Below are 57,671 nucleotides of genomic sequence, written 5' to 3'. Positions count from 1 at the left end.
ACAAATACGATCGCATTTTTTCATCTTCAGTCCAGCTGTCCCATTCATTTGTTGAAATATCATCGTACTGCTTATTGAACCGATTCCATTCAACGGAGATCAGCTGTCCTTTTGCTGTTAATGGTGAATAGGCAATGGCATAAGTGATTAAACTTCCCGCTAATAAGACTGAAAAGAATAAATGTGGAAGCAAATCAAATAGTGGAAACAGGACAAACAACGGAATCAGTAACAGAAATGATAACCCAACTGTTACACGATGTTTCGTTTTATCCTGATATAATTCATTTTCTTTCACTTCTTGTTTAATTGCTGTTTGCCACTGAGATTCATATTTGCGGTAGGTTTCATGGTTCTTTTCGTTTTCAGTGTACGCTTGCAGCACTTCCAGTTGAAGTTCACTGCCCTCACCGATTTCATCAAATAACCACTCAACCAACTCTTCTTCATGTCTTTTTAGACCTTGCCGTTGAACCACTTTGTAAATTTGATCATCAACTTGTATGACATTCCCCTTTCGAACCAAGTCCAGTAAAGAAGCAGCAATGGCTTCTTTTGGCATGAAGGTTTTTAGAAAGGATATCGTTCCGGGCAACGTCATTCTTTCAGGAGGGATTCGCCGATCATCAGTAATTTCCCGTAGAGCACTTTCCCGTAATTGTTTTGCCTTCATCAAGCCCCGCATGATCAACCCTGCTATTACTAGCGAAAATAAAACTAAGATCGCTGTTCCAATGGTGGAAATCAAATCACGGCGTTCGTTAAATAAAATTCCTTCATCAATTCCATTTTGCTGTTCTGCAAGTAAATCTTCTCGTAATTCACTCGATTCAGTTGGTGCCATCGAGAAAAGCTCACCATCCCACGCTGCCCGGATGTCACCATTCTTTCCATCCGGCACCCTCCCAAATTCAAACACCACCGAGCCGTCCTGACGAATTTCCTCCTTGCCAAATGCCTCATCATATCCAAACGCAATCACGTCGTCTGTTTCTTTGGGAGGAAATAAAGAAATCGTTAGGTTTTCATACGTTGATTCATTTGAACGATCAAAAAACGGCCAATAAAATTGAACCAGGTCCTCATAGACTTCCAGCCCATCCTTAATTGTATAGGTGAGTTCTACCTCAATCGTTTCGTCTTCACCAGAACGATAAATACGATACAAATCATTTTCTTGTTTCACTTTTAAAGATTGATTGCCTTCAGTTGCTTCTACATTCTGAATAGCTGCATTTGATTTTGGTCTTAATTCTCTTGTTATTCCATTAAACTCATCTTCGAATGTGTAAACATGTGTTTCAACGACATTCACATCTCCATTTTCAGTTACATAAGCATCAATCACTGTTTTATCGATTTCATACTCCACCGCAAAGGCTTGATCAGGAAAAAACAAAAATAGACCTACTGCCACGATAAAAAATATCTTCATTTTATGCATCCGTCTCACCCGCTTTCTTATGTACTTTAATACGGCTAAACGCTTAAAAGGTTTCAATCCATATTTTAAGCTTATGTAATTTTACTTTTTTCTGAGAAAATTGGAACTCCCCTATATCGTCTAAAACAAACAGCTTTTCACACTTCAAATAATAATCATTATAAGTTATGCATTTTTCTTTCAATTCACGTTACAGTTTAGTATAATTATAATCTAATAACGATTATTAACCTGATTAATAGGTTTAACAGCTATACACATTATCATTTACAATTCGAAGGGAGAATAAAAAATGGATCAAAATGAAAAAAACAATGCAGGACAGTGCCCGTTTTCGCAGGGACAATCTCACGATAAAACACAAGAGGAAAGTGCGATCACAACCTCTAAGGTTGGGACTACCAATAAGGACTGGTGGCCAAATCAATTAAACTTGCATATTCTTCATCAGCATGACAAAAAGACTAATCCAATGGGAGAAGACTTTGATTATGCAGAAGAATTTAAAAAACTGGATTATGACGCCCTCAAACAGGATCTTCATACTCTGATGACGGACAGCCAGGATTGGTGGCCGGCAGATTATGGTCACTATGGCCCCTTCTTTATCCGTATGTCCTGGCACGCTGCCGGTACTTACCGCACAGGCGACGGCCGCGGAGGCGGCGCAACCGGGCAGCAGCGGTTTGCTCCCCTGAATAGCTGGCCGGATAATGCCAACCTGGATAAAGCACGCCGTCTTTTATGGCCAATCAAACAAAAATACGGAAATAAAATTTCATGGGCCGACTTGCTTGTATTAACAGGCAATGTTGCACTTGAATCGATGGGATTAAAGACATTCGGTTTTGCCGGAGGACGTCCTGACGTTTGGCATCCTGAGGAAGACATTTACTGGGGCAACGAAAAAGAGTGGCTCGGCGACAACCGCTACTCCGGCGATCGCGAGCTTGAAAATCCCCTTGCGGCCGTTCAAATGGGACTCATTTATGTTAACCCTGAAGGTCCAAACGGAAAGCCTGACCCGCTGGCAAGTGCGCGCGACATCCGTGAAACCTTCGCCCGCATGGGAATGAATGATGAAGAAACGGTGGCATTAATTGCCGGCGGCCACACATTTGGTAAAGGACACGGTGCTGGAGATCCAGAAAAGGTCGGAGCATCACCAGAAGCAGCTGAACTTGAAACACAAGGATTAGGCTGGCTGAGCTCCCATGGCAGCGGTAAAGGCCGCGACACCATCACAAGCGGCATAGATGGCGCATGGACAGCTAATCCTACACAGTGGGACAACGGCTACTATGACTTATTATTTGGATACGAGTGGGAGCTAACGAAAAGTGCTGCCGGTGCAAACCAGTGGACACCCGTTAACCCTAAAGAAGAGGATCTTGCACCGGATGCAGAAGATGCCTCTGTAAAAGTTAAGACGATGATGACTACGGCCGATATGGCCATGCGTATGGATCCTGAGTACGAAAAAATTTCCCGCCGCTTCCATCAGAATCCGGATCAATTTGCAGATGCCTTCTCCCGTGCGTGGTTCAAATTGCTTCACCGTGATATGGGACCTAAAGACAGATATCTTGGGCCGGAAGTACCTAATGAAGATTTAATTTGGCAAGATCCAATACCAAAGGTTGATTATGATCTGACAGAATCTGAAATTGCAGATCTTAAAACGAAAATTTTGAACTCAGGACTTACTGTCAGCGAGCTGGTAACAACTGCATGGGCATCAGCCAGCACATTCCGCGGATCTGATATGCGCGGCGGTGCGAATGGCGGCAGAATCCGTCTTGCGCCGCAAAACTATTGGGAAGCGAACCAGCCTGAACAGCTTTCAAAAGTACTTTCCGTTTATGAAGACCTTCAAAGCGATCTGGACAAAGAAGTCAGCTTCGCTGATATAATGGTACTGGGCGGAAATGCTGCAATCGAAAAAGCCGCTAAAGAGGCAGGAATTGATTTAACAGTTCCATTTGCTCCTGGACGAGGCGACGCCACACCAGAACAAACAGATGTTGACAGCTTTGATGTGTTAGAGCCGGTCTCAGACGGATTCCGTAACTACCAGAAGAAAGAATACAGCACAAGCCCGGAAGAAATGCTTATAGACAAAGCACAGCTTTTAGGTCTGTCTGCACCGGAAATGACGGCATTGATAGGCGGCATGCGTGTTCTTGGCACTAATCATGCCGGTACAAAACACGGTGTATTCACAGACCGTATCGGCACACTCACAAACGACTTCTTTGTAAACCTGCTTGATATGGGAATTGAGTGGAAACCAGCAGGCTTCAACTTATATGAAGGGCGAGACCGCAAAACAGGTGAAGTCGTTCGTACAGCAACACGATTTGACCTTGTATTCGGATCAAACTCGATTCTCCGCTCCCTTGCAGAAGTTTATGCACAGGATGACAATAAAGAAAAATTTGCCCGCGACTTTGCAGCGGCTTGGGTTAAGGTCATGAATGCGGATCGTTTTGACCTTAAATAAACCTTGAATTATTCGCTTTTTCAATACCTTAAAGCATTGAAAATGATTCTTTAATTGAAAAGAACGCACTGAGGAATAAAACTCTTATTCCTCAGAGTGTTCTTTTTTGTTTTATCAAAGCTTCTAGCATACAAAAAATTGAATGAATTGCACCTGACACTTACGATTTAAGATGACAGGAGGGAACGTCATATGGCTAAAAAGAACATAATTGTGGTTGGAGGCGGCATTGGCGGTCTCACTGCAGGTGCACTGCTCGCTCAGGCCGGGTGCAGCGTGACCATTTTAGAAGCTTCAAGGGAATGGGGCGGCTGTGCCGGGAAGTTTCAACGCAGCCAATACTTATTTGCTTCCGGTGCGACACTCGGTATGGGGCTTGAAAAAGGCGGCATTCATGAACGTATTTTTCGTCATTTAGGGATTAAAGTCGATGCCTTCAAGCTTGCGACTGTCATGCAGATCAAGCAGGGCGAACGGACGTTAACCTTTTATGCAGACCGCAGCCGGCATGTTCAGACACTTCAGCAGACGTTCCCCGATTATAAGGACGAAATCGCTTCATTTTATGAGGAACTCTATAAAAAAGCATCACTCATCCGTCTCCTGATGAAAAAGCTTCCGATTTTACCAATTAAAACAGGAAAAGAAGCTTTCGAGCTCCTGACTTCCTTACAAACTTCACATCTATCCCTGACACCAGACTTTTTTAAAACAATCGGATCACTTTTAAGAAAGCATCGTTTACATCCCTGCGTAGATTTTGTTCATTTTATTGACGGGCAGCTGATCGACAGCATGCAGACAACGAGTAAAGATTGCGCACTGCTTATGGGGGCACTCGCACTGGATATCTACCATGAAGGCGCCTATTACGTGCAGGGAGGGCTGTATCAATTTGCGTATGAACTGGTGGAGGCGGCAAAACGTAATGGCGCCCAGGCGATCCTCGGACGCCGGGTAACATCCATCAAAAAGCTTGAAGATCAGTATGTAGTGGAAGATCATCGCGGCAATATCAGATACGCTGATCATGTGATATGCAATGCACCTATCCAGTCACTCCCGGCACTGATGGATGAAAAAGTGTATAAACAGCTTTCTTCAGGATTAAAAAAACGTTCCAAGCAGGATACATGGGGAACCATGACATTATATTTATCACTAAAAGAAGCCCAGCTCCCTGAAGACTTCCCGCTGTTCCAGCAGCTGATGGACCCGGATGGCAAAGGGCACGATGAAGGCAGCCATTTATTTTTATCAATTTCGGATAAAGATGACCGAAAGCGTGCGCCGGAAGGATACCGCACATTAACGGTGAGTACTCATATCAACCTTGACCAGTGGAAAACAAAGGCGCAGTACGATCTCAACAAAACTCTTTATACTGAAAAAATACTGCGGACGATTCGCGCTCATTATCCAACGATTGATGATGCCATTATTGACCAGTATCCAGGTGCTCCCAAAGCATGGGAACGTTTCACCTTCCGCCCTTTTGGCATCGTCGGCGGATTCCCGCAAACAAGAACGCATTCTCTATTTTTCAGCTTGTCTCACCGCACATCGCTCAAAAACTTTTGGCTTTGCGGTGACTCGGTCTTTCCCGGAGGCGGTACGATTGGCGTGTCTGTCAGCGGATATCATTGTTTTCACTCCATTACGGGGCGCAGGCTGATTCAATAGTCATAAGGATTGCCGCCTCTTTCATCTTCCTGCACAAAAAAGGATCGTTCTCACCTTTTTTTGAGAACGATCCTATTACATTTAATTTATTTCGTAAGCTGCTCTCAATGCTGCTAAATTAAACTTTTTCATCGGCAAAAATGCTTCTGTCAAACGCTTAATCTGTTCAGGTGTTCCTTCTTCCATCATTCGCTCCATTTCAAAAGGGACAATCTGCCATGAGACACCAAAACGATCTTTCAGCCAGCCGCACTGCTCTGCTCCCGGTACGGCTGACAAGTGAGCCCATGCCCGGTCAATTTCCTCCTGATCCTCACAATAGAGAATAAGGGACTGCATCTCATTAAATTCAAATTGATGCGGACCTGCACTATCTGACAAAACAAGTTCCCGACCGGCAAATTTACAGCGTGCATAGCTGATCGTTCCTTCCACCTCTGGTTCCTGCCCGGCTTCGTAATAAGAGATATGGCCCTCCATAGCGGCTCCACCAAGCAATGTCTGATAGTGGTCAATCGCTTCTTTTGCCTGTCCGCTAACATCTCCTGTAAACATCAGGGCAGGCGAAATGGTCTGGATATTCATCCCTCCATCATGCATCAGCTGCCAGGACATCCCATAACGATCCTTAAGAAAACCAAAACGTTTACTAAAAGGATATTCATCCAGCGGCATCATCACCTCTCCCCCTTCAGAAAGCCTGTTCCACAATGCATCCACCTCGTCTGGAGCCGACAGCGCCACCATGTATGAAAAAGAAGGATTGCGATCTGTTAGCGGCCCAGCGCTAATAAACTGGAACTGCTGATCAATTAGCGTCAATGTCACAACATCCGCATCTCCAGAAGGTGTATCATGCAAGGTCACATGTCCATCCACCCGCGCGCTGCCAAATACCTTAACATACCAGTCCGCAATTCCCCGCGCATCCTCTTCAAACCAAACAAACGGAATTAACTTCTGTCTCATCCTCAAGTTCCTCCTTTGGTCTAAATTTTCTTTGCTCCCTCTATCATACACTGTGAAATGCTTTTCATATTGAGAAATAAGATAGCTTTATTTTTACTTAAAATATACTTTTTCAAGCTGGTCACATACTTGTCAGGTAGTAATCTTATAAATTCTTGAACTGCTTCCCCAAGGATGATAACCATCACCTATGTATGCGAAACCATATTTTTCATAGTATCCAACATGGTCAGTACAAAGAAAAACCTGTTTGAAGCCTTTATTTTGAGCATCCGCTTTAGCACGTGATAGCAGCTCTTTACCTAAAGACCTGCCACGATAGCTTTTTTCAATGTAAATAGCACAAATCCAAGGGTATAAATCCATCCGACTAATGAAATCATTGGTTATAAGACCTGCACAACCGATAATTTCACCCGAATTCTCCATTAAATACCACACAGGAAGGGCACTGTTCGTTGTTATGCTATGTGTAATTGAATCCTCATAAACTTTCATACTGCTTTCGTTTGCCCATTTGCTTTGAAAATACTCTATTGCTTTTTCTTTATACTCAGGATGTTCTTTAACATTAATAATCCGCATAATACCTTCCCCTTCATTGTGTTGATTTTCGTCATTCAACGATTACTTCGGCGCAGATTGGATGGGCTCCTTTTTAAAAGCAAAATAAAAAAGAGCTGAACATCTGAGGGACTATGTGTCTCTTAAGCCAGCCTCTATTGATTTTATGAAGGAGTTTGTATTGTCGATTGATACCCAGTAAACTAGTATAAATTAGATTAAAACTTTATTTAATTTGATAGAGGTGAAAGGATGAATATCGGAAAAGAATATCTAAAAATCGCAATTGAACGATTTAGAAGTGTAAAAAGCCTTGGAGATAAAACAATAAACCAAGTGTCCGAGAAGGACATTTACTGGACGTATAACGACGGATCGAATAGCCTTTCTGTAATAGTGAAACACATGAGTGGCAACATGGTATCAAGATGGACAGACTTTCTAACGTCGGATGGAGAAAAGGGTTACCGTAATCGTGATATTGAATTTTCAGGGGACATACCTTCAAAATCAGAGCTCATAAACGTTTGGGAAAACGGATGGAAAACCCTTTTTGATGCATTAACCGATTTGAGTGAAGATGATTTATTAAAAACAATATTTATTCGCGGGGAAAGTCACCTGGTATTAGAAGCGATTGAAAGACAAATGGCGCATTATGCATATCATGTGGGTCAAATTGTTTTTATTGGTAAACAATTAAAAAATGATCAATGGGAGAGTCTCAGTATTCCTAAGGGGAAATCGAAAGAGTACTTAAAACAGATGTTAGAGAACCACCAAGAGTAGACGATCATTATGAAGTCAGGCTGCATGATTTTGTTATTAATTCACTCTCCCCTGAAACACATAAGGCACAGATTGATCTAACAAATTTTCAATTCCTGCCTTATGATAAGGCATCATCTCATCAGCGGTTTTTAAACTCACCCATTTTACATCTTCTATCGTTTCCGTATCAATAATTGAAATTTCACCACTTACAATCCTCGCTTTAAATGTAATAAAAATCACATGATGATCGTCGTTTACCATAAAAGCTTCATTTACAGTAATAATGTGATCTATTTCAACCGTTAAACCCGTCTCTTCTTTTGCTTCCCGCACAGCAGCTTGCGCTAACGTCTCACCAGGTTCTACAGATCCTCCCGGCATGGACCAGTTATCATATTTTCTGTTTTTAACCATTAATACTTTTTCTTCTTCTGCATCATAAATAAGTGAATATACTACATCTACTCTTTTCATTCGCACTCTCCTCATTCCATTTTTATATGTCTTTTATCCTATTTCATAGTATAGTTTTTCATTAAGGAATCTATTATACATACACCACTCCCCATATTACACCATTTTCCGAAAAGACATTTGTCTTGTAAGGTTTTTACAAGTAAACTAATAGATACTTCATAAATGGAATGATAAAAAGTAGGTGATAAATTGGAAATAAAACATTTACAGTATTTTATTAAAGTAACGGATACGGGCAGTTTTACTCGTGCAGCGGATGAGTTATATATGACACAGCCCGCTATTAGCAGAATGATGAAATCACTGGAAGATGAAGCAGGAATGCCTCTTTTTATTCGCTCACGAAAAAAGCTGCGTCTAACCGATGCCGGCAGGGTTTTTTATGAACATGCACAAAAAATGGACCAGCAGTTTCAGGAACTTCAGGATTCACTAGCGAGTCTTTCCAATCACACGAAGGGACTAATCCGCATTGGACTGCCATCCATCATCGATTCTGTTTTTTTCACCAGTCTGATTGCTTCTTTCCATAAGGAATATCCGGATATTACTTTCCAATTGGTCGAGGACGGCTCCAAGGGGATTGAAGAAAAAGTGAGGAATGAAAAGCTTGATTTTGGTGTGGTCTTCCTCCCTGCCCCCCACCATACCTTTGACTCCTACTCATTGGGCCAGGAAGCATTAAAGCTTATTGTTCCTTCTAAGCACAGACTTGCTCATCGTAAGGAAGCAGCGCTTGAGGATTTAAAGAATGAAGATTTTATTATGTTTAATAAGGATTTTGCTTTGAGAGACTGCATCTATACTGCTTGCAGACAATCTCATTTCGAGCCCAGGATTATTTCAGAAACCTCTCAGCTGGATTTTATTGAAGAAATGGTTGCGTCCAATATGGGAATTACCTTACTTCCTGAAAGCGCCGTAAAGGGCCTGACTAGCGATGTGAAACAAATAACGATATCTCATCCCCCGATTAACTGGCATCTCTCGCTGATATGGAAAAAAGACCATCTTGCCGCTCATGTGAAGCAGGAATTTATCCGTTTTGCCGAAAAATGCCTCTCTCAAAATAAGTAATCGGCTGGGACAAATGTGTCTCAAACTCGTCTAACCGGCTCACTGCGCTTCAGTCGGACGCTTTCCGCAGGGACGGCGCTGAGCCTCCTCAGGCTTCGCCTTTCGGGGTCTCAGCTTGCCGTCAAATCCTGCAGGAGTCGCCGCCTTCCGCTCCGTTCACCTCATTTTGCAACTAGAATAGGCTCAATTCACATGACTTTTGGAGTTATAATCCAACCTCTTCTTTATTTTGTATAGATTCATTTTCCTTTTTTAATTACCCTGTAGATATTTGTACACCTAGGTTCATTGCAGCGGAAGGTGGCGACTCCAGCGGGATGTAGCGGGAAAGGTGAGACGCTGAAGATGCGCAGCATCAAAGTGGCTCACCCCCGCCCCGCGGAAAGCGCCGCCTGCAGCGGAAATGAACCGGTCTACGTTAAAATCCATCATTATGTCTTACCTACCTTTTCTATTTCCTGCAAGTCTAAAGCGTTTACATACAATTTGGTTATGATCAGCATAGTTTATCGGCATTGTACTTCCCAATTTTCGGGTTTTATAATTGCCTATACAAGCAAGATTAATCCTACAACAACAAAGTAAGGTGATAAGAGATGAATACCAGAAGAATGGGTGACACACGAATAATCCAAAACGACCAGGTTCTCATTAACGATTTGAATAATTATCATACACTGTTTGGCGGTGTATTAATGAAAAAGCTCGATGCATGCGCAACCCTTTCTGCGTGCAGTCATGCCAGAGTGAAGGAATGCGTAACTGCCTCAACCGATTCTGTGAATTTTTTGGAGCCGATCCGGCAAAGTGACAAATTATGCATTGAATCATTTGTTGCGTATACAGGAAAAAGCTCCATGGAAATTTTCTGTAAAGTTGTTGCAGAAGATATGATCACAGGAAATCGCCGAATCGCCACTACTGCCTTTTTGACTTTTGTGGCTTTAGGTGCCGATAAAAAACCGATTGATGTTCCTGCTATCATCCCTGAAACAGAAGAAGAGAAATTCCTATATAAAACAGGCCAGGAACGCGAAAAGATCAGAAAGCTTAAACGAAAGCAAAATAAAGATCTTGTTTCGCAGCTAACCGTTAATAAACCCTGGAATTAATTACTGAAAGGAGCCGATAACATGTTAATAACAGCCAGCATAAATGAACTAGTATCCGCTCAAAAAGCCATAAATGATTTGAAAACCGAAAAGCCTGAGGTATACAAGAACTTTACCAATCTCGTTCTCCTGACTCGTCAATTACAATTCAAGTATCAATATATGGGTTGCTTGATTATGGATGAAGAATCCGAGCGTTTTTGCCCGGGCCAAAAAGCTGATTATGTAGTAAACGTGTACCACCAGGAAATTGAAAAACTAAAGGCTCAAACGAAAATCGTTGAAGTAAAGGAACTGCTTTCTGAATACAAGAAAATAGGCTACAGTAACCTTTGTAAATTGGCCATCGGGGAGAATCCACGGCTGCTTGTTGGACCGCAAGTGGTTTAATAGAAAAACCGATTCGATCACCAGCTGATCGAATCGGTTTTTTTATTTACGCTTAATAATCTCATCCACAATGCCATACGTTAACGCTTCTTCAGCCGTCATAAAATAATCCCGATCTGTGTCGGCAGCTATTTTCTCTATGGTCTGCCCTGTTCGATCAGCAATAATCCCATTAATGTGTTCGCGCAGCTTGAGGATGCGTTTTGCTGAAATTTCAAGATCTGTTGCCTGGCCGCGTGCCCCGCCCAGCGGCTGATGGATCATGATTTCGCTGTTTGGCAGCGCCATTCTTTTCCCTTTTGTACCGCCAATCAGAAGAATTGCACCAAATGAAGCGGCCATTCCGGTGCAAATGGTGCGGATATCAGGCTTGATGTACTGCATTGTATCGTAAATGGCAAAGCCCGCGGTGGTTGAACCGCCAGGGCTGTTGATATAAAGAGAAACCTCTTTTTCAGGGTTATCGGCTGCTAAAAACAGAAGCTGTGCCACAATGCTATTGGCCATTTGGTCATTAATTTCTTCACTCACCATAATAATCCGGTCCTTTAACAAACGGGAGTAGATATCATAAGAACGCTCCCCCTTGCTTGATTGCTCAATTACATAAGGAATCGTTGTCATATATCGTTTCCTCCTTCACGTTTATGCAGCTAGTGAGAGAGCACGGTATGAAGGAAAACTGGAAATAGGTTTTCGTGCTGTCGGGGAGAAAATTGCGGGCAGCATCGCCAGCAGTTTTTCGGGGTCCTGCCTGGATACGGCGTCAATTAAAACAGGAAATAGTTCATCCATCAGTTCCTCTTCCCAAAAAACATCAATATCAGATTCAGACTGGCCTTTCATTCGCGCTCGCGCCCGGCTGAGCAAAGCTTTTACCCCTGTCTCAGTCATCCCGAGCACTTCGGCAATTTCCGAAATTCTGTATTGAAATCCCTCTTTTAAGACAAACGGAATAAGCTGCTTTGGTGTCAGCTTTTTAGCCAGCTTTTGAAACAGCTCATCACCTTCAAAGAAAACCTGTTGATGAGCATGTTCTACCAGCATCAAGGTCTCACGCTCCGCCTTGCGAATACGATCTATCCATATATGGTAGGCTATTTTTTTCAAAAGTGGAGCCGTCCATTCTTTTCGCTCATACGATTTCAGCGCTTTTACCAAAGCTTCCTGAGCGATTTCCTCACTATCCCACTTGTTTTTTGTCAGCCAGCTGCAATAGCCCTGCAGCTTCATCAAAATCTCATCCAGTTTTTCCTCTTCAGAATTTTTCACGACCATTATCTTTGGATGCATCTTCGGTCCCCCCTATGCTCTCTCAACACTCTAACGAACAATCAGACGAATAAGATATGGGTAAATAAGTTTTTCTTTAGATTACTGTTGGGTAACCTCATAAGCAAGATTTAAGAACCCCTTGTGTCGTCATATTATCCAGTGTAGTCCCGTTTCTTGTGATATATTTCTCTTTATTTAAACTGCAACTCAGTTTTGATCCTGCATTTTTCAGCTATCGAAACCACACCGTCAAGAATATTTATTAGATTGTTTTCAAGTTAGCTCTCCTAAAATTCATCTGGCTTAATCAGTACTGATTATTTATAATTGGATTATTCAGAAAACGAGGAGGAAATAACATGAAAAACTTTAAAAATAAAACCGTAAAAGCATATAAGGTGGGTACGCCTTCTTAATCTTTGACGGTCTCCCCCCTTATATGTGCTGATTTAAATCACACGATAAAGGGGTACGCCATGAAATTTCCAGTTAAAAAGTTTCTATCGTATTATAAGCCTTACCTGAAAGTGTTTCTTCTCGTCTTGGCTTGTGCTACTTTTATTTCTTCATTAGCTTTGGTATTTCCGCTACTTGTCCGATACGTCACGCATGAGATTCTGGAGAATGATCTTTCCTCGGCATTTAATGATATCCTATGGATCGGCAGCCTGATGATCCTATTAGTGATTCTTCAAAACGCTGGTAATTTTTTTGTGGATTATAAAGGCCATGAGATTGGTGCACGCATGGAGAGCGACATGCGCAGCGAATTGTTCGCTCATATGCAAAAGCTTTCTCTAAGCTTTTATGACAAGCAAAAAACCGGTCAGCTGATGACACGAATTACAAATGATCTTTTATTACTTTCCGAGCTTTATCACCATGGTCCGGAAGATTATGTGAAGTACTCTATCCGCTTTCTGGGCTCATTCATTATTCTAATGTACATTAATGTTCCCCTAACAATTGCCGTTTTTTGTTTTCTGCCTGTACTGGGGATCTTTTCTTTGTACTTTAATAAGATATTGAACAGGGCATTGACCAGAAATAAAGAAAGAATTGGTGATGTAAACGCACAGGTGGAAGACAGCCTGGGAGGGATACGGGTTGTTCAGTCTTTTGCCAATGAACCGTTGGAAATGGAGAAGTTCAACCGGGAGAATCAGCGTTTCCTGGAAAGCCGGAAAGGAACCTATAAAGCCGAAGCCTACTTCTTTAATACAGCAGAAGCCTTTGTTCAATTGATTACCATTACCGTTGTCGTAGTCGGTGCGATGCAGATCTTAAATACATCAATGAGTTTAGCCGATTTAATTACCTTTTTGCTTTATATCGGCTTTATGGTGGAGCCAATGCAGAAGCTCGCACATATGAGCATGCAGTTTCAAGAAGGAATCACAGGTTTTCAGCGATTTCTTGAAATCATGAATACTAACCCTGCAATTCAGAATCAGGTTGAGGCAAAGTCACTTTCTACTATTGAAGGACAGATTGAATTTAAGAATGTATCTTTTCGTTATAGTGATCTAACAAATAATGTTGTTGATCAGTTATCGCTAAAAATCCTGCCGGGAGAATATGTTGCGATCGTTGGTTTCTCTGGAGCAGGAAAAACAACACTCGCTTCTCTAATACCTCGTTTTTACGAGGTTGCAGAAGGTGAAATTGTATTAGATGGTGAAAATATTCGCGAGCTTGATCTTCATTTTTTAAGAAAAAACATTGGAATTGTGCAGCAGGATGTCTATCTATTTTCAGGGACCGTCCTTGAAAATATCCGTTACGGTAATCCTGAAGCAAGTGATGAGGAAGTGATGATGGCAGCACAGCAAGCAAATGCGCATAGCTTTATTACAAGTCTGCCAAAAGGCTACCATTCTGAAATAGGACAGCGGGGAGTCAGGTTATCAGGAGGTCAAAAACAACGATTAAGCATTGCTCGTGTTTTCTTAAAGAATCCGCCGATCTTAATTCTTGATGAAGCTACGAGTGCATTGGATAACGAAAGTGAAAGTATGATTAAAGAATCACTAGACGTATTGGCCAATGGCCGGACAACAATTGTGATTGCCCACCGATTATCCACCATTCGAAATGCAGAAAGAATTATTGTGCTTTCAAAAGGAAAAATTACAGAGCAAGGGACACACGACAAGCTGATCAGCAATCAAGGGTCTTATTCCCGACTGTATTCAAAACAGTTTGAAGGTCAGATGAATTAGAAATAGAGAATAGAGCGGGCCTTCTTTATTATGAGAGAAGGCCTTTTTCTTTGTGTATACCATTTTACAGCCCGTTTGCTGAAGTTAAGCTCCATTCAACTTTCGTCAAAATTTTTAGCAAAGGAAGCAAGATTCTCAAGTGTCGATCTTAACCCTGTATCGTGATCCTCTTTTCGTATTCCTGGCGGTACATTTTCACACACAATTATAACCCTTGTGCCTTCTGACAGAGCTTCCAGGTACCAGGTCTGTATCATCTCACCTGAGAAAGAAGGATCGTCTGAATTGAAATTGACGGATTGAACAATTTTTGTATCCGGAACCAGCTCCAGAAATCGCCCTTGGGATACATCCGTATTTTCCGAGGTCTTTCCATGACCTGAAGATTCATTTTCGTAAATGAGCGTTATTCTGTATGTCCCTCCTGGACGAGGGTCATAGCTGTCAATATGAGCTGACATCCCTTCCGGCGGGAGCCATACACCCAACGCTTCAGGATCCATAAATGCATGATAAATGGCTTTTGGTGATGCCATTATCACTCTTGATGCAGAATCGATTCGATTGCTTGATGGATTTGTCATATTCATTCACTCCTCTTTTGTATAAAACACTATTTACACAAGTAACTCCAAAAAGTAGTGCAGTCCGCTTTATCGAAAATATTCCACTTAACCATTTTTGCATGAGCAATTTAGACTTATGGAGGAATACATGGACAAAAAAACCGACAAATTTGATTGTCGGTTTTTGACTTTTGCTCATCATAATGAATGAAGTTCTGCCCCATACTGAGGAATTAACGAAAGAGTAGTACTAGATTAAGGAAAACCTTAAATTAACACATTGAAAAAAAGGAGTTCCTGTGGTAAATTTATATAGATATGTATTAAATATTTGATTTTAAGTATATTTATCCTAATTTAATTATACTACCAAACTCATTTATACGTCAACCCTTTTATTAAATTTTTTAAGGAGTGTTTGCATGAATCCAAAGCTGCAGCAGGAGCAAAAACGAGTGGATATCGTAATGGAGACCATCACGGACGAAATCAGCAGATTGGAAAAAGAAACTTCCAAACGCAGGGGCGAAGTTGTCCAGATCCGCAAGCACTTTTGGGATGAGGTCAGGGTGAATACGGATACCTTTGATGATTACCTGGAGACCATTATCGGGCTGCGACAGGAAGCTCAAGCGCTGTCCGTAAGTCAAAGCACCCATAGGCATGCATCCAGGCGATTAACAAAGCTGAACCGAATGCAGGAATCTCCCTACTTCGGGCGGATCGATTTTAGCGAAGCAGGCACATCCAAAATGGAACAAATCTATATTGGGATCTCCTCGCTTAGTGATTCCAGCGGTGAAAATTTCCTGATCTATGATTGGAGGGCTCCCGTCTCGAGTGTCTATTACGATTTCCAGCCTGGTCCAGCGGAGTATGCAACACCAGAAGGCACAATTCAGGGTGTTTTGGAGAAAAAGTGGCAATATCTCATTCGCGGCGGGATTCTTCAATCAATGTTTGATACGAGTCTGACCATTGGAGATGAGATTTTACAGCAGGTTCTCGGCAAAGGAACTGACAAACAGATGCACAATATCGTAGCGACCATTCAGCAGGAGCAAAACAGGATCATCCGCCATGACCACGGAAGGCTGCTCATTGTTCAAGGCGCAGCTGGCAGCGGCAAAACATCGGCCGCGCTGCAGCGAATTGCTTATTTGCTGTACAAATATCGGGTTCATTTGAATCCTGATCAAATCATTTTATTCTCCCCTAATACGATGTTTAACAGCTACGTGTCCAATGTACTGCCGGAACTCGGTGAAGAAAATATGCAGCAGGTCACATTTCAGGAATACTTAGATCATCGGCTGAGTACAGAATTTGAGGTTGAAAATCCCTATGAGCAACTGGAATATGTTTTAACCGCAGCAAATAGCCCATCGTACAGGTTGAGGATTGCGAATATCCAATTCAAAGCTTCCACTCATTTTTTTGAAGCAGTCGAAGCATACAGACAGTCATTAGAGTTATCAGGAATGCGATTTATAGATATAACCTTCAGAGGAAAGCCCATCGTTACTGCGCAGCAAATAGAAAACAGATTTTACAGCCATGACACATCCCTGCGGTTTCACAACAGACTTGAAAAACTGAAGGATTGGCTCATTAAGCAAACCAAAGACACGCAAAAAGCCGAACGGATCAAGCCCTGGGTCCAGGAGGAAATCGAGCTGCTTAGCAACGACGATTATCATAAGGCACATAAATATTTAGCCCAAAAACGCGGCTTTGAAAGAGAATCCATTGGCGACTATGAAATGGAACCGAGCGCTCTGGCCAGATTGATTGTCCAACAGAAATTAAAGCCGCTGAGAAAACAAATCCGGGCATTTGAATTCATCGATATGAAAGAAATCTATAAACAACTTTTTGGGGATCCGCTTCAGTTCAAAGCATTCACAGACAGGGAAACACCTGCAGAATGGTCGGAAATTTGTCGAACAACGCGAGAAATGCTGGATGAGGATAAACTGAATTACGAGGATGCCACTCCCTTTCTACTCTTAAGGGAGCTGATTTTAGGCTTTCAGATCAACAGTTCCATTAAACATCTTGTTGTGGATGAGGCACAGGATTATTCACCTTTTCAGTTTGAGTTTATGAAACGCTTATTTCCTGCTGCAAAGATGACCGTGCTTGGAGACTTTAATCAGGCGATATTTGCCCACGCCAGCGAAATGATTGATTTTCACACTCTTGTCAATCTGTACGGACCGGATGAAACAGAAGTGATCAATATCGCACGGAGCTATCGATCCACAAAACCGATCATTGAATTTACTAGAAAACTCGTTCCAAACGGGGACAGCATTATTCCTTTTGAACGCGACGGCAAACGACCTTCCCTAAAGCAAGTTGCCGATCATGCAGAGCTGCACAGCCATATCGCTTCCAAAGTTGAAGATCTGCGCGGCCTTGGCTATCAAAGCATTGCAATCATATGTAAATCCGCCGAGGAAAGTATACGGGCATATGAAGGCCTATCTTCCATAGAAGAACTCAAACTCCTTAAGAGCACTTCGATTGAATACGAACAAGGAATCGTCGTCGTGCCATCCTATTTATCCAAAGGCATTGAATTTGATGCCGTCATTATTTATGACGCGTCCGAAAAGGTGTATGGCGATGAGAGCCTGCGCAGAGTTTTCTACACCGCCTGTACCCGGGCGATGCATGAACTGCAGCTATACAGCGTGGGTGAACCGAGCCCGTTTTTGAAAAACGTTTTGGGGCGAAGCCTGATTCAGGATTGACGGTTAATGCAGTGGATTCTTATAGGTGGAAAAAAACACAAAACAATGCTTTCACGACAAACTTCGTGAGAGCATTGTTTTTATTTTTTATATATGCGGTATCCTCTTGAAAAAATACATAGGTTCATTGCAGCGGAAGGTGGCGACTCCAGCGGGATGCAGCAGGAAAGGTGAGACACTGAAGATGCGCAGCATCCAAGTTGCTCACCCCCGCCCCGCGGAAAGCGCCGCCTGCAGCGGAAATGAACCGGGCTCCTTTAAAACCTCCATTGTGTCAAATCGTATTGTGCGGCCGCGAAATCATACTTCTATTCCCGCTCAAAAAATCTAATTAAACTTATAAGATCTTTCCCTTGCAGCCTCATCGTCCATAATAAACCCACAGATCATTTTGTTTTTTCTCCATTTTCAGTCCACGAAAGCCGGCGGAAAGCTTTTCTTGCTGAGCTGCGGTTTCCCCCATTTTCACAGGGATTATTTCATTGTATTTTTTTGGTTCTGTTTCAGTTAAATCCAGGAAAAACACATAACGTAACAAGCCTCCGTGTTTGTCATTTAAAGCACGAATTTGCATCCCCTGTGAAAACTTATCTTTAAGGCTTGGAATGTTGAAGGGTGCAACCGTACAGCAAATATACCGGTAATGATGATTTTCTTTCTCTAATTCCACCATAATTAGCCGGGCAAGTTTCTTCTGCAATTGGTTCCCCCGATATTCCGGAAGAACGTTGGAGATTTCCTGGTAAATGACCTTTGGCAGCTCGGTTTCCGGCAAGCCCACGTCTAATCCCAGATGCTCTTCATCGATCGGAGGGACAAGCAGTGCCCGGAAAGAAATCAGTTCTGGTCCAATGAAAGCACCAATCATAAATCCATTTCCATCTAGTATATATTGAAATTCCGCCTTAGTGAGCGGCTGCAAGATGTCTTTTTTCTCCAAAGACTCTAACACCTTTTTTTGAACCTGCAGGATGCTCGATAAATCATTGGACGTTAACCTTCTTACAATTATGGGGAATTCCACCTGATCTTTTTTCCTCTTAATTATTCCTTTATATAATGAATCCATTAATCAGTGCTCCTCCTTATTGAATGACATCTTGAAACACGGTTAATTCTTTTAAAATACTTTCATCTATTTCAACCCCCAGGCCCGCACGTTTTGGTAAACGAATAAAAGGCACTTGGTAAGCCGTATGTAAATCACCAATATCCTGTGAAAATTTTAATGGTCCTGTGAGTTCGACGCTTGTGATGTTTTTCTTGGAAAAAGCCACATGGAAACCGGCTGCTGAGCCTACTGAGGATTCTACCATTGATCCAACCTGGCAATCTAACCCGGCCAGCTCAGCTTGATGTGCTAATTTAACTGCAGGATAGATGCCTCCGCACTTCATCAATTTTATATTAATTTTATCCGCCGCTCTTTTTTGAATAACTTGCAGCATTTCTCTTGTTCCTTTTAACCCCTCATCGACCATTAAAGGAATCCTCGTTTTTGCCTTCACTTCGGCCATTCCATCCATATCATCCGCAGCTACCGGCTGTTCAATCCAATCAATCTGATATTTTTCTAATCTTTCTAAAGCGAGCAGTGTAGTGGAACTATTTTTCCAGCCCTGGTTCACATCAACTCGGATAGCGGGGCCGGGACCAATTAGAGAACGAATTGCCTTAATTCTTTCTACATCTTTCCCCACTTCCGTTCCTACTTTAATTTTAAAGTACTCATACCCCTGACCTGCTTTTTCTAACGCTTCTTTTGCCATGTCTTCAGGCTCGCCTATACTTAACACATGTGTAATTGGAAACTGTTCATGATAACGGCCTCCAATGAGCTGGTAGACAGGCTGCTGCAGTTTTTTACCCAGGATATCAAAACAAGCAATATCAATTGCAGCTTTTGCAGTTGGTGAACTGTAAATTGCGTTATTCATGATTTCGTGAATTCTCTCGATCTCCATAGGGTTTTGTCCCAGTACAGCTGGTCCCAGTGTATTTTTGATAATGTGAAAGATCCCCTCCCATGTTTCACCGGTAACATGTTCATCCGGTACACCTTCACCATATCCAATAATCCCCTCATCCGTTTCTATTTTTACAATAATAGACGGCATTTTATCGTAAGTGTGGTAACTGATCACAAAGGGTGCTGCCAATGGGAATTGTATTCCATAAACATCAATTTTAGTAATCTTCATATTTTTACTCCTTTCTGTTTACAACTATTCTTTTTAAATGATATATTTTCGGTAAATAGACGTTAAATAGATTTTTTAGGAGGCTGCTATGAGTATAAATATTGCTGTAATAGGATCGAAAGAGTTTATAGACCAAATAAAATCCGCGGCCTCCGAACTGTCTAATATTAGAATAGATCCCTATATCTATAAAAAACCACAAGACACAGCAGAGATTATTCGAAAAGTGAAATCCTGTGATGTCCTCTTTTTTTCAGGCGCATTACCTTATTACTTTTCAAAAGCCGTTCGAGAAAATCTTCCTATTCCATCCCTTTATTTGGTTACTGATGAGTTCACAATCTCTTCTACGCTTCTATCCATCTCTTATAATAGAAAAATCAGCCTGGACCGAATCTCAATTGACCACATCGATTCTTCGGTGGTCAATAATGTATTTAACGAAATCGACATCCGTTTCAACCATGAACAGTTTCTCAATTTCAGCCCGATGCTGGAAAAAAATCAATTTGATTTAATGTCCATTGTAAACTTCCATCTTTCCTTATGGAAACAAGGGAAAGTTGATTTAGCCCTAACCAGTATTCATGCTGTCTATGACAGATTACAAGCACTGGGCGTCCCTGCCATTAGACTCACAGAAACGAAAAAAATATTAATCAGCGGGTTAAACAATGCAAAAAAACAAGCTGAACTGCATAAAAGAAAAGCTTCCCAGGTCGCGGCGGGCTATATTTCCGCAGATCTTACGCAGGAACAGATTCGAGCATTTGCCCATCATATTCATGCATCCTTTCAACAAATTGATGAAGGGATGACTGTTTTCTACAGCACCCGGGGTGAAATAGAAACGTTAATGGAACAAGATTTTCTCCGGAACTTTATGAGCAATTATACTTCCTTTTTATTCGGCTTTGGATATGGCGCAACAATCAAGGAGGCAGAGCAAAATGCCAAAATAGCTCTAACTTTTTCTGAATCTGAGGAAGCCGCTAAATATGGATACATTCTGACAGAAGAAAAAGAATTACTTGGACCTCTCCCTCATATAAATAAGCAGGTACACTTGAAAAATGATCATGCCCACTTATTTGAAATTGCAAAACAAACGAAATTAAGTCCGGCAAACCTGTCGAAAGTTATCCAATTTAGCAGCTCCCGACAGGATCTTCATTTTACAGCTAAAGATCTTGCTGAATACCTTCAGATAACACGCCGATCTACCGAACGAATTATAAAAAGACTTCTCGATAATGGCTATCTAAAGGTGGTAGGTGAAGAAATGACGTATCAAAAAGGGCGCCCGAGAGCTATTTACCAGCTCAATATCCCTATTTATTTTTGAGCTTAAACCGGATCAGCTGAACTTCTTTGCTGCTATTTATCGATATTATCCAGCGGCAATACCGGTCTGTTGACCCTTTGATAATCTAAATTCAGTAAATTATAACAACTCAACCCAGGTGAGTCTACCGTTATAATTTTTTTAGCCAGAGGGGTAAAAGATGAACGAAAATGATTTTCAGACTTCAACGCAACAATTTTATATTTGGTTACATCAATTTCGTGAAGATTAAAGATTTGTTCATCAAATGTTTGTGCTCTTACTGAACAAACAATGACGTCCACATTGCCTATTAAAAGCCTCGCTGATTTTCCTAAATTTATTTTTTTCCCCCGATACATTTCGGTACTATGAACAAACTTTCCATCTGAAAGCACTTTTACATATGCATGCACTGGTAATGGTTTTCCGTGCAGAGAATCGGTTTTCCCCCCAAGTGAAATTGATATAGTACTGCCTGCCCCTGCCTGATGAGCAGCTTCTGCTGTTTCGGGATCATATATAAAACCAAAACATGAATTTTCTATGTTCATTTCAATCATTTCTTTTAATAAGTGGGTTCCATCTCCAGGCGCCCCCGCTCCAGGATTATCAGAAGTTTCATTCATGACAATTGGACCTCCGGACACTGAAAGAGCTTGTTCTAACCCTTCTCTTGGGCCAGGGGGATGAAGATAAAAATCATAACGAAGATCCCAAACTTTATCTTTTACATTTTTGGTGATTTTCCTGGCCAGTCCCTTGTCGTTATCTGTAGTCGTCAGGACCGCTACCCTCATATCCGGGATATCTGTATGGGAAAATCCATGAAAAAAAGTACAGTCTATTACAGATTTTTGTTTTTCCCATTTCCAGCAAAGCTCGTTAATATCTTTAACAGGTGAAAGATACGATGTGCTCGAAGGAATCATCATTGGAAGCTTTTCAAAATACATGACAGGCTTCATTTCCCCATCGATAATTTTTATTAATTTTTCTAAAGCTTCCTGTCCTCTTTCATAACAGTCTGTATGGGGATAAAAATTCACCCCAAACAAAGCATCCGCTTCTTTTATCATCTTTTCTGTCAGATTCGCGTGCAAATCAAGCGTAGCGACAATTGGAATATCATCGCTGACTAATTGTCTTACTGCAGCTAAAATATTTCCTTCAAGATCATCAACACCCTCTGCTATCCCTCCTCCATGAAGGACAAGACAAATTCCATCGAGGTCACTAATCTGTTTTATACTTGATAAAAAATTAGTAAGGAGCTCCTGGTATGCTTCCCGCGTAATCAGCCCCATTGGATTTGCATTGGCCCAGAACGTCGGAATAAGTTCCACTTCCATCTCTTTTCCTTTTGAAATGATGCCGCCAAGATAATCTCTTACTCCTGTATGATTGTTAATGATTTCCTGTCCGTTTTCCCATTCGTAAAGCTTGAAAATATCGACCGTTGCCTGCAAGTTTGAAAATGTGTTCGTTTCATGCATAATGCCGCCTATCGCAATCTTATGTTTTTTCATGATGTCTTTTTCCTCCTAACTTCTAAAAAGAAGTCTAGCGCCTCGATTAAACGATTACATTAATCGTTTAAATGGCATGCTGCATAATGACCTGCTGTCAATTCTTTCATGGACGGGACCTGCTGTTTGCACCTTTCCATCACAAATGGGCACCTTGTGTGAAACACACAGCCGGAAGGCGGATGTATAGGAGAAGGTACATCCCCCTTTATCACAATTCTTTCATTTTTGATTTTCGGGTTTGGAAGCGGAATTGCTGATAATAATGCACGGGTATAAGGATGATTGGGATGTCCAAATAATTCGTCTGTAGGTGCCCTTTCAACGATTTTACCTAAATACATCACACAAATTTGGTCTGCCATATGACGCACTACGCTCAGATCATGAGAAATAAATAAATAGGTTAATTGGAAATTCTCCTGAATCTCCTTGAGAAGATTTATGACCTGTGATTGAATCGAAACGTCCAAAGCTGAAACCGGTTCGTCACACACAACTATTTTTGGATTTACAGCCAGGGCTCTTGCCAGTCCTATTCTTTGTCTCTGCCCGCCAGAAAATTCATGTGGATATCGATAAAACTGATCTTTTCTGATTCCGACCTTTAAGAGTAACTCCATCGCCCTGTCCATCTGGTCTCTTTTGGTTCCGATCTGATGAATCTTCATCGGTTCTATGATTGCTTCCCCGATTCTTTTCTTCGGATTAAGAGAGGAATGAGGGTCTTGAAAAACCATTTGAAAATCTTTTCTGATTTTATGAAATTCCTTTTCTTTTAATTTAAAAATATCCCTGCCGTTATAGATAGCCTCTCCTTCAGTAGGATCGGTCAAACGCAGAATCGCCCTGCCTGTGGTGCTTTTTCCACATCCCGATTCACCTACAAGACCGACTGTTTGTTGTTCGTACAGATCAAAATCCACTCCATCAACGGACTTTACATCTCCCACATGTCTGCCCAGTGAACTGGTGATCGGAAAATACTTTTTTAAATTTCTAACTTGTAAAAGGGGTTTGGCATGCTCCTGTTTCTTATTTTCAACATCAGTATAAGGCTGCAGCAAAGTCATCCCTCCCTTTTTAGATTTTGTCATAATGCCAGCATCTAACTTTATGCTTATCGTTTATTTCTTCTAATAAAGGCGGTTCATTCAGACATTTTGCATCGGAATGCGGGCACCTTTGAGAAAAACGACACCCTTTTGGGACATTATCCAGTGATGGAACAATTCCCTCTATGGTATAAAGCTGCCGGGAGCGGTCCCCGTCAATTTGCGGAATACATTGCAGCAGTCCTTTCGTGTATGGGTGAGCCGGATTAGAAAATAACGACTCTACATCTGCATCTTCAATTACTTGACCAAGATACATCACAACCACATGTGTACATACTTCTGCTATTACCCCCAGATCATGCGTAATCATCACAATGCCCATATTCAGTTCATTTTTTATGTTATTAATCACTTCAAGAATTTGAGCCTGAATTGTTACATCCAATGCTGTAGTCGGTTCATCAGCTATCAGTAAATTCGGTCTGCAGACAAGAGCCATGGCAATCATCGCCCTTTGCCTCATTCCGCCGGATATTTCATAAGGATACTCATGAAATCTCATTTCGGGAGAGGATATACCTGTAAGACTCAACATGTCGATAGCTTTCTTATTCGCCTCTTTCCTGCCCATCTTCATATGTGCCGTGATTGCTTCTGTTATCTGATCTCCGATTGTAAAAACCGGATTAAGCGACGTCATGGCATCCTGAAAGATCATGGCTATTTCATTACCCCGAATTTGCTGCATCTGTTTTTTGTTTAGTGTGAGAATATTTTTCCCTTTATAATTAATTTCACCTTCATATTTTGTCGTGCGTTCATTCAACAGCTGCAGAATCGATTCTGCAGTGACACTTTTTCCGCACCCTGATTCACCGACAACGCCCAGGGTTTCACCCGCATGAACCGTAAATGTAACCCCATCGACCGCGGTCACTACACCGCTTTCGGTGGAAAAAGAAGTCTTTAGATTCTTTACTTCCAATAATGATTCCTGCAAGATTTCATCCTCCCTTCTCCTGTTTCTTCCTCCAAAGCTGCTTTAAGCATCATATGCAAATCGTCCATATTTGAAGCAATGGGGAAATTTCTTTATTTGCTTATTACTTATTTGCTTTATTCGTATGGGGATCTAATAAATCCCTTAGTCCGTCACCAAATAAATTTAATCCCAACACGGAAAGGACGATAAAAACGCCAGGGAAAAACGTCATCCACCAGGCATTGAAAATGACAACTTTTCCATCGTATAAAATGTTTCCCCAGCTTGGTTCTGGCGCCGGCACACCTGCACCCAGGAAGCTGAGTCCGGCTTCAAGAATAATCGCAGAAGCAAATACATTTGTAATTTGAACAATATAAGGGGATAACGTATTTGGAGCTATGTGCATCCAAAGTGTTCTCCAAGAGCTTGCTCCTTGTGCCTTAAGAGCTTCAATATAGGTTTGCTCCTTAATCACCAAAGCAGATGAACGTACAATACGGGCCATTGTAGGAATTTTTACAACGGTAATGGCAATTACAACATTAATCGGCCTCGGCCCGAGAACAGCTGTAATCGCAATAGCCAAAAGAACATCTGGAAAAGCCAGCAAACCATCACAAATCCTCATTAAAATATGGTCTAAAAACTTATAATAGGAGGCATATAACCCAATAATCATTCCAATAATGGCTGTAATAATAGTGGCAGAAAAACCAACTGCCAACGAAACAAACCCGCCATGAACGACCCTGCTGAATAAGTCTCTTCCAAATGTATCTGTTCCAAACCAATGCTCGCTGCTTGGGGCATGAAGACGATTAGCAGGATCAATTTCAAGAGGAGAGCTATTCATAAATAATAGAGAAAAGCTGACGAATAATAGTAAAAAAATCATGATCGAACTTCCAATTAACGCCAGACGATTATTCAAAAACCTCCTTACAAATAATCTGAAGCGTTCCTTTTTTAATTGGGTTTTTGTCTGAAGAATATCCCTGTTTTCTATCGGTACATTCACTCCCATTTGATTCCCTCCCCCCTATCCCTTCCTGCTCATGCGGACTCTTGGATCAATAACACCGTACAGCATGTCGACGACTAAATTGACTGCTAAATAAGATACTACAGCCAATAGAATTGTCCCTTGTATCACTTCGTAATCTCTTCGTAAAATCGAATTCATTACTAATTGACCAATACCAGGCAAGTTAAAAACCGTTTCCGTGACCACTGCTCCCGCTATCAATGAACCAAATGTTTCCCCCAGTACCGTAATAATTGCGATGGAAGCATTTCGAAGAGCATGTTTATAGTAGATAATCCGTTCCTTAAGTCCTTTTGCATAAGCTGTCTTAATATAATTTGTACTAAGAACATCAAGCATCGATGACCTGGTCATTCTGACAATAACAGCCGTTTGAATAACTCCCAGGGCCATTGCAGGCATGATCATATGCTTCAGGTGCTCCCATAAGCCTGAACTCAATGGTTCATAACCTGCAACAGGAAGCCATTGTAATTTAATGCCGAACAGCTGCATTAACAATAATCCCAGTAAAAAACTCGGTATCGCAAGCCCTAACATCGCGACAACCATAACCGACTGATCGATCTTTGTTCCTCTTTTTTTAGCTGCAATGATTCCCATAGGAATAGCTAAAACAATGGAAATCCCCTGAGCAAGAACAGCAAGAGAAAGAGTTGGGCCTAAGTGTTCAAAGAATGCATTAATAACAGATTTATTTTGAGAAATAGACCAGCCAAGGTCACCTCTTAAAATTCCGGTAAACCACTCAAAAAATTGCTGGTAGAGAGGGAGATTTAATCCCATCTGTTCACGTAATTGTTCCACTTCTTCAGGTGTAGCCTGCGGTCCAAGAATGACAGACGCCGGATCCCCCGGCGTCAAGTGAATAAGAAAAAAAACAAACACTGATACGATTAGAAGTACTGGTACTAGAGACAATATTCGCGTTAAAAAATATCCTTTCAAGTGACATTCCCCTTCTAACTATCAATTTTTTTAAGTAAAAAAAATTCAGCTTAACCTTTACTCTTGGAAGAATCAATCCATGAAAGTGAAGGTTAAGCGAATGTTTTTACCTATTCGATTGATACTATTTTTTTATTCACTCACACTTACATTCCAAAGAACCGGACCTATAATATGTTTAAATCCTGTTACCTTATCAGAATAGCCATTGATATTTTTGTAGTTCCCTATATTTATAATTGGAAGATCACTCCATACTTCCTGTTGAAGTTCAGCCGCCAGTGCTTTTGCTTCCTCTTGAGAAGGTGTCGATCCAATTTGTTCTAACAACTCGTCAATCTTTGTATTATTGGTCCAGCCCGGCCATTCTGATTTCGAATCTAAAAATCCATATTGATGAGGAATGACCGCTGTATCCCAGCCGGTGAAAAAGATATCGTATGAACCAGAGTCTGCTCTATGCTCTAACAGCGTTGCCCAGTCATACACCTCAAGTTTCACCTTCATCCCAATTCCCTCAAGCTGCTGCTGTGTAGCAATTGCTGCATTGTAATGATGGATATAGTCGCGGCTGGTGAGAATAATAATTTCCTCTCCGTTATAACCGGATTCTTTCAACAATTGTTTTGCCTTATCCAAATCTTTCGGATTGTACAGTTCTTTTCCTGTATCCGTATACCAGTCAGTTCGTTCGGGTGTAAATAAACCTGCTTCTAACTCAAAATATTTTTCATCCGTAAAAGCAGCCTGAAGAACCACTTCCTTATCTAATGCATAGTTAACAGCCTGCCTGGCTTTTACATCCGTAAACAAACCTTCTTTTTTATTAAATACTAAAATTTCCATCCCATAGGTATAAGGCTCTGTTTTATTTCCGGTACTTTCGATTTGATCAACAGAGTCATATGGCAGACCAATTACTACGTCATATTCCCCGCTCATTAACCCTGCACTTCTAGTCGATACATCCGGAACAACATACCAGTATATGTCTTCCACCAATGCTTCTTTCTCCCCCGCAAGTCCGCTTACAGGATCTGCGTCAGACTGGTACTCTTCATTTTTCACAAAGTGAATGTATTGGTCCTGTTTCCACTCATCAAATTTAAAAGGACCTGTTCCAATATATTCAGTTGCACCGGTTGGATCAGCTGCTTCAATAATTTCTTTTGGCATGATAGCTGCCAATTGAGTTTGATCGGCTAAAATATGCAAAACAATTGAGGATGGTTTTGAAAGAATTAAATCTATCGTATAATCATCAATTTTCTTCCACTGCGAACCAGCTAAAATAGATTTAGTAAGTGAAGAGTTTTCCTGCCATCTTGTCAAAGAAGCAATAACATCATCTGCCAGCATTTCTTTTCCATTATGGAATTTAATTCCTTCTCTTAATTTGAAGCTGATCGTCTTCCCATCCTCACTAATTTCGTAGGATTCTGCAAGTTGGGCTGTGACTTCATAATTCTCATTTAACGTCACTAAAGATTCATACATCAATCTTGCCGGGAAAGCAGTTGCTTCTGCCGTTGTTACGGTAGGATCAAGCGTGTCCGGCTGAGCCTGATAGGCAACTTTTAAAGAATTTTTATCAGATGCTGAACTTGAACTGCCTGTACCTTCAGGTGATGTTCCAGAACTCGAACAGCCTGAAATGACCCAAATCAACCCAACGACAAATATTAAGTTCAGAATTGATTTCCATTTCATGAATTTTCCCCCTTATTATTTTCATTCCGATTTATAAAAATCGAGACTGACAATTGGACTGTTAAACAGTCGCTAAATAGTCGCTAAAAATAAAAAAATTTTTCAAGCTCTATTCTGCCGGCTGAAAAATTAGATAAACCTTTAATATTTACTAGTGTTCTAAGTTCTGCTGCTGCACAAGAATGGAAATTACTAAACGTCAAGTCATTCAACATTCAGGGGATTTCGAATTTAAAAATAAGATTCCTTACAACTCAATCCTTGTTCTGAATGAATTTCTCCCACCAAAGATAAAATCTGGTTTTTGAAAGCTTTCCGTTTTCGGGGTACACCTCTTTCCAACACACAGCAATATACTTAATAATACAATAATTCAGTCAATTATAGCAAATATATTTTTACATTCTTTACTAAAAAATACTGAAATTAGAAAAACCTCTTAGAGATTTATTATCCCTAAGAGGTTTTTATTGTCGAACAATATTCCTTCTATACTATCAAGTGAAAGCTGAATAATTAGCGATTGTAGTGCTTGGACTTCCTTGAACTATTGCAGCTTAACTTTGCGGCAGCGGAGCTTTAGGAGAAATGAGCCCATCATTTACAAGCTCTTCCCAAAATCCAGATGGGATTTTCGCCTTCATCGCTTGCAGATCTTCCTTGATGCGATCAGGTCTTGTAGAGCCGGTTACAACCGCTTTAACTGCGGGATGTGCAGTGGAGAACTGCAGCGCTGCATCCTTCAAATTAACATCATGCTTTTTGGCAACCTCATTAAAGCGTCTCACTCGTTCCTTGATTTCAGGCGTGATTTCCTGATAATCAAAAAAGTCGCCGCCCAATAAAGCACCTGAGTTAAATGCCGATCCGATCACTAGTCCGCCATTTTTCTCCTCAGCCAGCCGCATCATCCGTTCCAATGCCCGCTCATGCTGAAGCAGCGTGTATTGTGTTGCAGACAAGCTCAGGTCAGGATGGGCTTCCTCCAGCTCAAGAGCCACTTCGATTGGAACTGTCGTGTTTACTCCAAGACCCCAGGCGGAGATGACACCTTCATCTCGAAGCCGATCCAGAACCTTAAAGGCCCCTTTTCGTGCTTCATCAAACTTAGAAACCCATTCATCTCCCAAAAAGTCAGGTGAGATATCATGAACATACACCATATCCAAACGGTCTGTTTTAAGCCGTTTCAAGCTATCTTCAATCGATCTGAGCGTACCTTCCTCCGTATAATCCGTCAAAATTTTATTCTTACGTCCATGTTCAAAAAGGCCTTCTTTTTCTTCTTCCTCATCAAGCACAATCCGTCCGACTTTTGTACTTAACACATAATCATCACGATCGTAGGATGATAAGATTTCACCAAGTCTTGATTCAGCCAGACCAGCACCATAAAACGGAGCCGTATCAAAATAACGAATCCCTTCATCCCAGGCTGTTTGTATCGTTTCCATCGCTTCTTTTTCCGGAACTTCCCTGAACATATTGCCCAGTGGAGCAGTACCTAAACCAATTTTATTCTTTATCGTAATTTCGTTTTTCATTATAAAGACACCTCTTTTTAAAGATTGACATTCGTTTATTAGCCGCTGCAGTATTTAACACTACTTACTGATTTTAATAAATGAAGACGTGTCAGTATTTACCCTTTGTATAAGTAGAATAAACAGTTTGGTCCACTCTCTTGATTATTCCAAATTGGATCGAAGAACAGATTAAAAGTGCAAAATGCATAAGAAACGACCCAGATCTTCCATGATTAGAGGACTATTTTTTTCACCTCATGGCAGATAACTTATACAACATTACCTATCCATGAATAAACTATTTTAGAGCGACTTTGATTTATTTTCCATTTTAATATCGCTTTAAATTCATGGAAAGGAGAAAACTGATGTCAAATCCAAATATTCCAAATATATCACCAAATATATCCTTAACACGGGAAGAAGTTACAAATCTACTATTAGCTTCGATCGCTATGGAAGAATTAGGGTTAGCTCATATAATTAACGCAGAAGGAGAAAAACTGCAATATGCTCTCGGTACTATTCCAGGGCTGACTAACGCCGCTTCCCTAGATGAAATTTTAGAAGTAAATGAAAGTGTTAAGGAAATGCTGGAGATAGCAATGAAAAAAGAATTATTGCTCGATAACAAGTTGAAGAATGTAATGGACATTCCTTCAATGGCTGGACCAACTGGACCAACCGGACCTGCGGGGGCTACTGGACCTGCGGGGGCCACGGGGGCCGCTGGTGCTACTGGCGCTACTGGACCTGCAGGAACCACGGGGGCTGCTGGGGCTACTGGTGCTACTGGACCTGCGGGGGCCACTGGTGCCACAGGCGCCACTGGACCTGCGGGGACCACGGGGGCTGCTGGTGCTACTGGTGCTACTGGACCTGCGGGGACCACGGGTGTCACAGGCGCCACTGGACCTGCGGGGACCACTGGTGCTGCTGGAGCCACAGGCGCTACTGGACCTGCGGGGGCCACGGGTGCCACAGGCGCCACTGGACCTGCGGGAACCACGGGGGCTGCTGGGGCCACAGGCGCTACTGGACCTGCGGGGACCACGGGTGTCACAGGCGCCACTGGACCTGCGGGGACCACTGGTGCTGCTGGAGCCACAGGCGCTACTGGACCTGCGGGGACCACGGGTGCCGCAGGCGCCACTGGACCTGCGGGGACCACGGGTGCTGCTGGAGCCACAGGCGCTACTGGACCTGCAGGAACCACGGGGGCCGCTGGTGCTACTGGACCTGCGGGGACCACAGGGGCCGCTGGTGCTACTGGCGCTACTGGACCTGCTGGGGCCACGGGGGCCGCTGGTGCTACTGGCGCTACTGGACCTGCAGGAACCACGGGGGCCGCTGGTGCTACTGGACCTGCAGGAACCACAGGGGCCGCTGGTGCTACTGGACCTGCAGGAACCACAGGGGCCGCTGGTGCTACTGGCGCTACTGGCGCTACTGGACCTGCGGGGGCCACGGGGGCCGCTGGTGCTACTGGCGCTACTGGACCTGCAGGAACCACGGGGGCCGCTGGTGCTACTGGCGCTACTGGACCTGCAGGAACCACGGGGGCCGCTGGGGCCACAGGCGCCACTGGACCTGCGGGAACCACGGGGGCTGCTGGGGCCACAGGCGCTACTGGACCTGCGGGGGCCACGGGGGCCGCTGGTGCTACGGGCGCTACTGGACCTGCGGGGGCCACGGGGGCCGCTGGTGCTACTGGCGCTACTGGACCTGCGGGTGGTGCTACGGGTGTTACTGGACCTGCGGGCGCTACTGGGGCCACAGGTCCTGCCGGAGTCACAGGTGCTACGGGAGCCTCTGGTGCCACCGGAGCTACCGGCCCTACTGGACCTGCTGGTGGTGCTACGGGTGCTACTGGACCTGCTGGTGCTACTGGCGCCACGGGACCTGCGGGGGCCACAGGTGCTGCTGGTGCTACTGGCGTTACTGGAGTTGCAGGGGCCACAGGTGCTACTGGACCTGCCGGAGCTACGGGCGCTGCCGGAGTTGCCGGGGTCACAGGTGCTACTGGACCTGCAGGGGCTACGGGCGCTGCCGGAGTTGCCGGGGCCACTGGTGCTACTGGACCTGCAGGGGTCACAGGCGCTGCCGGAGTTGCCGGGGCCACTGGTGCTACCGGAGTTGCCGGGGTCACAGGTGCTACTGGACCTGCAGGGGTCACAGGCGCTGCCGGAGTTGCCGGGGCCACTGGTGCTACCGGACCTGCAGGGGCTACGGGCGCTGCCGGAGTTGCCGGGGCCACAGGTGCTACTGGACCTGCAGGGGCCACAGGCGCTGCCGGAGTTGCCGGGGCCACTGGTGCTACCGGACCTGCAGGGGCTACAGGCGCTGCTGGAGCAACCGGAGCAACTGGTCCCACTGGAGCAGGCGGCCTAGCTGAATATGCTTATATTTATAATTTGGGTGCTGGGGTAATCGCTTTGGAAGCAGATATTCCGTTTGATACAAATGGAGTCATCACCTCTGGAATTACACATACACCAGGAACAACTACTATTACAGTTACAACCGCCGGTATTTATGAAGTTACTTTTTCAGTTTCTGGTGTTGAACCAAATCAATTTGCCTTGTTCCAAAATAATGCAGTAGTACCTGGAACGATCTATGGTTCAGGAGCGGGTACACAGCAGAATAATGGTCAAGTGATTTTGCCGATTTCAAGTGGAGATGCGCTCACCATTCGAAACCATACTTCAGCTGCGGCAGTAACCCTCCAAACATTAGCTGGAGGTACGCAAATCAACACAAATGCCTCTGTGATTCTAAAGAAACTTAATTGACAATGATAAAGTTACTTGCGAAACCTTTTAATAAAAGGTTTCGCATTTTTTCATTACTTTCTTATCGCAAAATCTTCTCCATACTTTTACCTTTTGCCAACTCGTCAACCAGCTTATCCAAATAACGAATTTCCCGCATAGTTGGTTCTTCTATGTCCTCCACCCTGACACCGCAGATCACACCTTTGATCAGCGTTCGGGAAGGATTCAGCTGGGGAGCATCTGCAAAGAAAGTCTCAAAGTCAGTTTGTTTTTCCAGTTTCCCTTCCAGTTCTTCCTGGTCATACCCCGTTAACCATCGAATAATTTCATCAACTTCTGCCTTTGTACGTCCTTTCTTCTCTGCCTTCGCAACATAATGAGGATAGACACTTGCGACACTCATTGCATAAATTTTATGTGACATGATTATTTCCCCTCTCTGTTTGGTCGGTTCCTGTTTTGCGTTTATTACTGTCTATTTTGATATTAACGGAGGCGATTCTCAACCTGATTAATCCAGTTCAAGTCGGCCTCTAAATGAAACAGCATGCCCGAAATTAATAAATATCTCTTTTCCTGATTCTGAAGCAGCAGCTCCGTTTTTAACTTTGTTAATTCCAATACACCTTCAATAATCATCGCTTTTTGTTGTTCAAGCATTTTCTTTTCCTGTTCAAAGTGTATCGTTCGTGCACAGTTCCATTTAAAGAAAAAATCGTCTTTTGTTCCATGGTTAGGAATGGGCTCCAACAACCAGCCTACCAACTCATCTTTACCTTTTGGATTTAATTCATACCTTTTTCTTTCCTGATCATCTAATCCTGGAGATGAGACAAGTTCATCTCGTATTAAACGATCAAGAGTTGTATATATTTGACCTGGATTTACTTTTCCTTTAATGCCTAAAAGAGAATCCAATTCTAATTTCAATTCGTAACCATGATGGGTTTGCCTGAATAACAACGTTAAAATTCCATATTTTACTGACAATTTATCAACCTTCTTTGAGTGATGATTGGATATCCAGCTTACTTGCCGTTTTGCTGGAAATCCAGGCTGCACAGATGCTTAGCGAAACTCCTGCAATTATTGCTAGTATAAGGTGACTAACAGGTAAATGGAAAGAGACAAAGCCTTCCATCAGCTCTGATTTACTAGTGATATAAACTAATATCACAGCAGCTGCAATTCCCCCGACTACTCCTGAAACCCCGATGAGTATACCTTCAGCCAGTATCATATTTCTAACCTGCTGTTTGGTAAAACCGAGTGCCCGCATGGTTCCAATCTCGAATCTTCGTTCATAAGTATTGATCAGAAGCGTGTTAGCTGTACCAATACTGGCTAACACGATGATCATAAATAACATTACGAAAATAAGTGAATTCATGCCGGAAATTGCTGAGGTAGTCGTTTTTATTTCATCTTCCACCGTGCGAACCTTTGACAAATAACCACCGAAATCAGACCATAGCTGATCACGTATAGAATTATTCGCTTTACTGTTTAGCGTTAGCAGCAAATCAAAACTATTGTTCCATCCAAACTCATCACGAAGCTGGTTCTCGTCCATAAATGCGACATATCCAGAATAATGCGATGTATTGACGACTCCAATGACTTCATAATACTGTTCTCCATTTGGAGTATTCATTCGTATGCTTTCCCCAATATTCCCGCCCCACTCATTAAAGGCCCGTTCTCCAAGCAGCACAGAAGATTTCTGCTTTAATTTATTCGTCAGATCCTTCTCACGCGTATGAGTAAACAATGATGGACCATTTTCACTTACAGAAAGAACGGAAAATTGTCTTCTTTCTTCATGAATTGTTTCCCATGTAATGGGGGTTGCTTCAGTTAATGGTTTTACATCCGTGACCGCATGATAGGAAAAAAGTTTATTAACATCTTCAGCAGACCATGGTGCTTCAGAAGTAACCCTTACATCTCCGCCATACGTATTTTTTATTTCTTTTTCATACCCTTCAGGCGCTGATTCTACCACAGTACTAAGTAATAATATGACCGATATTCCAATAGCTAGAATAGCACCTGTATTGGCATTGCGGTTTAGTTGCATGGACAGATTTTTAGCCGCTATCACACCGGAATAATTAAAAAGAGCTGTTAAAACAGGTTTCATTAATTTCCCTAAACCCACCAGCAGTATAGGAAATAACAGGATGACACTGGCTAATACAGCTGCATAAGAAACAGGGTGATCGATAAATACAAAACATAGAAGCGCTAACCCCGCAATGGCTTTAAGTTTGTACTGCCTGGATGAAGCATTTACGACGCTTCCGTTTTTTAATGTCAATAAAATAGATGTCTTGCCTGCGCTGTAAATAGGAAAAAGAGAAAAAAGTATAGGGAATAACAAGCCAATTGTAATCGCGATCAGTGTTGGCAGCTTCCAGTTTAACGTGTAGACCATGTCAAACTCAAATACACTTAGGAGCCCTTGCATAAACAAATCCCCAAGCCATATGCCAAGCGGTACGCCTATCGCTGTGCCCATCGCTGCCAGGAGTGTCATTTCAATCAGCACGAGCTTAGAAACAGAACCTTGTGTATAACCTAAGCTTTTCATTATGGCAAACTCTCTTTTCCTTTCAATCACGCTTGTATAAATCATATTAAAAACGATAAATCCGCTGATAAAGATCGATAATCCGGCAATTAAATAGAAAAAGGTATAGAGACCGCCTATATCATTGCTTTGAAGATCATCTGCTACAACAGGTTCTATGTATACACTGGCATCACGGAACTTTTGTTGAAAGTTTTGAAAAAGATCTTCCCCATCCCCCTCTGTTTGAAAGCGCATATAGGAAATCTCGTCATTTTTTCCTGTCCACTCTCTTAGCAGTTCAAGTGGAGCGATAACACGAAAACTCGATGACTCCGCACTTTCCCAATTACCAGGACTTGCAAGGAGTTGCGTGTACTCCACAATGGCAGAAACTTTTGCTTCTCCCATATTAGCAAACCGGATCGTATCTCCAACCCCTTTTCCTAAAAGATCTGCTGCAGCTTCCGGTAAAATGATTCCTTCATTATCTAAGCTGCCTTCGATAACCGGAAGTACTAACAAGGGACTATTTTGGTCGTTTACCCCTGTAATTCGTACAGATCTTTCATTTAGAGAGCGGTCCCCTTCAAGCTCAAAGAAAGTTTGCTTATCAAGAGCAAGCAATGTATCGGTAACGGTGAGATCCTGTTGAATAGGCGAAACGATCTCTTCTGAATAGGTATGTTCATCACTTAACACCCAATAATCAGCATTGGCTACATACATTTGTTCGTAATAGTTAAAAACATCATTTGTTGTTTTGTCAGCTACCAGCATGGAGGTGACAAAAGAGATCCCAAGTATAATAGCAAGCAAAGTAAACGAAAATCTTTTTTTGTTTTGTGTGATATTACGCCATGAAACTTGCCAAATATTTAGCATAGTCACCATCCTTCCTAGAGATAACACGATCTACAACACCGTCTCTAAAAAGCACGATACGATCTGCAAAACCAGCTGCAAAAATATCATGCGTGACCATTATTATGGTTTGCTTATTTTCATGATGAAATTTCAAAAATAAACTTAGGATTTCTTCAGCCTTTGCTCTGTCTAAATTCCCTGTTGGTTCATCTGCCAATAGGACAGCCGGATTATTAACCAGCGCCCTGGCAATTGCCACACGTTGCTGCTGACCACCACTCAGTAGATTGACACGTTTGCGGTTAAGCCCATCTAATCCTACAGATTCAATTAATTCCTGAATCATTCTATTTTTTTCATTCGTTAATTTTCCGTCGGCATGGAGAGGGAATGCGATGTTTTCTTCCACAGTCAAAGTAGACAGCAATTGATAATTTTGAAAAACAAAACCCAGTTTTTTTCTCCTGAAAATCGTTCTTTCTTTTTCTGTCATTCCATTTAAATATTTCTGGTCAATTTGTATCGTTCCATTTGTAGGTACATCAAGTCCCCCTAATAATTGAAGTAAGGTACTCTTTCCAGAACCGCTTGGTCCCATTATCGCTACGAATTCTCCTTCTTTAATGTTCAAATTAACCCCTTTCAAAACTTCAGTGCTTTGTTGACCTTGTAGAAATTCTTTTGATAAGTTTTCAATCGTAATCACTTTATCAATACCTCCCATTAATCCCTTTTTTTATATTATACTAAGTATATATAAAATTAAAAGATAATAACTGTATTTACTGTAAAAATAAAAAAATAACACTTTTAAAATATATACTTAGTATACATTTCGAAGTGTTATTTTTATTACCCGTTTATTTAAATATTTCAGATTTACTAAGGTAAGCCCAGCAAAGGAACGTTCTTATCGTTACCCTTTTTTATGTACCACCGGCTGAAAACCACCAAGTTCCACCACAAGCGATTCACCATCAACAGTAACAAGATAGAAAATACTCTTTGTTCAGCAGTGCAATTCCCGTAACCTTTTTTCCTTTTGCCGCAAAAAATTCTTCTAATTCTGTTTTAACCTCGTCCACTACACTTCCATCTATTTGCTCCAATGAATCAGCACCATTAAGCAAATCAAGATCCTGTTCGCCCGAAACAGCTAATGCAGGCTGTTTATCATAAATGCTCTGCAGCAGATGAATCACTTCACCAAATCCTATAAAAAGCAATCCAATCACAAAGCCGATAAATATTAAAAATGAGGCAGACATTAAATCCATATATATAACTGACACAAAAACAAAAAACATAATCACTGTCAGGATAAAGATAAAATAACCAACTGATTTTAAGGTGACAGCAACTTTATTTTCTAACGAATTCATGTTGATTCCCCTTAAACTTTTAATACATCAAACTACAGAAAAAGAAAACCCTTTTAGTTACACTTACTATTTCAAGTGTAACCGAAAGGGTTTCAAAGAACTATCTAACTATTACATTTTTTCAAAAATATACAAATCACCTATTGAAACTCTTCCCCAAGTACAACTCGTTGCTGTCCGGGTTCTCAGGGTCTGGTTTTTTGCAGAGTATCATATTCATATGGCTCCTGTTGATCATCTTCCTCAACCCTTGCTTTCTTCGACCATATAGTGGCAAGCAAGGGACCTGAAATATTGTGCCAGATGGCGCCCCAGACGCTTGGAAGAGCGGCAAGGGGGCTGAAGTGAGCAGTCGCAAGGGCGACGCCGAGCCCCGAGTTTTGCATACCAACCTCCAATGAAATGGCACGACGGTCGTCTTCTTTCAGACCAAGCGCCAAGGCTATAAGATAACCTAGCAGCAGCCCGAAGCCATTGTGCAGGAAGACAGCCGCGAATACAATCCAGCCAGCCGAGATGACATTGGGTCCATTCGCTCCTGTCACGACACCCACGATGATCAAAATCGCAACAACTGAGATCAGCGGAATGACAGAAAGGCTGGCTTCTACTGCTTTTGGTGCAAGACGTTGGATAACGAAGCCAAGCACGATTGGAATAATTATGACCTGTACGATGGATGTAAACATTGCCAGAGCATCTACCGGCATCCATTGCCCAACTAAAAGAAGGAGCAACAACGGTGTCGCGATTGGCGCCAAAAGCGTTGATAGGCTTGTCATCGCGACAGAAAGAGCAAGATTGCCTTTTGCAAGATACACCATCACGTTAGAAGCTGTCCCGCCCGGAACCGAACCCAAAAGAACGAGTCCCGCTGCCAGTTGTGCCGGGAGATTGAGAACGAATGCAATCGTAAAAGCACCAAGCGGCATGATAACAAACTGAGCCAATACACCAAGAACAACAGGAATTGGACGCTTGGCAACTACTTTGAAATCAACAGGTTTTAACGTAAGTCCCATTCCAAACATGACGATTCCAAGAAGAATCGTTATGTAGCCGCCGAAAGCGGAGAAGATGCCCGGCACAAAAAAGGCGAGCAGAGCAGCCGCAATGACCCAGACGGCAAAGTATTTTCCGGCAATTGTACTAACTTTTGATAACGTGTTCATTTACACCATCTCCTCTAGCGGGCAGTAGTTTACCGGGATTTAAAATACCTTGTGGATCAAGAGCGGATTTGATTTGCTGCATGACGCCAAGCGCTGCTCCAAATTCCTGATGCATATACTTTTGCTTGCCATAACCGACTCCGTGTTCACCAGTCGATGTACCGTTGCGCTCAAGTCCATATGTGACAAGACTTTCATTAAAGATATTCGCCCGCTCCTTTTCTTCCGGATTCATCAGGTCAATCATCAGGATGACGTGGAAATTCCCGTCCCCCACGTGACCGGTGACGCCTCCAATAAGATCAAGTTCATGAAGCTTCTCCTGTGCGTACCTTACCGCCCCTGCCAGTTCAGAAATCGGTACGCACACATCGGTGACCATCATCTTGCGACCCGGAAAGGCATGAATGAACGAGTATGCCAGATTGTGGCGCGCTTCCCATAAGCGGCTGCGCTCTGCGTGATCGGTCACGAATTCAATGGCTTCGCAGTTATACATTGCGACGATTTCTTTCATAAACTCGACATCTTCTGCAAGTCCGGCTTCATTGCCGTGGAACTCCATAAACAGAGTAGGAATCTCCGGGTAACTCATTTTCTGATGGATATTCAGCTGTTTCAACGAAATTTCATCCAGCAGCTCGACCCTGGCAATTGGAATCCCGGATTGCAGCAGGCTGACCACTGCTTGTACCGCGTTTTCAACTGAAGGGAAAGTCGCCCGTCCGGCCATTTCGTATTCCGGAATACCGTAAACTTTGAGTGTCAATTCCGTGATACAGCCTAAGATCCCTTCAGAACCAACGAAAAGACCGTTCAAGTGCAGTCCAGCTGAAGATTTAGCCGCTTTCGACCCGGTGTGGATTACCTCACCGCTTGCAAGTACGACTTCCAGGTCTCGAACCTGATCCCGCATAACGCCGTATCGAACGGAAGTTGTGCCGCTAGCATTCGTTGCTGCCATTCCTCCCAGTGTCGCATCCGCTCCCGGATCAACAGAGAAGAACAAACCGTGCTTCTTCAGCTCACGATTTAACTGACTGCGCGTTACCCCCGGCTTTACCGTCACCATAAGGTCATCCGGAGAGATAGTAAGAACAGAGTTCATTTCCATAAAATCGATTGTGACACACTCTTTTAAAGGCACTACATGACCTTCAAGACTTGTACCGAGTCCAAACGGCACAACTGGAATCGCATGCCTGGAAGCAGCTTCTAAAATACGGGATGTATCTTCTGTGGAACGTGGAAAAACGACGACTTGTGTAAGCTCGCCTTTATGATAGGATTCATCGATGGAATGCTGTTCTCGTACAGTCTCATTCTCGGATATCTGGTCTTTTTGTAAAAACTGATGTAAACTCTCTACAAATGATGCAACTGACATAAGATGTGTACCTCCTGAAATTAATTGGTCCAACCAATTTAGTCTCATTATACGTAATAATCTGAATATTTCAAGAACAATTTTCAGGGAGGAGATGGTGATATAGCAGTGGGAACGAGACCGAAATATAAACAAGTTGTTGAACTGCTTTCCCGTGAATATTTGAACGGACAGCGATCGATTGGAGACAAGCTTCCGCCGGAACGTGAGCTCGCAAAACAGCTAGGGATCAGTCGTACTGGCGTTCGAGAAGCGTTACACTTCCTGAGGGAAGCGGGTGTAATCCACTCGAGGCAAGGCGGAGGGCATTTTTTATGTGTCTCCCGAATAGAGGATGCAGCAGGCAATCAGGCGACGCTGCACCTGAAGACTGACCCTGCTCTGACAGCAGAAATGCTTGAAGTACGTAGGGCATTAGAATGTGAAGCTGCCTATTTAGCCGCCATGCGAGCGACACAGAACGACCTTGACACACTCAGCAGCTATTTGGAGTTGATGAAGCATGCGCTGACGGAAGAGCAAGGGGCGAAGGCAGACGTAGGCTTTCATTTAACAGTCGTCCGCACTTCACAAAACCGGATGCTGATCCAGGCAGTGGACGGGATAGTGGTTCAAATGGAGAAGAATATTCAAACAACACGGCGGCAGCGTTTCGTGTCAGATGCTTCCCGCTATCAAACAACTTATGTTGAGCATGAAGCCATTTTTCATGCCATCCGGGACAAACGTGCGGACGAAGCGAAACAGTTGATGCTTCGACATTTAAACAAAGCATATGAGGAGATTTGGGAAGAGCAGGTAAACTAATAACCCGACCTGACCGGATGTTTGTTTAACCAACCGGTACATTAGTTGTATAAATCAATGACACAAAACACCTAACAGATAAGGAGTTTTGTGTCATCTTTTTAAGTGCTTTTTAGTAGGAGTGCGGCACCCGCCAGTGCGAGGGAAAAGAAGTCACTAAGATCAAGTTTCTCTTTCCTGCATTATTTTCAACTGGCTGCTTCCTCAAATTAAAAAAACATCCAACTCTTAAGTGAGTTGGAGGTTTTAAAATTATAAACCGTTCGTTTATAATTACTGCTTTTCTATTCTTAAAGAAAGAATTTAATCAAATTATCTTACTTACTCAACCGTCACACTCTTCGCCAAGTTACGTGGCTTATCAACATCACAATCTCTATGCAGCGCTGCATAATATGCAATTAGCTGTGTTGGCACGACAGAAACAAGTGGGCTTAGCAGTTCGTGAACGTGAGGGATCACGTAGCTGTCGCCTTCTTCTTCCAGGCCTTTCATTGAGATGGTGCAAGTGTGCGCGCCGCGGGCTGCTACTTCTTTTACGTTTCCGCGGATGCTTAGGTTGACGTTTTCCTGTGTTGCCAGCGCGACAACTGGTGTGCCGTCTTCGATTAGAGCGATCGTTCCGTGCTTCAGTTCTCCTCCGGCAAATCCTTCTGCCTGGATGTAAGAGATTTCTTTTAGCTTAAGCGCTGCTTCCTGAACCACATGGTAGTCCATTGAACGGCCGATGAAGAAGGCGTTGCGTGTTACGCTTAGGAAGTCGCGTGCAATTTGTTCGAATGCTTCTTTGTCGTCAGTCAGAGCTTCCATTGCTGTTGCAACGATTCCAAGCTCTTGAATAAGATCAAATTCCATTTCGAAGCCTTTTGCTTTTCCTGCTACTTCCGCAAGAATTGACAAAACAGCGATTTGAGCTGTGTAGGCTTTTGTTGATGCTACAGCGATTTCAGGACCCGCATGTAAAAGCAATGTGTGATTTGCTTCACGTGAAAGGGTTGATCCTGCAACGTTTGTAAGGGTTAAAGCTGCGTGTCCCAGTTCTTTGATGTGAACAAGAACGGCACGGCTGTCAGCTGTTTCACCACTTTGAGAGATAAAGATGAATAACGGTTTTTCAGTCAGAAGCGGCGTGTTGTAAACGAATTCACTCGCTACATGCACTTCTGTTGGGATTTTAGCTGTTTTTTCAAGGAACTCTTTTCCTACTAGTCCAGCGTGGTAGCTTGTTCCGCAAGCAATGATGTAGATGCGGTCGGCAGCATTCACGGCATTCAGGACGCCTTCTTCAATCGAAAGCTCGCCAGCGTCATTTTGGTACGCCTGGATGATTTTACGCATCACAAGTGGCTGCTCATCGATTTCTTTCAGCATGTAGTGAGGATATGTTCCTTTTTCAATGTCGCTTGCATCCAGTTCAGCTGTATATGGCTCACGCGTCATGATTTCGCCTTCAAGGTTTTTGATGATGACTTCATCTTGTTTCACTAGAACCATTTCTTTGTCTAACAGCTCAACATATTGATCGGTTACTTGAAGCATTGCCATTGCATCAGATGCAACCACGTTAAAATCTTCTCCAAGACCTACAAGCAAAGGGCTTTTGTTTTTCGCAACAAAGATTGTACCTTCTAATTGATTATCTAAAAGTGCAATTGCGTAAGAACCTTTTAGTTCTTTCAATGCTTTCTGGAAAGCTTCTTCTGTTGAAAGACCTTGGTTTACAAATGTCTCGATTAGTTGAACAATGATTTCTGTGTCAGTTTCGCTTTTAAGTTCAACTGATGCTAAGTGTTCACGCTGAAGCTGAGAGTAGTTTTCGATTACTCCGTTGTGCACAAGGGTGAAACGTTCAGTTGTACTTTGATGCGGGTGAGCATTCACGTGGCTTGGTGCACCATGTGTTGCCCAGCGCGTGTGACCAATTCCGACTGATCCTGACACGCTGTTGTCGACGACTGAGCGAAGATCTGCGATACGGCCTTTTTCTTTAAATACAGCGACACCATTTTCGTTCTTTACAGCAATACCTGCTGAATCGTAGCCGCGGTATTCTAATTTTTCAAGACCTTTAAGCAAGATTTCCTTCGAGTCATTTAATCCAATATATCCTACAATTCCACACATAATTCTTTTCCTCCTGTTTTGATAAAGGAGGTCCAGAGGTCGTCAGGGGACGACATGGCCCCCTTTATCTCTCATTAGTTATTTTTATGTGCTGCAGTCCCGCTTCTTTTGTCCACAAGGTCACCCTTATGTTTTTAAAAGCAGGCATACGACTGTGCAACGTTCAGTCGGGAGGCATCCGCCGAAAACTCGATGCTCCTCCTCCTCGTCAACTGTCAATTTCGCTCCTGACAGTCCTGGCGCTTTTTATTGCTTTGTCACCTTACGATCCACCTCTCTATTTTAACTCAATCCAACCTGTGTATACCCTATCTGCATAAAGTTAACACATACTTCATCATACTCGACTAGCGATGAATTCGTCAACAATATTTGTAAATTGAGCACAAAAAACACTATAACACAGATGACTGTTTCATTGGTTACAGGGGGATGACAAGTTTACTGAAAGGCTAGTCTCTGGCGCTGTCAATCCGCGGGTTCTGGAGCTGGATCGAAGCCTGCATCCCTTCAATCCGCGGGTTGTGACCAAACTCCCACCCGCTCATTTCCAGTATGCATAAAAACAAAAACCGGCACCGCTATGTTTGCGGTGCCGGAGATTATTTTATGCTTCTTTGAGGCCCATTTCTTCTTCCACAACTGCTGCAATGCGATCTACGTATGATGCGCATGCTTCAGCTGTTTGAGCTTCAGCCATTACACGAACAAGCGGCTCAGTGCCGGATGGACGGACGAGAATACGTCCATTTCCGTTCATTTCAGCTTCAACTTTTTCGATAATTTCTTTTACTTTTGCGTTATCTGTAACCCCATGCTTGTCACTTACACGAATGTTTACAAGCTTTTGCGGGAAGATCTCCATTTCACTTGCCAGTTCAGAAAGCTTTTTGCCCGTCACTTTCATGATATTCACAAGCTGAAGACCCGTAAGCAAACCGTCTCCGGTTGTATTGTAATCAAGGAAGATGATATGGCCGGACTGTTCCCCGCCAAGTGTATAGTTGCCTTTTTTCATTTCCTCCACTACATAACGGTCACCGACTGCTGTTTGAATGCTTGTGATGCCTTCTGCTTCCAGACCCTTATAAAAGCCAAGATTGCTCATAATGGTAGAAACGAGTGTATTTTGTTTAAGACGGGATTCGGACTTCAGATGTTTGGCGCAGATAAACATGATTTGATCGCCATCCACGATACCACCATTTTCATCAACCGCAATAATACGGTCGCCATCGCCATCAAATGCCAAACCGACATCGGCGTTTTTCTCTTTTACAAATGCCGCGAGTGCTTCAGGATGTGTCGATCCCACACCTTCGTTTATATTCAGGCCGTTAGGTGAAGCACCCATGGTTGAAAGGTCTGCATCCAGATCTGCAAACAAATGAGTAGCCAGTGTGGAAGTTGCACCGTGTGCGCAGTCCAGCGCTACATGAAGACCAGAAAAATCTTCATCAGCTGTTTGTTTAAGATATTGAAGGTATTTTTGTCCGCCTTCAAAGTAGTCTGTTACAATACCCAAATCTCCGCCTACCGGGCGTGGCGTTTCGTCTTTTTCACCGTCAATTAATGCTTCTATTTCATTTTCCTGTTCGTCCGTCAGCTTAAAGCCATCCGGTCCAAAGAACTTAATTCCGTTATCCGCCACCGGGTTGTGTGAAGCAGAAATCATAACACCTGCCTGCGCACCCATTGCTTTTGTTAAAAAAGCAACTCCAGGTGTCGAAATTACACCTAAACGCATCACTTCCGCTCCTATCGAGAGAAGACCTGCTACTAAGGCACCTTCAAGCATATGTCCAGATATTCTTGTATCACGGCCGATTAATACTTTCGGTCTCGTGGTTTCTTTTGTCAGCACGTAGCCTCCAAAGCGTCCGAGCTTGAAAGCCAGTTCCGGCGTTAGCTCTGCATTCGCTACGCCACGAACGCCGTCTGTTCCAAAATATTTACCCATTTCCTTCATCGCTCCTTCTTGTCTTTACCCTATTGCCACAATCTTTTGGTTTCTTATGCTTGTGATAGCTGAATGGTGACATTCGCTTGAGATAAACTGTATGTTACATTTTCCGGTCCTTCTATTTCAACAGCAACCTGGTGCTCGCCTTCTTCTAAATCAGAAGCGTCCACATATAGGGAAACATCGTCCTCTGTTAACCCCTCTAAATCCTCAGCGCTTCCTGTTATACGCAGGTTGAGCTCCCCATCAGACGGACTTTGAAAACTCGCATCCAGATCATCGCCTGCACCCCTTATTTCAACAGGAAGAGCCGACAAAGTCAGCTCTTCTTCATTCTCTGTATTTGATTCTTCTTCAGCCGCCTCATCACCGGCCTCAGGGTCTTCAGCAGAGTCCTGGGATTGGTCAGGCTCATCAGGTGCAGCACCATCCACTGCTTCCGCATTTTCTTCAAAAGTTACAACTGCCGGCACCGTCGTGTCAGATAGTTCATTGACACCATCAGGCTTTGGAATCTGTACTTCAATAGCCGAACCGCTCTCCTCTACTTCCGACAAATCAATTGGCACTTCTATTTCATCAATTTCTGCGATTTTATCTGCTTGTCCAAAGATTATAACGGTATCACGCTCCAGGGACAACCCCTGTACTTCTGCACCGTCCGGAAGAGTTCCTGTTGGAGTTGGAACAAGCGGTACTTCTTTACTAGGCTGAATGACACTAATCGACACATCCACATTTGATGGCTCTACAGTAACCGGAAGCTTATCAAGCTCGGCATTCAGAACTTGAACCGGTGACTGAACCGTCTCTTCATCTTCCACTGTACCATCCACATTGATGGTAGCCCTTACAAACTGGATGGAATCAATAATTCCCTTTGCTCCGGTAACCAGCACGGTTTTTGGAGAAACAGATAATTCATCCAGCGTATATCCTTCAGGAATAATCGCCTCGTTATAGTCGGTTTCGACTGTGAATTCTTCTGATACCCGTTCATCAATGGTAACATTTGCAACCGGCTCTGAGAGGGTAACCTTAAGCTGGGTTGAGAACCCCTCATGCTCAATGGCGGCTTCCTGTGTGCCGATCTCTTCTTCGCTCAAATCAATGAATACCCGAAAATCGCGTATGGCGTTTGTACGGGTCACGACCTGCGAAGGGCCTTCAATGGTGACATCAACTGTACTTGGCACACCCGTTACCACTAAAGATTCCTGGTCAAAGATGGTATCAACCGGTACATTTTCTATAGTATGTGAATCAGTCTGGGCATTTGGTGTAGTATTCGTTGCCTGATCTTCAGGATTGTTGACAGTAGCAAACATGATCGTAGCCATCAATAGGGCAAAACCTCGCAAAAACCAGCGGCTCTCTAGAAATTTATCCATTTTTCTTTTTACCCCTCCAATTCCATCGCGTTGAGGCAGTAGATTCCTGGCTCTCTCCGAACCATTCGCGACGAATTAGCTTGCTGAATTCTTCAAGTTCTAAATTTCGCTGCAGCTCACCATTTGTCGTAATCGAAATGGCGCCAGTCTCTTCTGACACGACAACCGTGATGCTGTCTGTCACTTCACTTACACCAAGAGCAGCACGGTGCCTGGTACCGAGTTCCTTCGAAATAAAAGGGCTCTCAGAAAGCGGAAGATAGCAAGCTGCTGCTGCGATTCGATTTTTTTGAACAATCACTGCTCCATCATGAAGTGGAGTATTTGGGATAAATAAGTTAATTAAAAGCTCTGATGTCAGATGGGAATCCATTGGAATTCCGGTTTCAATATAGTCGCCCATTCCCGTTTCTTTTTCAAAGGAAATGAGAGCACCGATTCTACGCTTGGCCATATAACTGACTGATTTTGTTACAGCCTCTATCAGACGGTCTCGTTCTTCATCCTCCTGCAGATTCCCCCGGGCAAACAAACGGCCGCGGCCTAATTGCTCCAATGCACGGCGAAGCTCCGGCTGGAAAATGATAATAACGCCAAGAACACCCCAGAGCATAACCTGTTCCATCATCCAGGCTAACGTATTAAAACCAAGGAGTTCACTAAATCCCCGTACAATAACAATAACAAATATTCCTTTTAAGAGCTGTACAGCCTTCGTCCCGCGGATCACTGTGATCAGTTTATAGATCACAAACCAGACGAGTAGAATATCGACTGCGTTGATCACGAGATCTAACACCGTTAAATCTGTGAATTGATCTGCAAACGGCATATGACTTCCTCCACTAATGTATTTGGGACATCCCTGAACTTGGGATTACTGATTTGTTTCATTTAAACTCTGTCATTATAACACATCTTTAGCATGCCCGTCCTCAATCGCCTCATATCAAATATCTGGAGATTTCGACCCTGGAAGGTTCCTTCAAGACCATTAAATAACAAATTTACCTTTCTTTTTGCCTGACTTTCTTTTTAAACAAGAAAAACACTGACCAGAAATGGTCAGTGTTTTGACTCATCATTCATTCTTTTCATCCGATTGAACCAGATCTCCCAATTCCTGAAAAGATGATTTAATATTATACCAGAGCCATTCAAAAGCCTGGTCAATTTCTTCAATATCGCCGGTTATCGTACCTGCACCAGCCATATACCGCTTACCGTTTATCAGGGTTACATCCCCTTTGACTTCTCCTTCAACACGGAGATCGCCATTGTGCACAACTATATCCTCTTCTACTATTTCCCCCTGTGGAACAATTACCGTCTGTCCATCAACGACAATATTTTCTGATTTCGTAAAAGCAAACTCTTTTCCATCATTCCAGGTAGTAAACAAACTTCCGCTCATCAAAAGAAAGAAAACAGCAGCTGCCACAATCATTGGGTGCTTTTTAAACCAGCGCTCCATTCCCACTTTTTTCTTTTCCTTGGGAAGCTTGTTCATCACGCTTTTAGTGAAGTTGCTTGGTGCCTGGATATGAGAAGTGCTTTGTACAAAAGCAATTGTTCGTTTTAACTCATGAAAATGAGTGCGGCACGCTTCGCATTCCTGAAGGTGCTGCTTTAACTCCTTTTCGTTTTCTTGTGAAAGCTCTTCGTCTAAATAGTCGTGCATCATATGCACGACTTTATCAGGACAAGTGTTCACAATACTCACCCTCTCTACAATGTTCTTAATTGTTTTCGCAGTGCTTCACGCCCGCGGTGAATTCTTGTCTTGACAGTGCCAAGCGGCAAATCCAGTATATCGCTGATTTCTTTCAGCGAAAGTTCCTCAATATATTTTAATACGATAACTGAACGATATTTTTCGGGTAATGTTGAAATTTCTTTTTGAATTGTGCTCTGTAATTCCATCGACTCCACTTCTTCTTCTGGCAAAGGTTCATCTGTTTGGATTTGAGAGTACATCGTCAGCCCCTCTGTGCCGGATACTTCTGCATCCAGATAGTAATCGGGTTTCTTTTTCCGGATACGGTCAATACACAAGTTGGTTGCAATCCGGTAAAGCCAGGTTGAGAATTTCCGGTCGATATCAAATTTGTGTATGTTCGTGTACGCCCGAATAAACGCTTCCTGAGCCATATCTTCTGCCTCATGGCGATTTCCAAGCATACGGTAGCAAACATGATAGACTTTATCCTTATAGAGTTCGACGATCTCTCCATATGCATTCTGATCGCCTTTGAGCACCTGTTTAATTCTTTTTTTTATTATTAGTTCCATTCTTCTGTACCCCCGCTTCAGCGGCTCTGCCATCTTTACGTTTTACGTCCGCAAAAGGTTTCATTCTATTTTTATTATTTCTTTATTTATTTTTCAAGAAAGTATATGTAAAAGACGGATGTGATATCTGACTTATGTGTCGTTATTCTTCATATATTATACATCTCCTGTAAAAAAGAGTCATCCACTTATTCCAATTACTCGGGAGTTTTGATCTATTTCTTTTGTCTGAGGTTCTTACAAGAGGGATTGTGAAGGGATTGCTGAATGTTTCTATGAAGGTAATCATTTACAAAAGAAAAAATGCAGTAAAAAGCCCTTACGAACAAGTTGATGTTCGTAAAGGCTTTCTTATTCGTGCAGATTTTTTCACACCATGAAATAATACTACCAGGTTAATTGTAGCGGACATTAACCCGCTTCCTTACACGATCACTTTTTATAAAAGTTTCTCACCAAACAGCGAGCCCATTAACGCAACGGCCACGGTTGCTGTTTTATTTTTTTCATCAAGGATTGGATTTACTTCAACAAATTCAGCAGAAGTTAAGATATCTGATTCAGCGAGCATCTCCATAGCCAGGTGGCTTTCACGATAGCTGATGCCGCCAATAACCGGTGTCCCTACACCAGGAGCATCGGTTGGATCCAGTCCGTCTAAATCAAGCGATAAATGAACGCCGTCTGTTTTACCTTTTAGATAATCCACTGCTTCTTCCATCACTCTCGTCATTCCCATACGATCTATTTCATGCATAGTATATACGCGTATACCTCTTTGTTTAATTAATTCCCGCTCCCCTTCATCGAGTGACCGGGCACCGATGATGACAATGTTTTCCGGATTTACTTTAGGCGTATAGTCAAGAATATTTACTAAATCAGGATGACCGATTCCAAGGCTGACTGCCAGGGGCATTCCATGGATGTTTCCTGAAGGCGAAGTGTCTCCTGTATTTAAATCTCCATGAGCGTCATACCAGATTACACCCAGATTCTCATACTGCTGGCTGATTCCTGCAAGTGAACCGATTGCGATGCTGTGGTCCCCGCCAAGTATCAATGGAAAATCTCCTTTATCTTTCACTGACTTTACTTTATTCGCAAGCTCAGTACTTCCTTTTACTACTGCTTCCAGATTACGGAGATTGGTGTCAGCAGTATGTACACGTTCTGCCTGATCAATTCGAATATCTCCAAGGTCATCTACTTTATGACCAAGCAATTCAAGGCGCTCAACAACACCTGCGTAACGTATGGCACTTGGTCCCATGTCTACCCCGCGTCTCATTTGTCCCAGATCCATTGGTACGCCAATAAGTGAAATGTTTTTCTTTTCCATAGCTGTGATCCCCCTGTGCTTTTTTCTATATAATCTGACTCTTCTATTGTAACGCTTACAATCTTGATGACTCAACCAAGCAAAGCCATGCATATATATGCGTGTTTTTTCAGAAAGTTCATCTAATTATTTTCAGTAATTGAGTTATATTTTCCGTTTTATGGGACTAATTTCTTAAATTTAGAATTATTTAAAAATTTTTTTGATTAATGGTTGACTAATCCTAGTGGTGTGGTAGGATTATCAACAATAACTTAATAGTACTTATCTAGAGCGGCGGAGGGACTGGCCTGTTGATGCCGCGGCAACCTGCATAGAGCAAGGTGCCAATTCCAGCAAAATGATATCCATTTTGGGAGATAAGGTGCATAAAGAATGCTATGCGCTTTTCCTTAATGGGAAAAGCGTTTTTTGTATTTGGAAAGATGAAAGGAGTTGCAGAAAACCATGACTGCAATCAGTTATGAAAATTGGAATTCAATTTCCGATACCTTCCCGGTTGATAATGAATCCAAAGGGGCACGATCTGTCCTGGAGTGGGCTTATTCTAACTACGAGGATGAAAAAATTGTATATGCTTCAAGCTTCGGAGCCGAGGCTATTGTGTTAATTGACATTATTCATCAAGTAAAACCGGATGCTCATATCGTGTTTCTTGATACCGCTCTTCACTTCCCTGAAACCTATGATGTAATTGAAAAAATAAAGGCTCGATTTCCCGCATTGAATATCGAGATGAAAAAGGCAGCTCTCACACTTGATGCACAAAGAGAGCAGTACGGTTCAGCTTTATGGAAAAAAGATCCGAATCAATGCTGTCATATTCGAAAGGTTGTGCCGTTAAAAGAAGCGCTCGATTCTAAGACAGCATGGATTTCAGGTCTCCGGAGAGAGCAGTCCCCGTCCAGAGCGCATACTGAATTTCTAAACAAAGATGAAAAATTCAAGAATATCAAAATATGCCCGCTCATCCATTGGACTTGGGATGAGGTTTGGGCATATATCGATGCAAAGGGATTGCCTTTCAACAAGCTTCATAAAGAAGGCTATCCAAGCATCGGTTGTTTCCCTTGCACCAGTCCTGTAGACGTTAACGGTGATTCCAGAGCTGGACGATGGACACAAAGCAGCAAAACAGAGTGCGGGTTGCACTCTTAAGAAAAGGAGGTCAGCCCGATGCTTTCAATCATCGCCATTTCGATCGGACTGTTTTTTGCGTTTAATATTGGGGCAAGCGGAGCTGCAGCAACGATGGGTATCGCGTATGGCTCCGGGGTGATTAAAAAAAGGTTTGTCGCACTCGGATTATGCGCTGTTACTGTTTTTCTAGGAGCCTGGCTCGGCGGCGGAGAAGTAGTAAAAACCATCGGCAGCGGCATTGTGCCAAGTGATACTTTTACCGTTACCATTGCTTTAATCGTTCTGGCATCGGCTGCCATCTCACTGTTTCTGGCAAATATTTTTGGAATCCCGCTGTCAACCAGCGAAGTTGCTGTAGGATCTGTTGTTGGCGCAGGCATTGTTTATCATTCCATTTTCTTCGGAAAGCTTGCCTGGATCGTTATGTTTTGGCTGTTCACTCCAGTAGTTGCTTTTTTTATTGCCATTGCTGCAGCAAAAATCCTTGAAACGAAATGGATTAAAAAATGGGTAACCGCTCCAAAAGCGGCAAAATATTTAGCACCAATTGTAGTAATTATGGGGTTATTTGAAGCTTTTTCTGCAGGAATGAACAATGTGGCCAACGCAGTGGGTCCTCTTGTCGGAGCCGGCTTGATGGGAACTAATGACGGTATTTTATGGGGCGGGCTTTTTGTTGCTCTTGGCGCTCTGTTTTTAGGCCACAGAGTGATGGAGACAAACGGCAAAAAGATCACCACCCTTCGTCTGGAGGAAGGAGCAGTTATTTCCGGTACAGGAGCAAGTATTGTGACAGCAGCCTCGATTTTTGGCATCCCTGTACCGCTTACTCAAATTACGACTTCATCCATTATCGGCATCGGTTTTGCCAAGCATGGGAAAGCCGTGTTGAAAAAAGATATTGTTATCCAGATGCTCACTGTATGGGTGGTGTCACCAGTTTTATCGATGGTGCTGTCCTATACACTCATCTTGCTGATAGTAGAACAAAGCATTTATCCCATCGTTGCTCTAATCGGTGTGCTGATTTCTGTACTTGGCATTCTGGCTTTATTGAAACGCCCTTCACCAACCACGGTTTCTGCTGAGATCGTGCGAGAATCCAAAAACTAAAACTGATAATGAAAGGTTGATTATGATGTCATACTTGCCAGCACCACACGGAGGAAGTTTAATTCAGGCTTATGAGCCATCTTATAATGTTTCAGCGATAGAAAAAGAACTTGAAATCGATGCGATTGCACTGAGTGACCTTGAACTAATTGGCGTAGGTCTTTTCAGTCCTCTTACAGGTTTTATTGGAAAAAGTGACTATGAGTCCGTCGTTGAACAGATGCGTTTAGCGGATGGCACAGTCTGGTCCGTTCCCGTAACGCTACCGGTTTCCCCATCCTTTGCGGAGAACCTTACAGAAGGCGAGCAAATTAAGCTGACCCATAAGGGCGAGGTTTACGGTGTGATTACAGTATCAGAATGGTATGAACCTGATTTACAAAAAGAAGCACGCGAGGTATATAAAACAGAAGAGCTTGCCCACCCGGGTGTCAAACGATTGTTTGAAAGAGGGCCTGTTTACCTTGCAGGTGAAACTGTACTTGTAAAGCACCCTCAAAAAGGTGTGTTTGGGGATGTATGGCTGAAGCCGAAGGAAACAAGAGCGCTGTTTGAAGAAAACGGCTGGAAAACAGTCGTCGGATTCCAAACAAGAAACCCTATCCACCGCGCCCATGAGTATATTCAAAAAGCAGCGCTTGAAACGGTTGATGGCCTGTTCGTGAACCCGCTTGTTGGCGAAACCAAGTCAGATGACATCTCTGCTGATGTACGATTAAAAAGCTACCGTGTCCTCTTGGAGAATTATTACCCGACAGAGCGTGTTCAGCTTGGCGTTTACCCCGCTGCCATGAGATATGCCGGGCCGAGAGAAGCCATTTTCCATGCAATAGCGCGTAAAAACTTCGGCTGCACTCATTTTATTGTCGGCAGAGACCATGCTGGAGTGGGTGATTACTACGGAACTTATGATGCCCAGCATATTTTTAGCGAATTTACAGAAGAAGAACTTGGTATAAAACCTTTATTCTTTGAACACAGCTTTTATTGCAAAAAATGTGAGGGTATGGCTTCAGATAAAACCTGTCCGCACGGCAAGGAAGACAGAGTGATTTTATCAGGTACCAAGGTTAGAGAAATGCTTAGAGCCGGCCAGCTGCCTCCTTCCACTTTCAGCCGCAAAGAAGTTGTAGAGGTATTGATTGAGGGAATCCGGCAGGAAGCAGCCATTTAGGAGGAAAACAATGACTAAATCAACGAATATAACATGGCATAACACAACCGTATCAAAAACTGACCGTCAGATTCAAAATGCACACAGCAGCTGTGTATTATGGTTCACAGGCCTGTCGGGATCAGGAAAATCCACAGTTGCCAACGCTGTTTCACGCGAACTGTACCGTCAGGGCATTAACGAATATGTACTTGATGGAGATAATATCCGCCACGGGTTAAATAAAGACTTAGGATTTTCTGACCACGACCGAACAGAAAATATCCGTCGTATTGGAGAAGTCGCAAAACTTTTTGTGGACAGCGGTAAAGTCGTAACAACCGCTTTTATTTCGCCTTTCCGATCTGACCGCGATCAGGTACGCGCTTTATTTGACGACAAAGAATTTATCGAAGTTTTTGTGGATTGTCCTTTAGAAGAATGTGAAAAGCGGGATACCAAACAGCTGTATGCAAAAGCCCGCCGGGGAGAAATTAAGGAATTTACAGGAATTGATTCTCCTTACGAAGCACCGGAACGCCCCGAGATTACCATTCATACAGAAAAAATTACGGTTGAGGAAGCAATTGAACAGGTCCTCAGTTATTTACGGGAACAAAATGTAATTTAAGATAGTGTATACTAATGGTTCAAGCAGTAAAAACGGCTCTTATTCAGGACCGGAAATCATAAAAAGAAAGGGTGAAATCGATGGTTGGTACAGTTTATTTAGTCGGAGCAGGACCTGGAGATCCAGACTTAATTACGGTAAAGGGCTTGCGCTGTATCGAGCAGGCGGATGTCATCCTCTATGACCGGCTGGTTAACCCTGAGCTATTAGAATATGCTAACAGCGAAGCACAGCTGGTTTATTGCGGTAAGCTCCCGCATTATCACACAATGAAACAAGAAACGATTAATCACTTTCTTGTAAAATACGCAAAAAAAGGACTTACAGTCGTTCGGCTAAAAGGCGGTGATCCGTTTGTCTTTGGGCGCGGAGGTGAAGAAGCGGAAGAATGCGCAAAAAATGACGTTCCATTTGAAGTCGTTCCTGGAATTACAGCCGGGATCGCCGCTTCTGCCTACGCAGGCATTCCGGTAACACATCGCACATTAAGCAAAAGTTTTGCTTTTATTACCGGCCATCAGGCTGGCGATGAAGAAGCTCAATACCAATGGAGCCATCTGGCAAAAGCGGTGGATACAATATGTATTTACATGGGTGTCTCTCATCTGCCGGCTATTACAGAAAATTTGATAAAATGCGGGAAATCACCCGATACCCCTATTGCTCTTGTACACTGGGGGACAATGTCAGATCAGCGGACGGTCGCCGGTACGCTCGAAACAATCGAAGAGCTTGTTAAAGAAGCCAGCATTTCTAATCCGAGCATGATAGTGATTGGCGAAGTTGTTCGGCTTCACCATAAAATTAATTGGTTTAAAGAAGAAATCGCTCAGCATTTACCTGTCGTCCACGGGTAAAAGAAAGGGAGTTTGCAGAGATGAAAGCCATTCTTTATATCGGTCATGGTACCCGTTCAAAAAAAGGTGCAGCTGAGGCAAAGCAATTTCTTCAGACGGTAATCAACCGCGTGGATGCCCCTATTCAGGAGATCAGCTTTTTAGAGCTGACAGAGCCTTTCATTGACGAAGGCTTCCGGCGCTGTGTGGAAAGAGGCGCTACGGAAATAAAAGTGGTTCCGATCTTTTTACTTACAGCAGGTCATATCAAAGAGGATATTCCGCAGGCACTCGCTCCCCTTCTCTTGCAGTATCCGGAAATAAAAGTGGACATGACGGAATCTTTTGGCGTTCAGACAACCATATTAGATGCCATTGCTGAATTAGTTAATGAGACCGCAGGAAACCTTACTCCAAGTGACTCCCTTTTAGTGGTTGGCCGGGGAAGCAGTGATCCTGAAACCCGTATTGCCTTCGGAAAAATTACTGAAGGGATCCAAAACAGACTGGGAATTGCCCGCGTGCGTGTCTGCTACCTGGCTGCAATAGAGCCCCGGCTTGATCAGGGACTCGCAGACATTGTTTCTGAAGCAGGTGAAGACGGACGGATCCTTGTTGTACCCTACCTTCTATTTGGCGGCCTTCTCCTCAGTGAGGTAAAACAGAAGGTTCTGCGGCTTCAAAAGCAGGGTCACTCGATTATTCATACGGACTCACTGAGCAAGCACAGCATTATCCAGGAGATTGTGGTTAATCGTGCATCTTCCCAAGGAGCAACAGCATGCAGCCATTAGTTATTAAGTTAAACGGAAAGAAAGTTGCCATCGCAGGAGGAGGCAGAATTGCAGCCCGCAAAGCAAGGGTGCTGGAGGAAGAAAAAGCGAATATCACCTTTATTGCGCCTGAATTTTCCGAGGAAGTCCTCGCACTTTCAAAAAATCATGGTTATAAGCTCATTAAGCGAAAGGCTTTAAAAGAAGACTTTAAAGATGCCATGCTGGTCATCCTTGCAACCAATGACCGGGAAGCCAATCAAAAACTATCACAGTCACTGCCCCCTCATCAGCTTGTCTGCGTCGTAGATGAGTTTGAAGAAGGCAATGTAACCTTTCCGGCTACAGTGCGCCGCGGGCATCTCCAGGTCGCTGTGACCTCCAACGGTTCAAGCCCTAAACTGACACGCAAGCTTAAGAAAGAGCTGGATGCTCAGTTTGATTCGAACTGGGAACCTTATACTGATTTTCTTATGCGCTGCAGGCATCATATTAAAACAATGCCCATCTCCTTTGAAGAAAAAAGTGAATTGCTGTGGGAACTGCTTGATGACCGCTATCGCCTTAATGAAAATGAACAAAATAAAAAGTGGCAAGAACTATTGAGCTATACAAATAAGCACCCTGTCAACGAATGACAAGGTGCTTATTTGTATAGAAAAATTAAAAAATCTCTCATCATGTAACTGATGAGAGATTCCATTGATGAGCCATGTAGGATTCGAACCTACGACCCTCTGATTAAAAGTCAGATGCTCTACCAACTGAGCTAATGGCTCATAATGGCTGGGCTACCAGGGATCGAACCTGGGAATGACGGAATCAAAATCCGTTGCCTTACCGCTTGGCTATAGCCCAATGAGTCAAGTTTACTTAAGTATGCCCAATATCGGTAGATACCATGAAGCAAATAAGAAACTTTTTAAAAATGGTGGAGGGGGGCAGATTCGAACTGCCGAACCCGAAGGAGCGGATTTACAGTCCGCCGCGTTTAGCCACTTCGCTACCCCTCCAAAAGAGGTTATTCTATAAGTAAAACTGGTGCCGGCAAGAGGACTTGAACCCCCAACCTACTGATTACAAGTCAGTTGCTCTACCAATTGAGCTACACCGGCAAAATGGTGGAGAATGACGGGCTCGAACCGCCGACCCTCTGCTTGTAAGGCAGATGCTCTCCCAGCTGAGCTAATTCTCCATCATGGTGACCCGTACGGGATTCGAACCCGTGTTACCGCCGTGAAAGGGCGGTGTCTTAACCGCTTGACCAACGGGCCGTTAGTTTGTAAAAATTAAGCTTCCAACAGGATTTGAACCTGCGACCTCTTCCTTACCATGGAAGTGCTCTACCTGCTGAGCTATGGAAGCAGAAATATGGCTCCGCAGGTAGGGTTCGAACCTACGACCCTTCGGTTAACAGCCGAATGCTCTACCACTGAGCTACTGCGGAACGATTGCCTAGCGACGTCCTACTCTCACAGGGGGAGACCCCCAACTACCATCGGCGCTGAAGAGCTTAACTTCCGTGTTCGGCATGGGAACGGGTGTGACCTCTTCGCTATCATCACTAGACTAAGTCCTTACTATTGACTGGGACAAAGACTATTATACCAAGTTTGTCTCAAAATTCAATATAAGGTTGAAAGAAAGAATAAAAAACGCAGTAACTGCCTAAACTCATTCTTTCAAAACTGGATAAGCCATCAAACAAACGTTGCGTTTTCGAGTAATCACCAAATTTGGTTAAGTCCTCGATCGATTAGTATTCGTCAGCTACACATATCGCTATGCTTCCACCTCGAACCTATCTA

General features: G+C 43.0%; 49 protein-coding genes, 8 tRNA genes, 1 rRNA gene and 1 riboswitch (1 of these 59 running past the window's edge). Of the genes, 19 read left to right on the top strand and 39 right to left on the bottom strand.

The annotated features are described in order from the left end of the window. Positions 1–1,435: the 5' portion of a DUF2207 domain-containing protein gene (locus tag E2R51_RS15940; RefSeq protein ID WP_165967249.1), read on the bottom strand. The gene continues 266 nt to the left of window position 1, outside the view; 1,435 of the gene's 1,701 nt are visible here — the first part of the coding sequence; its start codon is at positions 1,433–1,435; its stop codon lies beyond the left edge, outside the window. A 301-nt stretch (positions 1,436–1,736) separates the two neighbouring features. Between E2R51_RS15940 and katG the strand changes: the two genes are divergently transcribed. Together katG and E2R51_RS15930 are read left to right on the top strand one after the other, a co-directional pair. Next, complete coding sequence (gene katG, locus E2R51_RS15935) at positions 1,737–3,947, top strand: catalase/peroxidase HPI (RefSeq protein ID WP_133378086.1); 2,211 nt, start codon at positions 1,737–1,739, stop codon at positions 3,945–3,947. A 192-nt stretch (positions 3,948–4,139) separates the two neighbouring features. Continuing rightward, entirely contained in the window at positions 4,140–5,630 is a 1,491-nt protein-coding gene (locus E2R51_RS15930; protein WP_133378085.1) for an FAD-dependent oxidoreductase, read from the top strand. A gap of 81 nt (positions 5,631–5,711) precedes the next feature. On the opposite strand, the gene E2R51_RS15925 is transcribed toward E2R51_RS15930, so the two are convergent. Together E2R51_RS15925 and E2R51_RS15920 are read right to left on the bottom strand one after the other, a co-directional pair. After that, a complete protein-coding gene (locus tag E2R51_RS15925; RefSeq protein ID WP_133378084.1) occupies positions 5,712–6,599 on the bottom strand; it encodes a VOC family protein in 888 nt (295 codons plus the stop codon). A 132-nt stretch (positions 6,600–6,731) separates the two neighbouring features. After that, positions 6,732–7,184, bottom strand: a complete 453-nt coding sequence (locus tag E2R51_RS15920; RefSeq protein WP_133378083.1) for a GNAT family N-acetyltransferase — start codon at positions 7,182–7,184, stop codon at positions 6,732–6,734. Between the two features lie 231 nt (positions 7,185–7,415). Here E2R51_RS15920 and E2R51_RS15915 point away from each other — a divergent pair, with 231 nt between their 5' ends. Beyond that, on the top strand, positions 7,416–7,952 hold the full coding sequence (locus tag E2R51_RS15915; protein WP_133378082.1) for a DUF1572 domain-containing protein: 537 nt from the start codon (positions 7,416–7,418) through the stop codon (positions 7,950–7,952). Positions 7,953–7,988: 36 nt separating this feature from the next. Here the strand turns inward: E2R51_RS15915 and E2R51_RS15910 are convergent, their stop codons facing one another. Beyond that, on the bottom strand, positions 7,989–8,411 hold the full coding sequence (locus E2R51_RS15910) for an NUDIX hydrolase (protein ID WP_133378081.1): 423 nt from the start codon (positions 8,409–8,411) through the stop codon (positions 7,989–7,991). Positions 8,412–8,603: 192 nt separating this feature from the next. On the opposite strand from E2R51_RS15910, the gene E2R51_RS15905 reads away from it, so the two are divergent. From E2R51_RS15905 to E2R51_RS15895, 3 genes are all read left to right on the top strand, one after another. Further along, positions 8,604–9,491, top strand: a complete 888-nt coding sequence (locus E2R51_RS15905; RefSeq protein WP_133378080.1) for a LysR family transcriptional regulator — start codon at positions 8,604–8,606, stop codon at positions 9,489–9,491. 596 nt (positions 9,492–10,087) lie between these two features. Beyond that, positions 10,088–10,603 (top strand): acyl-CoA thioesterase, encoded by a 516-nt coding sequence (locus E2R51_RS15900; RefSeq protein WP_133378079.1) that lies wholly within the window; start codon positions 10,088–10,090, stop codon positions 10,601–10,603. 21 nt (positions 10,604–10,624) lie between these two features. Beyond that, positions 10,625–10,993 carry a hypothetical protein gene (locus E2R51_RS15895; protein ID WP_133378078.1) on the top strand — a complete coding sequence of 123 codons (369 nt, stop codon included), beginning with the start codon at positions 10,625–10,627 and terminating at the stop codon, positions 10,991–10,993. 42 nt (positions 10,994–11,035) lie between these two features. Here E2R51_RS15895 and clpP read toward each other — a convergent pair whose 3' ends face one another. Together clpP and E2R51_RS15885 are read right to left on the bottom strand one after the other, a co-directional pair. Beyond that, entirely contained in the window at positions 11,036–11,617 is a 582-nt protein-coding gene (gene clpP / locus E2R51_RS15890) for an ATP-dependent Clp endopeptidase proteolytic subunit ClpP (protein WP_133378077.1), read from the bottom strand. 21 nt (positions 11,618–11,638) lie between these two features. After that, positions 11,639–12,286: a sigma factor-like helix-turn-helix DNA-binding protein gene (locus E2R51_RS15885; RefSeq protein ID WP_133378076.1), complete on the bottom strand. Its 648-nt coding sequence runs from the start codon at positions 12,284–12,286 to the stop codon at positions 11,639–11,641. Between the two features lie 458 nt (positions 12,287–12,744). Here E2R51_RS15885 and E2R51_RS15880 point away from each other — a divergent pair, with 458 nt between their 5' ends. Next, entirely contained in the window at positions 12,745–14,490 is a 1,746-nt protein-coding gene (locus E2R51_RS15880) for an ABC transporter ATP-binding protein (protein WP_133378075.1), read from the top strand. A 95-nt stretch (positions 14,491–14,585) separates the two neighbouring features. On the opposite strand, the gene E2R51_RS15875 is transcribed toward E2R51_RS15880, so the two are convergent. Next, complete coding sequence (locus tag E2R51_RS15875; protein ID WP_133378074.1) at positions 14,586–15,074, bottom strand: SRPBCC family protein; 489 nt, start codon at positions 15,072–15,074, stop codon at positions 14,586–14,588. Between the two features lie 404 nt (positions 15,075–15,478). On the opposite strand from E2R51_RS15875, the gene helD reads away from it, so the two are divergent. Further along, positions 15,479–17,815: an RNA polymerase recycling motor HelD gene (gene helD / locus E2R51_RS15870; protein ID WP_133378073.1), complete on the top strand. Its 2,337-nt coding sequence runs from the start codon at positions 15,479–15,481 to the stop codon at positions 17,813–17,815. Positions 17,816–17,921: 106 nt separating this feature from the next. Beyond that, positions 17,922–18,146, top strand: a complete 225-nt coding sequence (locus tag E2R51_RS15865) for a hypothetical protein (RefSeq protein ID WP_133378072.1) — start codon at positions 17,922–17,924, stop codon at positions 18,144–18,146. A 30-nt stretch (positions 18,147–18,176) separates the two neighbouring features. On the opposite strand, the gene E2R51_RS15860 is transcribed toward E2R51_RS15865, so the two are convergent. Both E2R51_RS15860 and E2R51_RS15855 read right to left on the bottom strand, forming a co-directional pair. After that, positions 18,177–18,884, bottom strand: a complete 708-nt coding sequence (locus tag E2R51_RS15860) for a GNAT family N-acetyltransferase (RefSeq protein WP_133378071.1) — start codon at positions 18,882–18,884, stop codon at positions 18,177–18,179. A 16-nt stretch (positions 18,885–18,900) separates the two neighbouring features. Continuing rightward, a complete protein-coding gene (locus E2R51_RS15855) occupies positions 18,901–20,016 on the bottom strand; it encodes a mandelate racemase/muconate lactonizing enzyme family protein (RefSeq protein ID WP_133378070.1) in 1,116 nt (371 codons plus the stop codon). Positions 20,017–20,104: 88 nt separating this feature from the next. Between E2R51_RS15855 and E2R51_RS15850 the strand changes: the two genes are divergently transcribed. After that, the gene (locus E2R51_RS15850; protein WP_133378069.1) at positions 20,105–21,361 is read left to right on the top strand and encodes a helix-turn-helix domain-containing protein; all 1,257 of its coding nucleotides are present in this window, start codon (positions 20,105–20,107) and stop codon (positions 21,359–21,361) included. A gap of 32 nt (positions 21,362–21,393) precedes the next feature. Here the strand turns inward: E2R51_RS15850 and E2R51_RS15845 are convergent, their stop codons facing one another. From E2R51_RS15845 to E2R51_RS15815, 7 genes are all read right to left on the bottom strand, one after another. Then, positions 21,394–22,869, bottom strand: coding sequence for a M81 family metallopeptidase (locus E2R51_RS15845; protein ID WP_133378068.1), 1,476 nt, complete (start codon positions 22,867–22,869; stop codon positions 21,394–21,396). A 59-nt stretch (positions 22,870–22,928) separates the two neighbouring features. Further along, the gene (locus E2R51_RS15840) at positions 22,929–23,936 is read right to left on the bottom strand and encodes an ABC transporter ATP-binding protein (protein ID WP_483299953.1); all 1,008 of its coding nucleotides are present in this window, start codon (positions 23,934–23,936) and stop codon (positions 22,929–22,931) included. A gap of 16 nt (positions 23,937–23,952) precedes the next feature. Then, positions 23,953–24,927 carry an ABC transporter ATP-binding protein gene (locus E2R51_RS15835; protein ID WP_483299952.1) on the bottom strand — a complete coding sequence of 325 codons (975 nt, stop codon included), beginning with the start codon at positions 24,925–24,927 and terminating at the stop codon, positions 23,953–23,955. A 103-nt stretch (positions 24,928–25,030) separates the two neighbouring features. After that, positions 25,031–25,936: an ABC transporter permease gene (locus tag E2R51_RS15830; protein WP_133378066.1), complete on the bottom strand. Its 906-nt coding sequence runs from the start codon at positions 25,934–25,936 to the stop codon at positions 25,031–25,033. Between the two features lie 15 nt (positions 25,937–25,951). Then, positions 25,952–26,905: an ABC transporter permease gene (locus E2R51_RS15825; protein ID WP_133378065.1), complete on the bottom strand. Its 954-nt coding sequence runs from the start codon at positions 26,903–26,905 to the stop codon at positions 25,952–25,954. 132 nt (positions 26,906–27,037) lie between these two features. Continuing rightward, entirely contained in the window at positions 27,038–28,615 is a 1,578-nt protein-coding gene (locus E2R51_RS15820) for an ABC transporter substrate-binding protein (RefSeq protein WP_133378064.1), read from the bottom strand. Positions 28,616–29,172: 557 nt separating this feature from the next. Further along, complete coding sequence (locus tag E2R51_RS15815) at positions 29,173–30,159, bottom strand: aldo/keto reductase (protein ID WP_133378063.1); 987 nt, start codon at positions 30,157–30,159, stop codon at positions 29,173–29,175. Positions 30,160–30,509: 350 nt separating this feature from the next. Between E2R51_RS15815 and E2R51_RS15810 the strand changes: the two genes are divergently transcribed. Continuing rightward, complete coding sequence (locus E2R51_RS15810; protein ID WP_133378062.1) at positions 30,510–32,936, top strand: alpha-helical endospore appendage domain-containing protein; 2,427 nt, start codon at positions 30,510–30,512, stop codon at positions 32,934–32,936. A gap of 61 nt (positions 32,937–32,997) precedes the next feature. On the opposite strand, the gene E2R51_RS15805 is transcribed toward E2R51_RS15810, so the two are convergent. The 7 genes from E2R51_RS15805 to E2R51_RS15775 all read right to left on the bottom strand — a co-directional run bounded on the left by E2R51_RS15805 (position 32,998) and on the right by E2R51_RS15775 (position 40,298). Next, a complete protein-coding gene (locus E2R51_RS15805; RefSeq protein WP_133378061.1) occupies positions 32,998–33,345 on the bottom strand; it encodes a DUF2200 domain-containing protein in 348 nt (115 codons plus the stop codon). 59 nt (positions 33,346–33,404) lie between these two features. Further along, the gene (locus tag E2R51_RS15800; RefSeq protein ID WP_133378060.1) at positions 33,405–33,908 is read right to left on the bottom strand and encodes a PadR family transcriptional regulator; all 504 of its coding nucleotides are present in this window, start codon (positions 33,906–33,908) and stop codon (positions 33,405–33,407) included. A 4-nt stretch (positions 33,909–33,912) separates the two neighbouring features. Next, positions 33,913–36,375 carry an FtsX-like permease family protein gene (locus E2R51_RS15795; RefSeq protein WP_133378059.1) on the bottom strand — a complete coding sequence of 821 codons (2,463 nt, stop codon included), beginning with the start codon at positions 36,373–36,375 and terminating at the stop codon, positions 33,913–33,915. After that, the gene (locus E2R51_RS15790; protein ID WP_133378058.1) at positions 36,344–37,063 is read right to left on the bottom strand and encodes an ABC transporter ATP-binding protein; all 720 of its coding nucleotides are present in this window, start codon (positions 37,061–37,063) and stop codon (positions 36,344–36,346) included. The genes E2R51_RS15795 and E2R51_RS15790 overlap by 32 nt, the downstream gene beginning before the upstream one ends. Positions 37,064–37,334: 271 nt before the next feature. Continuing rightward, positions 37,335–37,739, bottom strand: coding sequence for a hypothetical protein (locus E2R51_RS15785; protein ID WP_133378057.1), 405 nt, complete (start codon positions 37,737–37,739; stop codon positions 37,335–37,337). 185 nt (positions 37,740–37,924) lie between these two features. Continuing rightward, positions 37,925–38,911: a bile acid:sodium symporter family protein gene (locus tag E2R51_RS15780; protein WP_133378056.1), complete on the bottom strand. Its 987-nt coding sequence runs from the start codon at positions 38,909–38,911 to the stop codon at positions 37,925–37,927. Continuing rightward, positions 38,889–40,298, bottom strand: coding sequence for an FAD-binding oxidoreductase (locus tag E2R51_RS15775; protein ID WP_133378055.1), 1,410 nt, complete (start codon positions 40,296–40,298; stop codon positions 38,889–38,891). The genes E2R51_RS15780 and E2R51_RS15775 overlap by 23 nt, the downstream gene beginning before the upstream one ends. 108 nt (positions 40,299–40,406) lie before the next feature. On the opposite strand from E2R51_RS15775, the gene E2R51_RS15770 reads away from it, so the two are divergent. Beyond that, a complete protein-coding gene (locus E2R51_RS15770; RefSeq protein WP_133378054.1) occupies positions 40,407–41,105 on the top strand; it encodes a FadR/GntR family transcriptional regulator in 699 nt (232 codons plus the stop codon). 321 nt (positions 41,106–41,426) lie between these two features. Here the strand turns inward: E2R51_RS15770 and glmS are convergent, their stop codons facing one another. The 7 genes from glmS to rocF form a co-directional block, all read right to left on the bottom strand. Then, a complete protein-coding gene (glmS, locus tag E2R51_RS15765; protein WP_133378053.1) occupies positions 41,427–43,229 on the bottom strand; it encodes a glutamine--fructose-6-phosphate transaminase (isomerizing) in 1,803 nt (600 codons plus the stop codon). 607 nt (positions 43,230–43,836) lie between these two features. Further along, positions 43,837–45,189: a phosphoglucosamine mutase gene (glmM, locus tag E2R51_RS15760; RefSeq protein WP_133378052.1), complete on the bottom strand. Its 1,353-nt coding sequence runs from the start codon at positions 45,187–45,189 to the stop codon at positions 43,837–43,839. Between the two features lie 53 nt (positions 45,190–45,242). Continuing rightward, positions 45,243–46,583, bottom strand: coding sequence for a CdaR family protein (locus tag E2R51_RS15755; RefSeq protein WP_133378051.1), 1,341 nt, complete (start codon positions 46,581–46,583; stop codon positions 45,243–45,245). After that, the gene (gene cdaA / locus E2R51_RS15750) at positions 46,576–47,415 is read right to left on the bottom strand and encodes a diadenylate cyclase CdaA (protein WP_133378050.1); all 840 of its coding nucleotides are present in this window, start codon (positions 47,413–47,415) and stop codon (positions 46,576–46,578) included. The genes E2R51_RS15755 and cdaA overlap by 8 nt, the downstream gene beginning before the upstream one ends. Positions 47,416–47,664: 249 nt before the next feature. Then, the gene (locus E2R51_RS15745; protein ID WP_240733112.1) at positions 47,665–48,297 is read right to left on the bottom strand and encodes an anti-sigma factor family protein; all 633 of its coding nucleotides are present in this window, start codon (positions 48,295–48,297) and stop codon (positions 47,665–47,667) included. A gap of 14 nt (positions 48,298–48,311) precedes the next feature. Next, positions 48,312–48,875, bottom strand: coding sequence for an RNA polymerase sigma factor SigW (sigW, locus tag E2R51_RS15740; protein WP_133378049.1), 564 nt, complete (start codon positions 48,873–48,875; stop codon positions 48,312–48,314). A gap of 439 nt (positions 48,876–49,314) precedes the next feature. Then, positions 49,315–50,217 (bottom strand): arginase, encoded by a 903-nt coding sequence (gene rocF, locus E2R51_RS15735; protein WP_133378048.1) that lies wholly within the window; start codon positions 50,215–50,217, stop codon positions 49,315–49,317. A 261-nt stretch (positions 50,218–50,478) separates the two neighbouring features. Beyond that, positions 50,479–50,583: riboswitch (SAM riboswitch) on the top strand. Positions 50,584–50,664: 81 nt separating this feature from the next. Between rocF and E2R51_RS15730 the strand changes: the two genes are divergently transcribed. The 7 genes from E2R51_RS15730 to E2R51_RS15700 all read left to right on the top strand — a co-directional run bounded on the left by E2R51_RS15730 (position 50,665) and on the right by E2R51_RS15700 (position 56,501). After that, entirely contained in the window at positions 50,665–51,375 is a 711-nt protein-coding gene (locus E2R51_RS15730) for a phosphoadenylyl-sulfate reductase (RefSeq protein WP_133378047.1), read from the top strand. A gap of 18 nt (positions 51,376–51,393) precedes the next feature. Next, the gene (locus E2R51_RS15725) at positions 51,394–52,470 is read left to right on the top strand and encodes a sulfate permease (RefSeq protein WP_133378046.1); all 1,077 of its coding nucleotides are present in this window, start codon (positions 51,394–51,396) and stop codon (positions 52,468–52,470) included. Between the two features lie 25 nt (positions 52,471–52,495). Next, the gene (gene sat / locus E2R51_RS15720; protein ID WP_133378045.1) at positions 52,496–53,644 is read left to right on the top strand and encodes a sulfate adenylyltransferase; all 1,149 of its coding nucleotides are present in this window, start codon (positions 52,496–52,498) and stop codon (positions 53,642–53,644) included. Between the two features lie 10 nt (positions 53,645–53,654). After that, entirely contained in the window at positions 53,655–54,254 is a 600-nt protein-coding gene (gene cysC / locus E2R51_RS15715) for an adenylyl-sulfate kinase (RefSeq protein ID WP_133378044.1), read from the top strand. Positions 54,255–54,334: 80 nt separating this feature from the next. After that, the gene (cobA, locus tag E2R51_RS15710) at positions 54,335–55,111 is read left to right on the top strand and encodes a uroporphyrinogen-III C-methyltransferase (protein ID WP_133378043.1); all 777 of its coding nucleotides are present in this window, start codon (positions 54,335–54,337) and stop codon (positions 55,109–55,111) included. Between the two features lie 20 nt (positions 55,112–55,131). After that, positions 55,132–55,884, top strand: a complete 753-nt coding sequence (locus E2R51_RS15705; protein ID WP_133378042.1) for a sirohydrochlorin chelatase — start codon at positions 55,132–55,134, stop codon at positions 55,882–55,884. Next, positions 55,872–56,501, top strand: a complete 630-nt coding sequence (locus E2R51_RS15700; protein ID WP_133378041.1) for a precorrin-2 dehydrogenase/sirohydrochlorin ferrochelatase family protein — start codon at positions 55,872–55,874, stop codon at positions 56,499–56,501. Before E2R51_RS15705 ends, E2R51_RS15700 begins: the two co-directional genes overlap by 13 nt. Before the next feature lie 68 nt (positions 56,502–56,569). Here the strand turns inward: E2R51_RS15700 and E2R51_RS15695 are convergent. The 9 genes from E2R51_RS15695 to rrf all read right to left on the bottom strand — a co-directional run bounded on the left by E2R51_RS15695 (position 56,570) and on the right by rrf (position 57,432). Further along, positions 56,570–56,642: transfer RNA gene (locus E2R51_RS15695), tRNA-Lys, on the bottom strand. A gap of 4 nt (positions 56,643–56,646) precedes the next feature. Continuing rightward, positions 56,647–56,721 (bottom strand) — tRNA-Gln (locus E2R51_RS15690). Between the two features lie 71 nt (positions 56,722–56,792). Continuing rightward, positions 56,793–56,876: transfer RNA gene (locus E2R51_RS15685), tRNA-Tyr, on the bottom strand. A 26-nt stretch (positions 56,877–56,902) separates the two neighbouring features. Further along, positions 56,903–56,978 (bottom strand) — tRNA-Thr (locus E2R51_RS15680). A 4-nt stretch (positions 56,979–56,982) separates the two neighbouring features. Further along, a tRNA-Val gene (locus E2R51_RS15675) sits at positions 56,983–57,058 on the bottom strand. A gap of 4 nt (positions 57,059–57,062) precedes the next feature. After that, a tRNA-Glu gene (locus E2R51_RS15670) sits at positions 57,063–57,137 on the bottom strand. Positions 57,138–57,155: 18 nt separating this feature from the next. Beyond that, positions 57,156–57,228 (bottom strand) — tRNA-Thr (locus tag E2R51_RS15665). A 7-nt stretch (positions 57,229–57,235) separates the two neighbouring features. Then, a tRNA-Asn gene (locus E2R51_RS15660) sits at positions 57,236–57,310 on the bottom strand. A gap of 6 nt (positions 57,311–57,316) precedes the next feature. Further along, positions 57,317–57,432 (bottom strand): 5S ribosomal RNA (gene rrf, locus E2R51_RS15655). Positions 57,433–57,671 lie beyond the last annotated feature (239 nt).

The organism is Jeotgalibacillus sp. S-D1, assembly GCF_004358665.1.
Classification (GTDB): Bacteria; Bacillota; Bacilli; order Bacillales; family Jeotgalibacillaceae; genus Jeotgalibacillus.
This window is presented reverse-complemented; position numbering and strand designations above follow the sequence as displayed.

Bases quoted from the DNA above. Each gene is read 5' to 3' on its own strand.
- katG (WP_133378086.1), top strand. From the start codon at position 1,737: ATGGATCAAAATGAAAAAAACAATGCAGGACAGTGCCCGTTTTCGCAG.
- E2R51_RS15930 (WP_133378085.1), top strand. From the start codon at position 4,140: ATGGCTAAAAAGAACATAATTGTGGTTGGAGGCGGCATTGGCGGTCTC.
- E2R51_RS15925 (WP_133378084.1), bottom strand. From the start codon at position 6,599: ATGAGACAGAAGTTAATTCCGTTTGTTTGGTTTGAAGAGGATGCGCGG.
- E2R51_RS15920 (WP_133378083.1), bottom strand. From the start codon at position 7,184: ATGCGGATTATTAATGTTAAAGAACATCCTGAGTATAAAGAAAAAGCA.
- E2R51_RS15915 (WP_133378082.1), top strand. From the start codon at position 7,416: ATGAATATCGGAAAAGAATATCTAAAAATCGCAATTGAACGATTTAGA.
- E2R51_RS15910 (WP_133378081.1), bottom strand. From the start codon at position 8,411: ATGAAAAGAGTAGATGTAGTATATTCACTTATTTATGATGCAGAAGAA.
- E2R51_RS15900 (WP_133378079.1), top strand. From the start codon at position 10,088: ATGAATACCAGAAGAATGGGTGACACACGAATAATCCAAAACGACCAG.
- E2R51_RS15895 (WP_133378078.1), top strand. From the start codon at position 10,625: ATGTTAATAACAGCCAGCATAAATGAACTAGTATCCGCTCAAAAAGCC.
- clpP (WP_133378077.1), bottom strand. From the start codon at position 11,617: ATGACAACGATTCCTTATGTAATTGAGCAATCAAGCAAGGGGGAGCGT.
- E2R51_RS15885 (WP_133378076.1), bottom strand. From the start codon at position 12,286: ATGCATCCAAAGATAATGGTCGTGAAAAATTCTGAAGAGGAAAAACTG.
- E2R51_RS15880 (WP_133378075.1), top strand. From the start codon at position 12,745: ATGAAATTTCCAGTTAAAAAGTTTCTATCGTATTATAAGCCTTACCTG.
- E2R51_RS15875 (WP_133378074.1), bottom strand. From the start codon at position 15,074: ATGACAAATCCATCAAGCAATCGAATCGATTCTGCATCAAGAGTGATA.
- helD (WP_133378073.1), top strand. From the start codon at position 15,479: ATGAATCCAAAGCTGCAGCAGGAGCAAAAACGAGTGGATATCGTAATG.
- E2R51_RS15860 (WP_133378071.1), bottom strand. From the start codon at position 18,884: ATGGATTCATTATATAAAGGAATAATTAAGAGGAAAAAAGATCAGGTG.
- E2R51_RS15855 (WP_133378070.1), bottom strand. From the start codon at position 20,016: ATGAAGATTACTAAAATTGATGTTTATGGAATACAATTCCCATTGGCA.
- E2R51_RS15850 (WP_133378069.1), top strand. From the start codon at position 20,105: ATGAGTATAAATATTGCTGTAATAGGATCGAAAGAGTTTATAGACCAA.
- E2R51_RS15845 (WP_133378068.1), bottom strand. From the start codon at position 22,869: ATGAAAAAACATAAGATTGCGATAGGCGGCATTATGCATGAAACGAAC.
- E2R51_RS15830 (WP_133378066.1), bottom strand. From the start codon at position 25,936: ATGGGAGTGAATGTACCGATAGAAAACAGGGATATTCTTCAGACAAAA.
- E2R51_RS15820 (WP_133378064.1), bottom strand. From the start codon at position 28,615: ATGAAATGGAAATCAATTCTGAACTTAATATTTGTCGTTGGGTTGATT.
- E2R51_RS15815 (WP_133378063.1), bottom strand. From the start codon at position 30,159: ATGAAAAACGAAATTACGATAAAGAATAAAATTGGTTTAGGTACTGCT.
- E2R51_RS15810 (WP_133378062.1), top strand. From the start codon at position 30,510: ATGTCAAATCCAAATATTCCAAATATATCACCAAATATATCCTTAACA.
- E2R51_RS15795 (WP_133378059.1), bottom strand. From the start codon at position 36,375: ATGCTAAATATTTGGCAAGTTTCATGGCGTAATATCACACAAAACAAA.
- E2R51_RS15785 (WP_133378057.1), bottom strand. From the start codon at position 37,739: ATGAATTCGTTAGAAAATAAAGTTGCTGTCACCTTAAAATCAGTTGGT.
- E2R51_RS15780 (WP_133378056.1), bottom strand. From the start codon at position 38,911: ATGAACACGTTATCAAAAGTTAGTACAATTGCCGGAAAATACTTTGCC.
- E2R51_RS15775 (WP_133378055.1), bottom strand. From the start codon at position 40,298: ATGTCAGTTGCATCATTTGTAGAGAGTTTACATCAGTTTTTACAAAAA.
- glmS (WP_133378053.1), bottom strand. From the start codon at position 43,229: ATGTGTGGAATTGTAGGATATATTGGATTAAATGACTCGAAGGAAATC.
- glmM (WP_133378052.1), bottom strand. From the start codon at position 45,189: ATGGGTAAATATTTTGGAACAGACGGCGTTCGTGGCGTAGCGAATGCA.
- E2R51_RS15755 (WP_133378051.1), bottom strand. From the start codon at position 46,583: ATGGATAAATTTCTAGAGAGCCGCTGGTTTTTGCGAGGTTTTGCCCTA.
- cdaA (WP_133378050.1), bottom strand. From the start codon at position 47,415: ATGCCGTTTGCAGATCAATTCACAGATTTAACGGTGTTAGATCTCGTG.
- sigW (WP_133378049.1), bottom strand. From the start codon at position 48,875: ATGGAACTAATAATAAAAAAAAGAATTAAACAGGTGCTCAAAGGCGAT.
- rocF (WP_133378048.1), bottom strand. From the start codon at position 50,217: ATGGAAAAGAAAAACATTTCACTTATTGGCGTACCAATGGATCTGGGA.
- E2R51_RS15730 (WP_133378047.1), top strand. From the start codon at position 50,665: ATGACTGCAATCAGTTATGAAAATTGGAATTCAATTTCCGATACCTTC.
- E2R51_RS15725 (WP_133378046.1), top strand. From the start codon at position 51,394: ATGCTTTCAATCATCGCCATTTCGATCGGACTGTTTTTTGCGTTTAAT.
- sat (WP_133378045.1), top strand. From the start codon at position 52,496: ATGTCATACTTGCCAGCACCACACGGAGGAAGTTTAATTCAGGCTTAT.
- cysC (WP_133378044.1), top strand. From the start codon at position 53,655: ATGACTAAATCAACGAATATAACATGGCATAACACAACCGTATCAAAA.
- cobA (WP_133378043.1), top strand. From the start codon at position 54,335: ATGGTTGGTACAGTTTATTTAGTCGGAGCAGGACCTGGAGATCCAGAC.
- E2R51_RS15705 (WP_133378042.1), top strand. From the start codon at position 55,132: ATGAAAGCCATTCTTTATATCGGTCATGGTACCCGTTCAAAAAAAGGT.
- E2R51_RS15700 (WP_133378041.1), top strand. From the start codon at position 55,872: ATGCAGCCATTAGTTATTAAGTTAAACGGAAAGAAAGTTGCCATCGCA.